The 57,120-nt window shown below is 61.3% G+C and carries 48 protein-coding genes and 1 pseudogene; 17 read left to right on the forward strand and 32 right to left on the reverse strand.

Annotated elements, in window-relative coordinates; all coding sequences use genetic code 11:
- Together PH552_RS14130 and ggt are read right to left on the reverse strand one after the other, a co-directional pair.
- A pseudogene (locus PH552_RS14130) lies at positions 1-226 on the reverse strand (IS110 family transposase); the annotation flags it as partial.
- 128 nt (positions 227-354) lie between these two features.
- Entirely contained in the window at positions 355-2,097 is a 1,743-nt protein-coding gene (gene ggt, locus PH552_RS14135; RefSeq protein ID WP_112340573.1) for a gamma-glutamyltransferase, read from the reverse strand.
- Positions 2,098-2,377: 280 nt separating this feature from the next.
- On the opposite strand from ggt, the gene PH552_RS14140 reads away from it, so the two are divergent.
- Positions 2,378-2,560 carry a hypothetical protein gene (locus PH552_RS14140; protein WP_112340533.1) on the forward strand — a complete coding sequence of 61 codons (183 nt, stop codon included), beginning with the start codon at positions 2,378-2,380 and terminating at the stop codon, positions 2,558-2,560.
- A 19-nt stretch (positions 2,561-2,579) separates the two neighbouring features.
- Here PH552_RS14140 and PH552_RS14145 read toward each other — a convergent pair whose 3' ends face one another.
- Positions 2,580-3,845 (reverse strand): glycerate kinase type-2 family protein, encoded by a 1,266-nt coding sequence (locus tag PH552_RS14145; RefSeq protein ID WP_112340532.1) that lies wholly within the window; start codon positions 3,843-3,845, stop codon positions 2,580-2,582.
- 211 nt (positions 3,846-4,056) lie between these two features.
- Between PH552_RS14145 and PH552_RS14150 the strand changes: the two genes are divergently transcribed.
- Positions 4,057-4,485, forward strand: a complete 429-nt coding sequence (locus tag PH552_RS14150) for an OsmC family protein (protein ID WP_112340531.1) — start codon at positions 4,057-4,059, stop codon at positions 4,483-4,485.
- A gap of 248 nt (positions 4,486-4,733) precedes the next feature.
- On the opposite strand, the gene PH552_RS14155 is transcribed toward PH552_RS14150, so the two are convergent.
- From PH552_RS14155 to PH552_RS14165, 3 genes are all read right to left on the reverse strand, one after another.
- Entirely contained in the window at positions 4,734-5,276 is a 543-nt protein-coding gene (locus PH552_RS14155) for a carboxymuconolactone decarboxylase family protein (RefSeq protein ID WP_112340530.1), read from the reverse strand.
- A gap of 23 nt (positions 5,277-5,299) precedes the next feature.
- Positions 5,300-6,646 (reverse strand): LLM class flavin-dependent oxidoreductase, encoded by a 1,347-nt coding sequence (locus PH552_RS14160; RefSeq protein ID WP_112340529.1) that lies wholly within the window; start codon positions 6,644-6,646, stop codon positions 5,300-5,302.
- 134 nt (positions 6,647-6,780) lie between these two features.
- The gene (locus PH552_RS14165) at positions 6,781-7,692 is read right to left on the reverse strand and encodes a LysR family transcriptional regulator (protein ID WP_112340528.1); all 912 of its coding nucleotides are present in this window, start codon (positions 7,690-7,692) and stop codon (positions 6,781-6,783) included.
- A gap of 122 nt (positions 7,693-7,814) precedes the next feature.
- Between PH552_RS14165 and PH552_RS14170 the strand changes: the two genes are divergently transcribed.
- The 3 genes from PH552_RS14170 to PH552_RS14180 all read left to right on the forward strand — a co-directional run bounded on the left by PH552_RS14170 (position 7,815) and on the right by PH552_RS14180 (position 10,904).
- The gene (locus tag PH552_RS14170; protein ID WP_183762781.1) at positions 7,815-8,555 is read left to right on the forward strand and encodes an SDR family oxidoreductase; all 741 of its coding nucleotides are present in this window, start codon (positions 7,815-7,817) and stop codon (positions 8,553-8,555) included.
- Positions 8,556-8,634: 79 nt separating this feature from the next.
- The gene (locus PH552_RS14175; RefSeq protein ID WP_112340526.1) at positions 8,635-9,537 is read left to right on the forward strand and encodes an SDR family oxidoreductase; all 903 of its coding nucleotides are present in this window, start codon (positions 8,635-8,637) and stop codon (positions 9,535-9,537) included.
- 155 nt (positions 9,538-9,692) lie between these two features.
- A complete protein-coding gene (locus PH552_RS14180; RefSeq protein WP_112340525.1) occupies positions 9,693-10,904 on the forward strand; it encodes an adenylate/guanylate cyclase domain-containing protein in 1,212 nt (403 codons plus the stop codon).
- 20 nt (positions 10,905-10,924) lie between these two features.
- Here the strand turns inward: PH552_RS14180 and PH552_RS14185 are convergent, their stop codons facing one another.
- Genes PH552_RS14185 through PH552_RS14220 form a run of 8 tightly spaced genes read right to left on the reverse strand, consistent with a single transcriptional unit; the run spans position 10,925 to position 20,064 of the window.
- Entirely contained in the window at positions 10,925-12,892 is a 1,968-nt protein-coding gene (locus tag PH552_RS14185; protein WP_112340524.1) for a 3-hydroxyacyl-CoA dehydrogenase NAD-binding domain-containing protein, read from the reverse strand.
- A gap of 17 nt (positions 12,893-12,909) precedes the next feature.
- Entirely contained in the window at positions 12,910-13,305 is a 396-nt protein-coding gene (locus PH552_RS14190) for a RidA family protein (protein ID WP_069611780.1), read from the reverse strand.
- A complete protein-coding gene (locus PH552_RS14195) occupies positions 13,283-13,714 on the reverse strand; it encodes an acyl-CoA thioesterase (protein ID WP_112340523.1) in 432 nt (143 codons plus the stop codon). Before PH552_RS14195 ends, PH552_RS14190 begins: the two co-directional genes overlap by 23 nt.
- Before the next feature lie 7 nt (positions 13,715-13,721).
- Positions 13,722-14,903, reverse strand: a complete 1,182-nt coding sequence (locus tag PH552_RS14200; RefSeq protein WP_112340572.1) for an acyl-CoA dehydrogenase — start codon at positions 14,901-14,903, stop codon at positions 13,722-13,724.
- Between the two features lie 14 nt (positions 14,904-14,917).
- Positions 14,918-16,099: an acyl-CoA dehydrogenase family protein gene (locus PH552_RS14205; RefSeq protein ID WP_112340522.1), complete on the reverse strand. Its 1,182-nt coding sequence runs from the start codon at positions 16,097-16,099 to the stop codon at positions 14,918-14,920.
- Between the two features lie 4 nt (positions 16,100-16,103).
- Positions 16,104-16,955, reverse strand: coding sequence for an enoyl-CoA hydratase family protein (locus PH552_RS14210; protein ID WP_112340521.1), 852 nt, complete (start codon positions 16,953-16,955; stop codon positions 16,104-16,106).
- Between the two features lie 3 nt (positions 16,956-16,958).
- Entirely contained in the window at positions 16,959-17,738 is a 780-nt protein-coding gene (locus PH552_RS14215; RefSeq protein WP_112340520.1) for an SDR family NAD(P)-dependent oxidoreductase, read from the reverse strand.
- A gap of 7 nt (positions 17,739-17,745) precedes the next feature.
- On the reverse strand, positions 17,746-20,064 hold the full coding sequence (locus PH552_RS14220; protein ID WP_183762784.1) for a bifunctional salicylyl-CoA 5-hydroxylase/oxidoreductase: 2,319 nt from the start codon (positions 20,062-20,064) through the stop codon (positions 17,746-17,748).
- A gap of 296 nt (positions 20,065-20,360) precedes the next feature.
- Here PH552_RS14220 and PH552_RS14225 point away from each other — a divergent pair, with 296 nt between their 5' ends.
- Positions 20,361-21,974 (forward strand): AMP-binding protein, encoded by a 1,614-nt coding sequence (locus PH552_RS14225; protein WP_183762787.1) that lies wholly within the window; start codon positions 20,361-20,363, stop codon positions 21,972-21,974.
- A 26-nt stretch (positions 21,975-22,000) separates the two neighbouring features.
- On the opposite strand, the gene PH552_RS14230 is transcribed toward PH552_RS14225, so the two are convergent.
- The 6 genes from PH552_RS14230 to PH552_RS14255 all read right to left on the reverse strand — a co-directional run bounded on the left by PH552_RS14230 (position 22,001) and on the right by PH552_RS14255 (position 28,028).
- Positions 22,001-22,564: a VOC family protein gene (locus tag PH552_RS14230; RefSeq protein ID WP_183762790.1), complete on the reverse strand. Its 564-nt coding sequence runs from the start codon at positions 22,562-22,564 to the stop codon at positions 22,001-22,003.
- Between the two features lie 90 nt (positions 22,565-22,654).
- Positions 22,655-23,506, reverse strand: coding sequence for an ATP-binding cassette domain-containing protein (locus PH552_RS14235; protein WP_183762793.1), 852 nt, complete (start codon positions 23,504-23,506; stop codon positions 22,655-22,657).
- Positions 23,503-24,375, reverse strand: coding sequence for an ABC transporter ATP-binding protein (locus PH552_RS14240; protein WP_183762796.1), 873 nt, complete (start codon positions 24,373-24,375; stop codon positions 23,503-23,505). Before PH552_RS14240 ends, PH552_RS14235 begins: the two co-directional genes overlap by 4 nt.
- A complete protein-coding gene (locus PH552_RS14245; RefSeq protein WP_183762799.1) occupies positions 24,372-25,265 on the reverse strand; it encodes an ABC transporter permease in 894 nt (297 codons plus the stop codon). Before PH552_RS14245 ends, PH552_RS14240 begins: the two co-directional genes overlap by 4 nt.
- A complete protein-coding gene (locus tag PH552_RS14250) occupies positions 25,258-26,265 on the reverse strand; it encodes an ABC transporter permease (RefSeq protein WP_183762801.1) in 1,008 nt (335 codons plus the stop codon). Before PH552_RS14250 ends, PH552_RS14245 begins: the two co-directional genes overlap by 8 nt.
- 227 nt (positions 26,266-26,492) lie before the next feature.
- On the reverse strand, positions 26,493-28,028 hold the full coding sequence (locus PH552_RS14255; RefSeq protein WP_145644533.1) for an ABC transporter substrate-binding protein: 1,536 nt from the start codon (positions 28,026-28,028) through the stop codon (positions 26,493-26,495).
- 376 nt (positions 28,029-28,404) lie between these two features.
- On the opposite strand from PH552_RS14255, the gene PH552_RS14260 reads away from it, so the two are divergent.
- Both PH552_RS14260 and PH552_RS14265 read left to right on the forward strand, forming a co-directional pair.
- Positions 28,405-30,558, forward strand: coding sequence for a thiamine pyrophosphate-dependent enzyme (locus PH552_RS14260; protein ID WP_183762804.1), 2,154 nt, complete (start codon positions 28,405-28,407; stop codon positions 30,556-30,558).
- A gap of 9 nt (positions 30,559-30,567) precedes the next feature.
- Positions 30,568-32,127, forward strand: coding sequence for an indolepyruvate oxidoreductase subunit beta family protein (locus PH552_RS14265; RefSeq protein WP_183762807.1), 1,560 nt, complete (start codon positions 30,568-30,570; stop codon positions 32,125-32,127).
- 191 nt (positions 32,128-32,318) lie between these two features.
- Here the strand turns inward: PH552_RS14265 and PH552_RS14270 are convergent, their stop codons facing one another.
- From PH552_RS14270 to PH552_RS14280, 3 genes are all read right to left on the reverse strand, one after another.
- Entirely contained in the window at positions 32,319-32,825 is a 507-nt protein-coding gene (locus PH552_RS14270) for a MarR family winged helix-turn-helix transcriptional regulator (RefSeq protein ID WP_112340509.1), read from the reverse strand.
- A 24-nt stretch (positions 32,826-32,849) separates the two neighbouring features.
- Positions 32,850-34,439, reverse strand: coding sequence for a phytoene desaturase family protein (locus tag PH552_RS14275; RefSeq protein WP_183762810.1), 1,590 nt, complete (start codon positions 34,437-34,439; stop codon positions 32,850-32,852).
- 70 nt (positions 34,440-34,509) lie between these two features.
- Positions 34,510-35,292 carry a cyclase family protein gene (locus PH552_RS14280; protein WP_183762813.1) on the reverse strand — a complete coding sequence of 261 codons (783 nt, stop codon included), beginning with the start codon at positions 35,290-35,292 and terminating at the stop codon, positions 34,510-34,512.
- A 397-nt stretch (positions 35,293-35,689) separates the two neighbouring features.
- On the opposite strand from PH552_RS14280, the gene PH552_RS14285 reads away from it, so the two are divergent.
- A complete protein-coding gene (locus PH552_RS14285; RefSeq protein WP_183762816.1) occupies positions 35,690-37,258 on the forward strand; it encodes a phytoene desaturase family protein in 1,569 nt (522 codons plus the stop codon).
- Between the two features lie 97 nt (positions 37,259-37,355).
- A complete protein-coding gene (locus PH552_RS14290) occupies positions 37,356-37,871 on the forward strand; it encodes a MarR family winged helix-turn-helix transcriptional regulator (protein WP_112340504.1) in 516 nt (171 codons plus the stop codon).
- Between the two features lie 9 nt (positions 37,872-37,880).
- Here the strand turns inward: PH552_RS14290 and PH552_RS14295 are convergent, their stop codons facing one another.
- From PH552_RS14295 to PH552_RS14325, 7 genes are all read right to left on the reverse strand, one after another.
- Positions 37,881-38,555, reverse strand: a complete 675-nt coding sequence (locus tag PH552_RS14295; protein ID WP_183762819.1) for an amino acid ABC transporter permease — start codon at positions 38,553-38,555, stop codon at positions 37,881-37,883.
- Between the two features lie 92 nt (positions 38,556-38,647).
- Positions 38,648-39,445, reverse strand: coding sequence for an ABC transporter substrate-binding protein (locus PH552_RS14300; RefSeq protein WP_183762822.1), 798 nt, complete (start codon positions 39,443-39,445; stop codon positions 38,648-38,650).
- 79 nt (positions 39,446-39,524) lie between these two features.
- Positions 39,525-40,730, reverse strand: a complete 1,206-nt coding sequence (locus PH552_RS14305; RefSeq protein ID WP_183762824.1) for a pyridoxal phosphate-dependent aminotransferase — start codon at positions 40,728-40,730, stop codon at positions 39,525-39,527.
- A gap of 194 nt (positions 40,731-40,924) precedes the next feature.
- A complete protein-coding gene (locus PH552_RS14310; RefSeq protein WP_183762827.1) occupies positions 40,925-41,701 on the reverse strand; it encodes an HpcH/HpaI aldolase family protein in 777 nt (258 codons plus the stop codon).
- Between the two features lie 168 nt (positions 41,702-41,869).
- Complete coding sequence (locus PH552_RS14315; protein ID WP_183762830.1) at positions 41,870-43,150, reverse strand: cysteine desulfurase-like protein; 1,281 nt, start codon at positions 43,148-43,150, stop codon at positions 41,870-41,872.
- A 99-nt stretch (positions 43,151-43,249) separates the two neighbouring features.
- Positions 43,250-43,972 carry a GntR family transcriptional regulator gene (locus tag PH552_RS14320; RefSeq protein WP_112340499.1) on the reverse strand — a complete coding sequence of 241 codons (723 nt, stop codon included), beginning with the start codon at positions 43,970-43,972 and terminating at the stop codon, positions 43,250-43,252.
- 83 nt (positions 43,973-44,055) lie between these two features.
- Positions 44,056-45,015, reverse strand: coding sequence for a DMT family transporter (locus PH552_RS14325; protein WP_112340498.1), 960 nt, complete (start codon positions 45,013-45,015; stop codon positions 44,056-44,058).
- Positions 45,016-45,151: 136 nt separating this feature from the next.
- On the opposite strand from PH552_RS14325, the gene PH552_RS14330 reads away from it, so the two are divergent.
- Positions 45,152-45,913, forward strand: a complete 762-nt coding sequence (locus PH552_RS14330) for an AraC family transcriptional regulator (protein WP_145644543.1) — start codon at positions 45,152-45,154, stop codon at positions 45,911-45,913.
- A 2-nt stretch (positions 45,914-45,915) separates the two neighbouring features.
- On the opposite strand, the gene PH552_RS14335 is transcribed toward PH552_RS14330, so the two are convergent.
- Complete coding sequence (locus PH552_RS14335) at positions 45,916-46,800, reverse strand: sigma-70 family RNA polymerase sigma factor (RefSeq protein ID WP_183762833.1); 885 nt, start codon at positions 46,798-46,800, stop codon at positions 45,916-45,918.
- A 134-nt stretch (positions 46,801-46,934) separates the two neighbouring features.
- On the opposite strand from PH552_RS14335, the gene PH552_RS14340 reads away from it, so the two are divergent.
- On the forward strand, positions 46,935-47,393 hold the full coding sequence (locus tag PH552_RS14340; RefSeq protein ID WP_183762836.1) for a carboxymuconolactone decarboxylase family protein: 459 nt from the start codon (positions 46,935-46,937) through the stop codon (positions 47,391-47,393).
- 59 nt (positions 47,394-47,452) lie between these two features.
- Here PH552_RS14340 and PH552_RS14345 read toward each other — a convergent pair whose 3' ends face one another.
- Positions 47,453-48,364 (reverse strand): LysR family transcriptional regulator, encoded by a 912-nt coding sequence (locus PH552_RS14345; protein WP_112340494.1) that lies wholly within the window; start codon positions 48,362-48,364, stop codon positions 47,453-47,455.
- A gap of 231 nt (positions 48,365-48,595) precedes the next feature.
- Here PH552_RS14345 and PH552_RS14350 point away from each other — a divergent pair, with 231 nt between their 5' ends.
- The 5 genes from PH552_RS14350 (at position 48,596) to PH552_RS14370 (ending at position 57,102) form a co-directional block, all read left to right on the forward strand.
- Positions 48,596-49,408, forward strand: a complete 813-nt coding sequence (locus tag PH552_RS14350; RefSeq protein WP_112340493.1) for an alpha/beta hydrolase fold domain-containing protein — start codon at positions 48,596-48,598, stop codon at positions 49,406-49,408.
- A gap of 170 nt (positions 49,409-49,578) precedes the next feature.
- Positions 49,579-50,769 carry an efflux RND transporter periplasmic adaptor subunit gene (locus PH552_RS14355; protein WP_112340492.1) on the forward strand — a complete coding sequence of 397 codons (1,191 nt, stop codon included), beginning with the start codon at positions 49,579-49,581 and terminating at the stop codon, positions 50,767-50,769.
- Between the two features lie 120 nt (positions 50,770-50,889).
- Positions 50,890-54,087, forward strand: a complete 3,198-nt coding sequence (locus PH552_RS14360; RefSeq protein ID WP_183762839.1) for an efflux RND transporter permease subunit — start codon at positions 50,890-50,892, stop codon at positions 54,085-54,087.
- A gap of 338 nt (positions 54,088-54,425) precedes the next feature.
- A complete protein-coding gene (locus PH552_RS14365) occupies positions 54,426-55,310 on the forward strand; it encodes an NAD(P)-dependent oxidoreductase (RefSeq protein WP_183762843.1) in 885 nt (294 codons plus the stop codon).
- Positions 55,311-55,317: 7 nt separating this feature from the next.
- The gene (locus PH552_RS14370; RefSeq protein ID WP_210278861.1) at positions 55,318-57,102 is read left to right on the forward strand and encodes an IlvD/Edd family dehydratase; all 1,785 of its coding nucleotides are present in this window, start codon (positions 55,318-55,320) and stop codon (positions 57,100-57,102) included.
- The last annotated feature ends 18 nt before the right edge of the window (positions 57,103-57,120 follow it).

Raw genomic sequence — 57,120 nt, forward strand, 5'->3', positions numbered from 1 at the left:
GCGACATCAAACGGATCTCGTGACCCTGTTCCGCAAACCGCCGACCGAGATGATGCGCGCCGCAGCATGCTTCCATCGCAACCACACAAGCAGGAAGCTTCACAACATAGTCGATCAGCGTCTGTCGACGCATTGTTCGACGAACGACCACAGCTCCCGCCGCATCGACGCCGACCACGCTGCAGGAGTTCTTGCCCAAATCAATTCCAAGAATAGCAATAGACATTGGTTGGTCCTTTCCCTTTCCCGATATCAGCATTGTACTCGATGCTGGGTGAAAGGGCGGGCCATCCCATAAGACCGGTGCCGGTTGGTGGTGGCACCGATCCGAGTCGTCAGCAGGCACCGAGGCGATCAGTAGCCTTCGGCAAGTCCCGAGCCGGCGCGGCTGTCCATGGCGCCGTTGTAGCGGGCGCCACCGCCCTTGGCGATATCGCTGAGGCTCTTGCCGCCCACCAGGATGCCGGCCGCCTGGCCCCAGATCGGCCAGCTATTGTCGACCTGAACCGTGTAGCCCATGCCGGTCAGGAGCTTGATCGTATCCGGCGATAACGCGCGGGGCTCCATGTAGACCTTATCCGGCAGCCATTGATGATGGATGCGCGGCGCATCGATCGCTTCCTGGATGTTCATGCCGAAATCGATGACGTTGATGATCGCCTCGAGCGTGATGGTGATGATGCGCGAGCCGCCGGGGCTGCCGATCACCATGAAGGGCTTGCCGTCCTTGGCGATGATCGTCGGGCTCATGGAGGACAGCGGCGTCTTCTTCGGCTGGATGGCGTTGGCTTCGCCCTGCACCAGGCCGTACAGATTGGGCACGCCGGGCTTGGAGGTGAAATCGTCCATCTCGTTGTTCAAGAGGATGCCCGTACCAGGCGCGACGACTCCGGCGCCGAAGGAACCGTTCAGCGTGTAGGTGACGGCAACGGCATTGCCGTCATTGTCGACGATCGAATAATGCGTGGTCTCGTGGCTTTCGCCCAAGCCCTTGGGCATCAGATCCTTGGAGACGCCCGCCTTATAGGGCGAGATGTCGTCGCGGATCTTCTGGGCATAGGCCTTGTCCAGCAGCTTGCTGACGGGATTGTCGACAAAGTCGGGATCGCCGAGGGCCGAGTTGCGGTCGACATAGGCGTGGCGCATGGCTTCGACCATAAGATGGACGGTATCGGCCGAGCCGTAGCCGGTATAGGAGAGCGGATAGCCTTCCAGCACGTTGAGGATTTCGCAGATGATGACGCCACCGGAGGAGGGTGGCGGAGATGAGATGATCTCGTAGCCGCGATAGTCGCATTTCACGGGGTCCAGCTCACGGACCTTGTACTGCTCGAAATCCTGGTTTGCGAGAATGCCGCCCTTGTCTTGGCTCGCCTTGACGATGGCATTGGCGACCGGTCCCTTGTAGAAGCCATCCGGCCCCTGATCCGAAATGCCTGACAGCGCATTGGCGAGATCCGGCTGTACGAGCTTGTCGCCCGTCGTGAAGGGCTTGCCATCCGACTTGGTGAAGATCGCCGCGGTGGCCGGATCGCGCGCGAGTCGATCCTTGCTCTCGTTCAGTTCGGCGGCATCGGCCTGGTTCAGCGTGAAGCCTTCCCTGGCGTAGCGAATGGCCGGCGCCATCAGATCCTGACGCGATTTCGTGCCGTATTTCTCGCGGGCAGTCTCGAAGCCCATGACCGAGCCCGGAACGCCGACGGCGAGATAGCCATTGGTGCTGGCGCCTTTGACGATATTGCCCTTGTCGTCGAGATACATGTCCTTTTTGGCTGCCAACGGCGCGCGCTCGCGGAAATCGAGGAAGTCCGTCTTGCCGTCGCGCATGCGGATGGTCATGAAGCCGCCGCCGCCGATATTGCCGGCGGTCGGATAGACCACCGCGAGCGTGTAGCCGACGGCAACGGCGGCATCGACGGCATTGCCGCCGTTTTTCAATACCTGCACGCCGACGTCCGTGGCCAGATGCTGTGCCGTAACCACCATGCCGTGTTCAGCTTCGACGGGAGGTGGCGCGGCGGCTCTGGCGGTGACGGAAAAGAGGGCGAAGGTGACGAGCGTCACCGAGGATATCGCCCGTTGGCGGAATTGGCGCATGATGAATATGCCTCCCATTATTGTCTTGGTGGAAAATCGCCCACAGATGACATGGTGTCACGCGCGAAAATGGCGATATCGGCTGTCGGAATTTTTTAATCGGGCGATGCCGCATCACCGGGCCGCGCCGGTTCGCTATGTCTTTCCTGCACTACTATGGATAATTTTAGTCTTCCAACCCTGCGGAAGCTTGGGTCGGACTTGCAATATTTCTTTTATTAGTTACGCCTACTTTAGGTAGCTAGTCTATCGGGGTTGAAGTATTGCGTGGAGGTTGATGATGCCCGTCACGAGACTTGAGCAGTGGAAGAGCGAGCGCAAGGTCAAGGCAAAGCCACACGTCATTGCCGAAAAGACGCACATCATTGAAATCGAGTGCGACCATTGCAGCCGGCACTTCTTCCGATGGTCATCGATGGCAGCCGTCTACTGGCGTTGTGACGATTGCACCGCCATCGTCTGATCTCATTTGCACCTAGCGGCTACAGGATCAGGATGGCGCGGAAGTCGTTGACGTTCGTTCCGGTCGGGCCGGGAACGAAGAGATCGCCAATCGCGTCGAACGCTGTCCAACCGTCATTGTTTGCCAGCAGCTCGGCCGGCACCATTCCGGCCTTGCGCAACCGCGCCACCGTACCTGCATCGGCAAAGGCGCCGGCATTGTCCTCGCTGCCGTCGATGCCATCGGTATCGGCGGCCATGGCGTGAATGCCCGCGTGACCGTCGATATCGATGGCGAGCGACAACAGGAACTCCGAGTTTCGCCCGCCCTTGCCGTTGCCCTTCAAGGTCACCGTCGTTTCGCCGCCAGAGAGTAGCACGATCGGCTTCGGAAAGGGGCGATTGCGATGAAGCACTTCCCGGGCGATGGCAGCGTGGACATGCGCAGCTTCGCGGGCCTCGCCCTCTATGGCGTCCGAGAGAATGGCGGCTTCGATGCCGGCGGCACGCGCCACCTCGGCAGCGGCTTCCAACGAGACGCCGGCTGACGCGATGACATGGACCTCATTGCCGGCAAAGCGCGGATCGCCCGGGCGCGGCGCATCCGCCTCAACTTTCTCGATATGGGCGAGAACGGCTGGCGGGAGTTCGATACGGTAGAGGCGGATGAGATCGAGTGCTTCGGCGCGCGTGCCGGCGCCCGGCACGGTCGGCCCGGAGGCCACCAGGGCAGGGTCGTCGCCGGGAATGTCCGAGACGACGAGCGAGACGACCTTGGCCGGGTGGGCTGCGGCAGCCAGCCGGCCGCCCTTGATGGTCGACAGATGCTTGCGGATGACATTCATCGCAGAGATCGGCGCGCCGGAGGCAAGCAGCGCCTTGTTGACGGCGATTTCATCGGCGAGGCTCAAGCCGCCCGCTGGCGAGGGAAGCAGCGCCGAGCCGCCGCCTGATATCAGGGCGATCACCAGATCGTCTTTTGTGAGGCCATCGACAAGTTTCAGTAGCCGACGGGAGGCGACGAGACCAGCCTCATCCGGCACGGGGTGGGCTGCTTCGATGATCTCGATCTGGCGGCAGGGGGCGGAAAAACCGTATCGCGTCACGACGAGGCCTTCCAGCGGGCCATCCCAGCATTGTTCCAGCGCGGCCGCCATCTGGGCAGATCCCTTGCCGGCGCCGATGACGATCGTGCGGCCCTTCGGTTTGGCAGGCAGATGCGTACGGATGCCGGTCAACGGATCGGCTGCACGCACGGCGGCATCGAACAGTGAGGTCAGGAAGGCGCGGGGATCGGAAACGGTCATGTCGAACTGCCTGTCTGCTAGAGCGTTTATACGCAATTCCGGACGGAAAACCGCTATGCACTTTTCCTGAAATTGCTTCTCAGAGCCTGTAACCATTTGGTGGCTTAACTGACTGGAAGACGCAAGGGCCAGGAACTGCAATTGTGTCCTGCCCGACGAATCCCTATGTAGAAGGAAAGGGTTTCACGCTTTTATTCAGGGATTTTTCGACATGGCCGAATTGAAAGTGAAGACAAGGCAGACGGGCGCAACCGCTACGGTCGGCCGCACCGGCTTTCCGCATGTAACCTCGGTGACCGGCGGCGAAATCGATATCGTCACCTCGCCGTCGCAGCCTGGCTTCAACCCGCTCGACCTGCTCTATTCGTCGCTCTCGGCCTGCCTGGCCTTGAGCGCCCGCATGGCCGCTAGCAGCCTCGGCGTGCTCGACAAGCTCACCGAAGTCACCGCCGTCGTCACGGGTGAGAAGGCGACCGAAGGCCTCTCGCGCGTGGAGAAATTCAACATTGCCTTCACCATCAAAGGTGATTTCAGCGATGAAATTCGCAACGCGATTGCGCATGCCGCCGAAGATGAGATTTGCACGGTGAGCAACACGATCCGCGGCAATCCGCAATTTGAGACGGTGATTTCGGGGTGAGATTTGGTCTATCCCGCCCCTTGCGCGCGGGAACGCAAAATCAGCATTTAGCCGCAAGGCTAAGTGCTAGATTTTGCAAGGGCGGGGGTAGGCAGGGACGCACCGGCCCCCGCTCTTGCAATTTCAATGGCTTAGAAATTGCGCTAGCATTCTGAATATGTGTGACCTTCGGTATCGCAATTCCTAAACCAATGAAATTGCTTTCTCGCCCGCCAAGGGCGAGATGGCTCGGCATCTGCCGTTGCCCCTCACTTCGCCGGAAACTCAAACCCTTCAAGGTAAGGTCCAAGCTCCGGGTCGATATCCACTTTCACGGCATTGTTGTAGATTGCCGTCGCGATCATGATGCCGGCGAAGGCGACGAGGTTGGCGAGCGTCGGCTCGTCGTAGCGGGCCTTCAATCGATCCCAAATCCCTTCCGGAATTGCATTGGAATCCCTGACGATCGCCTTGCCGAATTCGATCAGCAGCGCCTCGTCTTCGCTCGGTACGATCGTTTCCGGCGTGAGGCCGGCATTGATCAGCGCGCGCCGGAAGAAGCCGACGGGGATGATCGAGCGGCATTCGATTGCGATGGCATGGCAAAGCAGCCAGATGGCGCGATCGTCCAGAGCCGGACGCAGCTCCTCGCGCAAGGGAAACCATTCCGCATAGATGCGATGCGCGACCGGCGAGTGCAGCAGGGTGCGTTTCATATTCGTCATGCGGCCGCGCAGCTGCATTTCGCGGTCATGCTCGGCGCGCACGGCCTCGGAAGCGGTCTCGTAGTCGATCGGCGTGATATGACTCATGTTACTCTCTTTATACCGGGCTCTTACTGCGCTGCCGCTGCCGATTTCGTGAAGAAGCGGTTTTCCGGGCGCGGCAGGCCTAGATGTTCGCGCAATGTCGTACCGTCGTAATCGCGGCGGAAGATGCCGCGGCGTTGCAGCTCTGGAACGACGCGGGTGGTCACGTCAAGCAGACCCTGCGGCAGGAAGGGGAAGACAACGTTGAAACCGTCAGAGCCTTCCTCGTGCAGCCATTGCTCCATCTCGTCGGCAATGCTCTCAGGCGTGCCGACGAAGGCGAGGCCGGCATAGCCGCCGAGGCGCTGGGCAAGCTGGCGCACGGTGAGCTTTTCGGCTTCGGCAAGGGCGATGACGCGCTCGCGGCCGCTCTTGCTCGCGTTGGTTTCCGGAATCTCCGGCAGCGAGCTATCCGGATCGAATTTGGAGGCATCATGCCCAAGTGCGATCGACAGGGATGCGATGGCGCTATCGTAATGGACGAGACTATCGAGCTTTGCCCGCTTGGCCTTTGCCTCCTCGACCGTATCGCCGACGACGATGAAGGCGGCGGGCAGGATCTTCAGATGATCCGGATTGCGGCCGATCGCCTTCATCCGTCCCTTGATATCGGCGAAGATCGACTTGCCATCGGCGAGGTTGCGGGGAGCTGCAAAGACGGCTTCGGCCGTTTCGGCGGCAAGCTGACGACCGGCATCCGATTGTCCGGCCTGCACGATGACGGGCCAGCCCTGAGGTGGGCGGGCGATGTTGAGCGGGCCGCGAACGCTCAGTTCCTCGCCCTTGTGCCCGAGGACATGCATTCGCTCGGGATCGAAGAAGATGCCGCTTTCCGGATCGCGGATGAAGGCGTCGTCGGCGAAGCTGTCCCAGAGGCCGGTCACGACATCGTAGAATTCGCGAGCGCGATGGTAGCGCTCGCCATGTTCCATGTGTTCTTCGAGGCCGAAGTTAAGGGCGGCATCGGGATTGGAGGTGGTGACGATGTTCCAGCCGGCGCGGCCACCGCTGATATGGTCGAGCGAGGCGAAGCGGCGGGCGATATGATAGGGCAGGTCGAAGGTGGTGGAGGCGGTTGCGACGAGGCCAATCCTGTCGGTAACGGCGGCGAGCGCCGAAAGCAGGGTGAAGGGCTCGAAGGAGGTGACGGTTTGGCTGCGCTTCAGGGCCTCGATCGGCATGTTGAGGACCGCGAGGTGATCGGCCATGAAGAAGGCGTCGAATTTTGCCTTTTCCAGCTCCTGCGCGAAGCTTTTGATGTGCTGGAAATTGAAGTTGGCGTCCGGATAGGCGCCGGGATAACGCCAGGCACCGGTATGCAGGCTGACGGGACGCATGAAGGCGCCCAGCTTCAATTGCTTCTGTTCGGTCATGGGCTCTCTCCAAAATCGTCAGCCGCTATGACGTCATAACGGCTCCGCCAGCGGAATGATGCCTTACGACGTAGGCGTGCTTCTCGCCCATTCAAAGAGCCGATTTCATTTATTTGATCGCTTTCGCGGAATATTCATCCGTCCTCGACTTCAGTGCTGTTCTGTCCGGCAAAAACCTTGACCAGCCAGTCTATGAAAACGCGGACCCGCGGTGAAAGCTGGCGGCTGCGCGGATAGAGCATCGAGACGGGCGTCCGTGTCGGTGGATAGTCCGGGAGGACATGCAGCAGCCCGCCCGATCGTAGGGCTTCCTCGGCGTGATAGCGCGGAACCTGGATCAGGCCGAGACCGAGCTTGGCCGCGGCGAAATAGCTCTCGGCCGCGTTGACGGAGATGGTGGCCGGCAGGGTGATTTCGCGCACGACGCCGTCGATCTGGAATTCCAGCGGCAGCAATCCGCCCGTTGCGGAAGAGCGGAAGCCGACCATGCGGTGGCCATCGAGCTTCTCCGGATGGGCGGGCATGCCGAAATGTTCGACATAGGCGGGTGCCGCAAGCGTCACTTCTTCCAGCATGGCGACGCGGCGGCCGATCATATCGCTATCCTGCAGCGTGCCAACGCGCAGCACGCAATCGATCCCCTCGCGGATCAGATCGACGAACCGGTCGCCTTCGGTGATCTGCAGTTCGATGTCGGGATAGGTTTCGAGGAAGGAAGGCAGGTTCGGCAGGACGAAGTGCCGCGCAAGCGTTCCATGCACGTCGACACGGAGGACACCCTTCGGCTTCGCCCCGGCAAAGGCGCCTTCAGCATCCTCGATATCGGAGAGGATGCGCAGGCAGCGCTGGTAATAGGCTTCGCCATCGAGCGTCGGGCTGACATGCCGCGTCGTGCGCTGTAGCAGGCGCACGCCAAGACGCGCCTCGACCTGTTTGATCGCATCCGTCACCGTCGAGCGAGGCAGGCCGGTGTCTTCGGCGGCCAGCGTGAAGCTGCGTCGTTCCACGACCCGGCAAAACACCCGCATGGCATCGAATCTGTCCATATTATTTGTTCGCTAAATTCGGATAGTGATGCCGATTATTGGCTGATTATCCGCTTCATGAAAAGGGGCATCTTCTCCTCATCGAAACGCGCTACGGCGCAAGGCAATGAAGGATGAGAGAAATGGGCAATATTTCCAACAAGGTAGCAATCATCACCGGCGCATCGCGCGGCATTGGCGCCGCCATTGCAGAGCGTTTGGCCGAGGATGGCTTCACCGTCGTCATCAACTATTCCGGCAGCGAAGCCGCCGCCGAGGGGCTCGCCCGCAAGATCGAGGAAAAGGGCGGCAAGGCGCTGACCGCGAAGGCCGATGTCTCCGATGTCGAAGCCGTGCGCCGCATGTTCGACGCAACCGAAGCTGCCTTCGGCGGTGTCGATGTCCTCGTCAACAATGCCGGCATCATGCAGCTCGCGAAGATCGCCGATGCCGACGACGCGCATTTCGACCGCCACATCGCCATCAACCTGAAGGGCACGTTCAATACGCTGCGAGAAGCCGGCAGGCGCCTGCGTGACGGCGGTCGCATCGTCAACTTCTCGACCAGCATCGTCGGCCTCAAGCTTGAAACCTACGGCGTCTATGCCGCAACCAAGGCCGGCGTCGAGCTTCTGACCGGCATCATGGCGAAGGAACTGCGCGGCCGCTCGATCACGGTGAATGCGGTTGCGCCCGGCCCGACGGCCACCGATCTCTTCCTCAACGGTAAGAGCGACGAGCTCATCGACCGTATGGCCAAGATGAACCCGCTGGAGCGCCTGGGCACGCCGCAAGACATCGCCGCCGCCGTTTCCTTCCTCGTCGGCCCGGATGGCGGCTGGATCAACGGTCAGACGCTGCGCGCCAATGGCGGCATGATCTGAGCCAACTTGGCGGCAGGGTAATGCCTGCCGTCCTCCACTTCATCGTCGACAACAGCCAATCCTTTGAAGGAACAGAATCATGAGCAAGCAAGTCATCGTTATTACCGGCGCATCGAGCGGCTTCGGCGCCCTGACGGCACGCGCTCTCGCCAAGGCAGGCCATGCGGTCTATGCCGGTATCCGCGAAACCCAAGGGCGTAATGCGGCACAGGTCGCCGCAGCGGCGGCATTCGCCGCGGAGAACGGCGTCGATCTCAGGACCGTCGAACTCGATGTCGCCTCGGACGCCTCTGTCGAAGCCGGCATTGCCGCCGTCATCGGCGAGCAGGGCCGCATCGACACCATCATCCACAATGCCGGCCATATGTCCTTCGGCCCGGCGGAGGCATTCACGCCCGAACAGTTTGCCGAACTCTACGACATCAACGTGCTCAGCACCCAGCGCGTCAATCGTGCCGTGCTGCCTCATATGCGCAGGCAAGGAAAGGGGCTGGTGGTCTGGGTCTCCTCGTCGAGCACGCGGGGCGGCACGCCGCCTTACCTCTCGCCTTATTTCGCAGCCAAGGCAGCCATGGACTCGCTTGCCGTGTCCTATGCGTCCGAACTGACACGCTGGGGCGTCGAGACCGCCATCATCGTGCCCGGCGCCTTTACGAAGGGCACCAACCACTTCGCGCATTCCGGTTCCCCGGACGACAAGGCTCGCGCCGCCGAATATGACAACGGTCCCTATGCCGGCGTTCCCGACCAGGCGCTGAAGGGACTAGCCTCGCTGGAACCGGCGGATGCCGATGCCGCTTCGGTGGCGACGGCAATCGTGGATATTGTCGATATGCCGTTTGGAACGCGGCCATTCCGTACCCATATAGACCCTTCTGAGGATGGTGCTGAGATCGTCAACGGTGTTGCCGACCGGGTTCGGGCAGAGCTTTTCCGCCGCATCGGTCTGGAAGACCTGCTGAAGCCGCATACAAAAGCCTGAGACCCGCGATCATCCTTTGAGCGTGTCAAATCGCCGCTTCTGTGCCACAGAAGCGGCGATCTGGTGCGTGCATCAGGGCTATTTTGCGTTGTACAGCATTCCAAGCCTTGGAGTTTCGTACTAAAGCGATTCCTTCAGAGGGTCGGGAGATATCCATGGACGCGAAGGACATTGGCGAAATTGCCAGCTGGCTCATGCAGGCCGGTCTCAAGGGAATGACGGAAGTCGATATCCTCTCGGGTTTCTGCGAGCAGTGCCGTCAGCATGGTCTCAACATCGATCGGGCCATGGCGCTGATGGATACGCTGCATCCGGTCTATGAGGGCCGCGCCTTCCGCTGGGACGGCAATCAGATCATCGAGCGCGAGTTCGAATATGGCCCGACGCAACAGGGGATCGCGTCTGAAAACTGGCAGCGTTCCGCCTTCTATCACATGCTGACAACAGGTGGAGACGAGGTGCGCCGACGTATCGGCTTCGGCGAGCCTGCCGATTTCTACGGGCTCGATACGTTGCTGGCAGATGGTCACACCGATTATATCGCCATGGTGCACCGTTTCGAAGAGGGCGGCACGATCGGCGAGATGGATTGCTTCTATTCCAACTTCGCTACCGCCGCCGAAATGGGATTCCCGGAAGAGGATTTGCGCGTGCTGCGCAAGCTGACGCCGGCGCTGGCTTTGGCCATCAAATGCACCGGCATGAGCCGCATCGCCCGCACCATTGCCGAGGTCTATCTCGGCGAGGACGCTGCCCGGCATGTGCTCGAGGGCAAGATTACCCGCGGCAAAACGGAGCGGATTTCGGCGGCGCTCTGGTTTTCCGATCTCGCCAACTACACGCGCATTTCGGATACGGCCGAGCCGGATGAAATCATCCCGATGCTGAATGCCTATGCCGATGCGGTCATCTCCTCGATCCATGAGGCGGGCGGCAACGTGTTGAAGCTGATCGGCGACGGCACGCTGGCAATCTTCAAGGCTCGCAATTCCGCCGATGCCTGCGCGGCTGCGCTGATGGCGGAATCGCTGCTGCGCCAGCGGCTGCGCGATCTCAACTCGCAGCGGCAGATCGAAGGCCGTCCGGTCACGGACGTCTATCTCGGCCTGCATATCGGCGATGTCTTCTACGGCAATATCGGCAGCATGGACCGGCTGGACTTCACCGTCATCGGGCCGGCCGTCAACGAGGTCAGCCGCATCGCCTCGATGTGCCGATCGGCCGACCGCAATGTCCTGATGTCATCGAATTTCGTCGAGGCGCTATCGGGCCAGCAAAGCAACGATCTCGTTTCCGTCGGCCGCTATGCGCTGCGCGGCGTCAAGCGGCCTCAGGAATTGTTCACGCTACTCTCTTCGGCGGCCTGATCCCTCTGCCGTGACTGCTTTCAGCAGCGGCTGGACGCAAACATCGGGCCGCCCTTGCTTGCCGGGAAGCCATAGCCGTTGATCATCACGAGATCGATATCGCTGGCACGGGCGGCGATGCCTTCCGCAAGCAACGCCTCGCCTTCGGTGGCCATGGCTTTCAGCAGGCGGCTGACGATCTCTTCCGCGGTGAAGCTCCTTGGTACAATGCCTTTTTCGGCGCGCGCGGCTTCGATCATGGCCGCTACCTCAGGATCAACAGTCCGTTTGCCGTCGGGGTAGGCATACCAGCCGCGGCCGGTCTTCTGGCCGAAACGGCCGGCTTCGCAGAGCCGGTCGGCGATGACGACGTAGCGCTCCGAGGGATCGCGCGTCGCAGCCTGCCGCTTACGGCGCGCCCAGGCGATTTCCAAACCTGCCATATCGAACACAGCAAAAGGCCCCATCGGAAAGCCGTAGGCTTCCAGTGCCGCGTCGATCTCCTGCGGCGAGGCGCCGTCCTCGACCATGTATTCCGCTTCGCGGCGATAGGCGGAAAAGATGCGGTTACCGATAAAGCCTTCGGTGACGCCCGATACGACAGGCAGCTTGCCGAGCCGCTTTGCCAGGGCAAGGGCTGTCGCCAGCACATCCGGCGCGGTGTTCTTGCACTTCACCACTTCCAGGAGCCGCATGATATTGGCTGGCGAGAAGAAGTGCAGTCCGACGACGCGCTCTGGCCGTTGCGTTGCGGCGGCGATTACGTCGGGGTCGAGATAGCTCGTATTGGTCGCAAGGATCGCATCGGCGCGAACGATCGCATCGAGGCGCCGGAAGAGCTCGGTCTTGACGGTGAGATCGTCGAAAACGGCTTCGATGATGATATCGGCTTTTGCGAGCTCTTGAATCTCCGCCGTCACGGTCAGTCGGCTGAGGCGATCTTCGCGGCCCGCTGCATCGAGGCGACCGGATTGCACCGCCTTGTCGAGGAGGCCAGCGATCCGTTCGCGGCCCTTATCTGCAGCATCGATGGTCTGCTCGACTCCGATCACGCGGAAGCCGCCGTTGAGGGCGGAAACGGCAATGCCTGATCCCATCAGACCGGTGCCGACAATGCCGATGGTTTCGATCTTGCGTGCGGCAACGGTCTCCAGTTCCTCGATCTTGCCGGCGGCGCGTTCCGCGAAGAATACATGACGCAACGCTGCGGCCTCTTCGCTGTCGCGAAGCGCAATGAAAGTGCGGCGTTCCTCGGCCAGCCCTTCGGATAAAGAGACGGTCGCCGCCAGGCGTACGAGACGGATGGCCTCGGCAGGTGCATGCTGGCCGCGCGCCTTGCGCAATGCGTCCGATGCCGCCTTGTCGATCACATCTGTAGCTTCCGGAGGAACCGTCAGCGATCCCGTGCGGCGTAACGGTGCGGCATTGGCCGTCTTGGCGTCGGTGATAGCTTCGGCGATCAATTCACCCTTGGCCACGCCGTCCACGATGCCGAGCGTGAGCGCTTCGGCGGCGGAGACGATGCGTGCATTGGCGATCATATCGATAGCGGCGGCGATGCCGGTCAGCCGCGGCAGGCGCTGCGTGCCACCGGCGCCGGGTACGATGCCGAGCTTGACTTCGGGAAGGCCGAGGTTGGCGGTCGGCGCCGCGAGGCGACGATGGCAGGCGAGTGCCACTTCCAGACCGCCGCCGAGGGCCACGCCATTGATCGCGGCGACAACGGGTTTGGCAAAGGCTTCGATGCGGGCGATGACATCAGGTAGATGCGGCTCGACCGGCGGTTTGCCGAATTCCTTGATATCGGCGCCGCCGATGAAGCTGTTCCCCGCACCGGTGAGCACGATGCCCCTAGTCGTGCCATCCTTTTCGGCGTGATCAAACGCCGCCATGAGGCCGGCCCGGACATCGGCGGAAAGCGCGTTGACGGGCGCGTTGTCTATGGTGACGACGAGAATCTCGTCGGTCAGCGCCGCCGAGATGGTGTCCGAAAAGCGCAATGCCGACATGATCTTGACCGCCTATATTATTCCGGAATGACTGCCGTCGCCTGGATCTCGATCTTGGCACGATCTTCGACGAGGGCAACGACCTGCACGGCGGCCATGGCCGGGAAATGCCGGCCGATGATCTCGCGATAGGCCTGACCGATCCCCTTCAGATTGCCGAGATATTCCTGCTTGTCGGTGAAATACCAGGTCATCGACGTGATGTGCTTCGGCTCGGCGCCGCCTTCGGCAAGAATGGCGACGACATTCTTCAGCGTCTGGCGCACCTGCTCGACGAAATCGTCGCTTTCGAATTCGCAGGCGGCATTCCAGCCGACCTGGCCGCCAACGAACACCATGCGGCCCGTCGCCGCCATGCCATTGGCATAGCCGATCGGCTTGGCCCAGCCTTCAGGTTGCAGGATGGTGTGCATCGGTCGTCTCCAGATGAGAGGTCAGCGCGGCGCGGATATCCTCCGGCCATTCAAGGGATGTGTGCGTATCGAGCGAGGTGGCGACGACGCGGTGTTTAGCCGTCCACAGCACATGGCCATTCGCCGAGACCTGATGTTCGAGATCGAGCGAGGAACGGCCGACGCCACGGACTGCAAGGACGAATTCGAGATCGTCGCCCTGCAAGCCCGGCTTGATGAAAGTCAGATCGAGCCGCACGGTGGGAACACCGATGCGGCGGTCGTCGATCAGCTTTCGCCAGGAGAAGCCGATCGAAGCGAAATAGTCTTCCAGCACCCCGACGAGGATGTTCAGATAGGATGGGAAATAGGCGATCCCGGAAGGATCGCAATCTCCGAAGCGCAGGGGTCTGGTGGTCTTGAACGTCACGGCCGCCTCAGTTCGAAAAGGCGGCGATGCCGGTGATGGCGCGGCCGAGGATGAGGGCGTGGATATCGTGCGTGCCCTCATAGGTGTTGACCACCTCAAGGTTGACGAGATGGCGGGCGATGCCGAACTCATCGGAAATGCCATTACCACCCAGCATGTCACGGGCAGCGCGGGCAATATCCAGCGCCTTGCCACAGCTGTTGCGCTTGAGGATGGAGGTGAGCTCGACGGGCGGATGGCCTTCTTCCTTCATGCGGCCGAGGCGCAGGCAGCCCTGAAGGCCTAGCGTGATCTCGGTCACCATATCGGCAAGCTTCTTCTGGATCAGCTGATTGGCAGCAAGGGGACGGCCGAACTGTTTGCGGTCGAGCACGTACTGGCGTGCCTTGGCATAGCAATCCTCCGCCGCGCCGAGCGCACCCCAGGCAATGCCGAAGCGTGCGGAGTTGAGGCAGGTGAAGGGACCCTTGAGGCCTGATACGTTCGGCATCAGGTTTTCCTCGGGCACGAAGACATTATCCATCACGACTTCGCCCGTTATGGAGGCGCGCAGGCCCACCTTGCCATGGATGGCGGGTGCCGACAGGCCCCTCCAGCCCTTTTCGAGAATGAAGCCGCGGATGAGGCCGTCCTCGGTCTTTGCCCAGACAACAAAGACATCGGCGATCGGCGCGTTCGAAATCCAGGTCTTGGCGCCGGTCAGGCTGTAGCCGCCATCGACCTTCTTTGCGCGTGTGACCATCGAGCCGGGATCGGAGCCGTGGTTCGGTTCGGTGAGGCCAAAGCAGCCGATCCATTCGCCGGTCGCTAGCTTCGGCAGGTATTTCTGCTTTTGCGCATCCGAGCCGAAGGTCTCTATCGGCACCATGACGAGCGAGGACTGCACGCTCATCATCGAGCGATAGCCGCTGTCGACGCGCTCGACTTCTCGGGCGATCAGGCCGTAGGCGACATAGCCGAGGCCGGCGCCACCATATTCCGGGGAGATCGTCGGGCCGAGGAGGCCGAGTTCACCCATTTCACGGAAGATGGCCGGATCGGTCTTTTCATGCCGGAAGGCTTCGAGGACGCGGGGCGCGAGTTTTTCCTGCGCGTAGGAATGCGCGGTATCCAGCACCATCCTTTCGTCGTCGCTCAGCTGTTCCGTCAGCCGGAACGGGTCGGCCCAGTCGAAAATCTCGCGGCTCATGCTGGCATCTCCCATTAATTGGTCTTCAAAAGTTCGCGCGCGACGATGAGTTTCTGAACTTCCGTCGCACCTTCATAGATGCGAAGCGCGCGGATCTCCCGATAGAGTTTTTCCGTTATCTCGCCCGATTTCACGCCACGTCCGCCAAAGAGCTGAACGGCGCGGTCGATGACGCTTTGCGCGGTTTCCGTCGCCGTCATCTTGGCCATGGCGGCTTCGCGCGTCGTCGGCAAGCGCTGCACGTCACGACGCCAGGCCGCCCGGTAGGTGAGCAGTGCCGCCGCGTCGATGCCGGTCGCCATATCGCCGAGGGCGGCCTGCGTCAACTGAAGGTCGGCAAGGGCTGCGCCGAACATCGGACGTGAGCGTGCATGGGTAAGCGATTCATCGAGCGCGCGGCGGGCAAAGCCGAGGCCGGCAGCGGCGACCGAGGCGCGAAAGATATCCAGCGTGCGCATGGCGATCTTGAAACCTTCGCCTGACGCGCCGAGGCGGCGGGAAGCGGGAATGCGGCAATTATCGAAACGGATCGTCGCCAGCGGATGCGGCGCAATGACCTCGATGCGCTCGGCAATCGAGAAACCGGGATCGTCGGCAAAGACGACGAAGGCCGAGATGCCGCGGGTTCCCGGCGCTTCGCCGGTGCGCGCGAAGACGGTGTAGATATCGGCAATGCCGCCATTGGAAATCCAGGTCTTCTCGCCGTCGAGAATATAGTGATCGCCATCGGAGCGGGCAGCGCAGCTCATCGCGGCGACATCGGAGCCGGCGTCCTTTTCCGACAGCGCAAAGGCGGCGAGCCATTCGCCGGAGCGCACCTTGGGCAGAACGGCTGAACGCAATTCGAGCGAACCGGAGAGGCCGATGGCGCCCGTGCCGAGCCCCTGCATGGCAAAGGCGAAATCGGCAAGGCCGTCATGCCAGGCCAGCGTTTCACGGGCGAGGCAGACCATGCGGGAATCGATCAGCGGTTCGTTGTCGGAAGACCCAGCGGCGGCGGTCAAAAGCCCGGCTTCGCCCAGCGCCTTGACCAGCTTTCGGCATGTGCCGTCGACATCGGCATGATCGATCGAAGCCATGACGCCGGATTTCGCGAAGGCGTCGACTTCGGCGGCGAAACGGTGGTGGCGGTCTTCGAAGAAGGGCCAATCCAGATGATCGCGGGTCGGGCCGGCGAGGCTGCTTGCCGTGGACATCTCCTCAATCCCCCTGGAATTCCGGCTGCCGCTTGGCGGCGAAAGCCTCGAAGGCGCGGCGGAAATCCTGCGTCGCCATGCAGATCGCCTGCGCCTGCGCTTCGGATTCGATCATTTCATCGATGCCCATCGCCCATTCCTGGTTCAGCATGGTCTTGGTCATGCCGTGGGCGAACCACGGACCGTCGGCCAGTGAGCGGGCGAGCTTGAGCGCTTCGCTTTCAAGCTCGGCACTGGCGTGCAAACCATTATAGAAGCCCCAGGCCTGTCCTTCCGCCGCTGTCATCGATCGGCCGGTAAAGAGAAGCTCGGCGGCGCGGCCCTGGCCGATGATGCGGGGAAGGATGCCACAAGCGCCCATATCGGCACCGGCAAGGCCGACACGGGTGAAGAGGAAGGCAGTCTTTGCCTCGGACGTCGCGAGCCTTAGATCGGAGGCCATGGCGAGGATGGCGCCGGCGCCGGCGCAGATGCCATCGACTGCCGAGATGATCGGCTGAGGGCATTTGCGCATCGCCTTGACGAGATCGCCGGTCATGCGCGTGAAGGCCAGAAGCTCGGGCATCGCCATGCGCGTCAGCGGCTCGATGATCTCGAAGACATCGCCACCGGAGGAGAAATTGCCACCCGCGCCAGTCAGAACGATGGCGCGGATATCGGAGGCATAGGCGAGATCGCGGAACAGATCGCGCAGCTCTGCATAGCTGTCGAAGGTCAGCGGATTCTTACGTTCCGGGCGGTTCAGGCGGATGGTGGCGACGCGGCCGTCTTCGCTGACATCCCAGAGGAAATGCTCAGGCTTATAATCCTTGAAAGGTCTCAGATGTCCCTTCATCGTCATGTCCTGATCGCTCATTCCTCAAATCTCCCCACCGGCAACCGCGATTGCCTGTCCATTGATCGATGCCGCAGCCGGCGAGGCCAGCCAGAGCACGGTGTCGGCAACTTCTTCCGGCTTGATCAGCCGTCCTTGCGGATTGGATTTCGTGAATTCGCCGAGTGCCTGTTCGGCCGTGCGCCCGGTCTTGGCGACGATCGTCTCGATCGAGCGCTGGATGATCGGCGTATCGGTGAAACCGGGGCAGACGGCGTTGACGGTGATGCCGGTTTTCGCCAGTTCCAGCGCCAGCGAGCGGGTGAGGCCGACGACGCCATGCTTGGCGGCGACGTAGGCCGAGACGTAGCCATAGCCCTTCAGGCCGGCCGTCGAGGCGATATTGATGATGCGCGCGCCGGAGCCGTGGGCTTTCAGGTCGGGAAGGGCAGCCTGCGTCACCACGAAAACGCCTGTGAGGTCGACCGAGAGGACGTGGTTCCAGGCCTCAAGGCTTGTCTTCTCGAAGGGCGCGCTCGGCGCTTCCCCGGCATTGTTGACGAGGATATCGACGGGGCCGAATGTTTCGCGTGCCTTGGCAAGGCCTTGGGCAACGGCGTCTGTGCTGGTGACATCGAAGCCATCGACCACGAATGCCTGGGCGCCGATTTCGGCGGCAACCGCTTCCAGCGGCTCGCGGCGGCGACCGGCTAGGCTGACGCGTGCGCCCTCGGCGGCGAGCGCCTTGGCGATCGCGGCACCGATGCCGCTGCCGGCCCCGGTGACGAGGGCGTGACGGCCGGCGAGTTTGCCCGAAGTCGTCATTTCATCCTCACTTCGCTGGAGCGGTTGTGGCCGCACGGGCGAGGTTGGTTTCATACTGCGTCTTGCCGGAAAGATATTGCTTTGGCCAGGGAATGGAAGTCAGACCGATCTTGGCGGCTTCATGCAGCGACCAGGCCGGATCGGCCAGATGCGGGCGGGCGATGGCGCAGAGATCGGCGCGACCGGCGGCGATGATCGAATTGGCGTGGTCGGCCTCGGAGATCGCGCCAACGGCAATCGTCGGGATGCCGATCTCGTTGCGGATCTTGTCGGAGAACGGCGTCTGGAACAGGCGGCCGTAGACGGGCTTTTCCTGTTTCGAGACCTGGCCTGAGGAGCAGTCGATCAGGTCGGCGCCGGCTTCCTTGAACATGCGCGCGAAGATCGCCGCATCTTCCGGCGTGTTGCCGCCATCGGTCCAATCATGGCAGGAGAGGCGAACCGAGATCGGCTTGTCCGCCGGCCAGATGGCGCGCATCGCTCGAAAGATTTCAAGAGGGTAGCGAGCGCGGTTCTCATGGCTGCCGCCATACTCGTCGTCGCGCAGATTGGTCAGCGGCGACAGGAAGCTCGACAGCAGATAGCCGTGGGCGCAATGCAGTTCCAGCCAGTCGGCCCCGGTCTCGATCGCGAGTTCCGTCGAGCGGATGAAATCGGCCTTGACGCGCTCCATGTCAGCGCGATCCATGGCCTTCGGCACCTGGCTGTTCTTGAGGTAGGGGACTGATGATGCCGAAATCAGCGACCATTCGCCTTCGGAGAGCGGCTGGTCGATGCCTTCCCAGGCAAGCTTCGTCGCGCCCTTGCGGCCGGCATGGCCGAGCTGTATGCCGACTTTGGCGGCGCTGTTCGTGTGAACGAAGTCGACGAGGCGCTTCCATTGCGCGACCTGCTCCTCGTTCCAAAGGCCAAGACAGCCGGGAGTGATGCGGGCGTCCGGTGTGACGCAGGTCATTTCCGCGAAGATCAGCCCTGCGCCTCCAAGCGCGCGAGAGCCGAGATGGACGATGTGGAAATCGTTCATCACGCCATCTTCGGCCGAGTACATCGCCATCGGAGACATGACGATGCGGTTGACGAGCTGGACATCGCGCAGCCGGTAGGGCGTGAACATCGGCGGCAGGCAGCGATCGTTGCCGACATCGAGGCCGGATTTTTCGGCGAACCAGCGCTCATAGCCTTCGAGCCAGGTCTTGTCGCGCAGCCGCAGATTTTCATGGCTGATGCGCTGCGAGCGGGTCAACATCGAATACATGAATTGCGGCGCTTCGAGCGTATCGGCATAGCGGCGCCCAACGACCTCGAACCATTCCATCGCGTTGCGGGCGGCATTCTGGATGCGGGCGACATCGACGCGGCGGATTTCCTCGTAGGTTTCGAGGACGGCCGGTATCTTGTCTTTCTCATGCCCGTGGATCTGAAATTGCCGCGTCAGCTCGATGGCGTCATCGATGGCAAGCTTGGTGCCGGAGCCGATGGCGAAATGGGCGGTGTGGGCGGCATCGCCCATCAGCACGACATGGGAATTGCCGTTGAAATGGCTCCACTTGCCGCAGATCAAGCGGTTGAAGTTCAACCATGCCGAGCCGCGGATGTGGCGGGCATTGGTCATCAGCGAAGCGCCGTCGAGCACTTCGGAGAACAGGTTTTCGCAGAAGGCGATGGAGCCGTCCTGGTCCATCTTGTCGAGGCCGTGGGCAAGATAGGCCTCTTCCGTCGTCTCGACGATGAAGGTCGAAGTCTTGTCGTCGAACTTGTAGATATGCGCCTGGAACCAGCCGTGATCGGTGCGGCGGAAATCGAAGGTGAAGGCGTCGAAAAGCTTGTTGGTGCCGAGCCAGATATAGCGGTTCGGCCGGGTGATCATGTCAGGCCGGAAGACTTCCGGATAATGATTGCGGATCTTGGAATTGAGGCCGTCCGAGCCGATGACCAGATCGGCGTCCGGATAGTCGAGATCGGAATTGACCTCCGTTTCGAAGATCAGCTCGACTCCGAGCGCCTCGCAGCGGCGTTGCAGAATGTTCAAAAGCTTCTTACGGCCGATGCCGACAAAGCCGTGGCCAGACGTGCGCTGGCGGGTGCCCTTGAACAGGACTTCGATATCGTCCCAATGGTTGAAGGCATCCTCGATCTCGGCGGCACTTTCCGGATCCCATTCCCGCATCGATACCATGGTCGCGTCGGAGAAGACGACACCCCAGCCGAAGGTGTCATAGGGGCGGTTGCGCTCGACGACGCGGATGGAGTGCTCGGGATGGAGCTTCTTCATCAGAAGCGCGAAGTAAAGCCCTGCGGGGCCGCCGCCGATACAGACGATGCGCATCGCTTTCCCTCCTCGTTCGGCTGGAGCCGAGCTCAAAATAATTTAAGTTTAAAATATCTTGTTGGAGCCATTCGTCAAGGCTTTTCCTGCTCCGATATGCGGCCTGTAGGCACCCACAATAGCAGGAAAATCGAAAATAGCTCTTTCAAATCAATCGGAAATCAAAAATAGTTTAGGCTTAAAATTTCTTGCTTGAACATTGCAGCCTTCGGTGCGATCTTTTTTAGCAATGCCACATGCGTCGCGGGGAAACGGCCGTCGTGGCGATTGATCGATAAGAATGCGGGAGCAAGGCAATGCTGGGACCGACCGGTCATACCGATACATTCACGCGAGACAATCTGCCGCCTTTCGACGAATGGCCCGAGCTGCGGATGGAGGGTTTCGACTATCCGGAATGGCTGAATGCCGGCTTCGAACTCAGCGACCGTATGGTCGAAAAGGGTTTTGCCGATCACGTGGCCCTGATCGGCAACGGCCGCCGCCGCACCTACAAGGAACTGGCGGATTGGACCAATCGCATCGCCCATGCGCTTGTCGAGGATTTCGATGTGAAGCCGGGCAATCGCGTTCTTATCCGCTCCGGCAACAATCCTGCCATGATCGCCTGCTGGCTGGCGGTGACGAAGGTCGGCGCCGTCGCCGTCAATACCATGCCGATGCTGCGGGCGGGCGAACTTTCGAAGATCATCGACAAGGCGGAAATCTCGCTGGCGCTTTGCGATACCAGGCTGCTGGAGGAGCTCGTCTCGGTGGCCAAGGACAGCCATTTCCTGAAGCAGGTGATCGGCTTCGACGGTACCGCCAATCATGACGCCGAACTCGATCGGATCGCGCTCAACAAGCCCGTTCGCTTCGAACCGGTCAAAACCGGGCGGGATGATGTGGCGCTGCTCGGCTTCACCTCGGGCTCGACGGGTGTGCCGAAGGCGACGATGCATTTCCATCGCGATATCCTGATCATCGCCGACGCCTATGCCAAGGAAGTCCTGCAGGTGACGCCCGACGACGTCTTCATCGGCTCGCCGCCGATCGCCTTCACCTTCGGCCTCGGGGGTCTGGTCGTCTTTCCGCTGCGCTTCGGCGCATCGACGGCGCTATTGGAAAACGCTTCTCCGAAGAACATGGTCGAGATCATCCAGGAGTACGGCGCAACCATCAGCTTCACCGCACCGACGGCCTATCGCGCCATGCTGGCAGCGATGGAAGAGGGAGCGGATCTCTCCTCGCTTCGGGTCGCGGTTTCCGCCGGCGAGACGCTGCCGGAGCCGATCTTCGAGGAGTGGACGCGCAAGACCGGCAAGCCGATCCTTGATGGCATCGGCTCGACCGAGATGCTGCATATCTTCATCTCCAATCATCTCTCCGATGCCAGGCCGAACTGCACGGGCAAGCCGCTGAGAGGCTATGAGGCTCGCGTGGTCGATGACGAGATGAACGAGGTTCCGCGCGGCATGATCGGCAAACTCGTTGTTCGCGGACCGATCGGCTGCCGCTATCTCGCCGACCACAGACAGGCCGACTACGTGCGCGACGGCTGGAATGTGACCGGCGACAGTTTCATTCAGGATGAGGAAGGCTATTTCCATTTTGCGGCGCGTTCCGACGACATCATTCTTTCGGCCGGTTACAATATTGCCGGACCAGAAGTGGAGGCAGCGCTTCTTTCGCATGCCGACGTGCTTGAATGCGCTGTCATCGGCAAGCCGGACGAGGAGCGGGGCCATATCGTGCAGGCCCATGTCGTCCTGGCACCCGGTGTCACCGGCTCGGATCTGCTGGTCAAGACGCTGCAGGATCACGTCAAGGCCGTCATCGCGCCATACAAATATCCGCGCTCCATCGTCTTCGTCGAAGCCTTGCCGAAGACGGAATCCGGCAAGATACAGCGCTTCCGCCTGCGAAACTGAAGATACCGGTCAGGAGACGCCTCGCTTCATTTACCCGGATCCTTCGGGCTCCACAGCACGGTTTTGGCATCTTTTTCGTAAGCCATGCCTCTGGGATAGCTGATGGCCTCGAACTGGAGGCCCCACGGTGCCTGGAAATAAAGGATCGACTGGCCAGCTGCCGGACCGTCTGTGATTGAGAGCGGCCCCAGCCGGGTCGCAACGTTCCTGCTGTCCAAATAAGCCTTTGCTGCATCAATGTCGTCCACATAGAGCGAGATATGAAACGCGCCGATATCGCTGTTTTTCTGCTTGAGGTCTCGCTGATCGGGCGCGGAATATTCGAACAGTTCAATGTTCGATCCGAAACCGCATCGCACCTGGGTTATCTGCTTGATTTGAGCCTTGGGATCGACACCAAGCAGATCGGTCATGAATGTGCCCTTATCGTCGGCAAACGGGCCGAATGACATGATGACCTCGCAGCCGAGCACGTTCTCGAAGAAGTCGATTGCCTGCTTCATATCCGGTACCGTCAATCCCGTATGATCGTGACCACGAAGACCGGGCAGGCCCGCAGTCTTTGTTGCTGCTGAAACAGGATCCTTCATCGGGTTTTCCCTTTCCATATGTCGATGTTGTTGCAGTCTCGCTGGCGCCTGCGTCGCAAGCCCGAGCTTTGCGACCCGATCAGGCGACCTTCATGCGTCGGACCCTTCCATCAGGCTTTCGCGGCCGAGCCAGTGCGGGTCGACTTCCGGCAGGGGGATGGCGTCCAGCAGCATGCGGGTATAGGCGGAAGCGGGTGCGGTGAAGACGCGCTCGCAATCGCCTTCTTCTTCGACGCGACCGTTGCGCATGACGTAGACGCGGTCGCAGATGGCACGGATGACGGAGAGATCGTGGCTGATGAAGGCCATGGAGAGGCCGAGATCGCGCGAAAGCTCCTTCAGCAGATTGAGAACCTGTGCCTGGGTCGACACGTCGAGGCCGGAGACGATCTCGTCGGCGAGTACGAAATCCGGCTTCAGCAGAGCGGCGCGCGCGATGCCGATGCGCTGGCGCTGGCCACCCGAGAGTTCATGCGGATTGCGGTCGAGGCATGCCTGAGGCAGCGTCACCCGTTCGAGAATTGCGGCAACCTGCCGCTCGGCTTCTTTCCGGTCCGCAGCCAGCCGATGCAGCAGTAACGGCTCGGCGAGGATGCGGCGGATCGTGTGGCGCGGATTGAGCGAGGCCATCGGGTCCTGAAAGATCATCTGCATGCGGCGGCGTAGCGGCCGCATCTCTGAATCGGGCAGATGCGTGATGTCTCGGCCATCGAAATGAATGCTGCCTGCCGTCACATCGACCAGCCGCAGCAGTGCGCGGCCGAGGGTCGTCTTGCCCGAGCCGCTTTCGCCGACAATGCCGATGGTTTCGCCGCGGCGGATATCGATATCGACACCGTGCAGCACCTTGATGCCAAGGCCTGGTGGTCCGAAAAGATGCCGTTTGGCGCCATAGGTGACCTCGATGCCCCTGGCTGACACAAGATGATCGGAATTGCTCATCGACCGCCCTCCGAAATGCCGATTTCGCGGCGCAGTTGCTCGAAGACGGCCTGCGGAACCGGGGTCAACCCGGCATCCGGCCGGTCGTAGCGTGGGCCGGCCGATAGCAATGATTTCGTGTAGATGTGCTTGGGATGCGCCAGCACGTCGCTCGTGCGTCCCTGCTCGATGACCTTGCCGGCATAGAGCAGGGTCACGCTGTCGCAGATCTGGGCGACGACGCCGAGATCGTGGGTGACGAAGATGACGGCGGTGCCGTGCGCCTCCTGCAGGCCGCGGATCAGCCGCAGGATCTGCTTTTGCACGGTGACGTCGAGCGCGGTGGTCGGCTCGTCGGCGACCACCAGTTTCGGCTCCAGCGCGAAGGCGGCGGCGATCAGAATGCGCTGGCGCATACCGCCGGACAATTCGTGGGGATAGGCGCGCAATACACGCTCGGGATCGCGGATATGGACTTCTTCCAGCAGCTTCAGCGCGCGCCGCCGTGCATCGCCCGATGACATACCCCGTTTCAACCGCAAGCCATCGGTCAGCTGCGCTTCGATGCGCCGGCCGGGATTGAGGGCCGTCTGCGGGTCCTGCGGGATCAATGAGATCTCGCTGCCCATGATGTCTCGCAATTCCCTCGCGGAGAGAGCGAGAAGGTCGCGGTTCTCGAAGAGGATCGAGCCGCTTGTGATGCGGACGCTGCGCGGCAGGATGCCGAGCAGGGCCTTGGCAATGGTGGACTTTCCGGCACCGCTTTCGCCGACGAGTCCGCGCACTTCACCGCGTTCCAGCATTAGGGAAACATCGCGCAGGATCGGGGCGCCGCCGTCGCGATCGGATATGGCGCTGAGGCCGGTCATGGAGAGGAGTGGAGATGTCATCGACGCATTACCGGATCGAGGGCGCGGCGCAGGCCGTCACCGAGTTGATTGAAGGCAAGCACCGTCGCAAAGAGTGCGAGCAGCGGTACGACGAGCACCCACCAGCCTTGGTAGATCATTTGCCGCCCTTCGGCGATCATGCCGCCCCAGGTCGGCGTATCGGAGGAGACCGACAGGCCGACAAAGGACAGGATGGCTTCGACGATGACGGCTATGCCCATTTCCAGGCTGACGAGGGCGATCAGCACCGGCGTCACATTGGGCAGGATTTCGCTGAAGAGGATTCTGGCCCGCGAAAAGCCGATCGTGTGGGCGGCGGTCACATAATCCATCCGCGCCTGCGCCTGCGTTTCCGAGCGCACGACACGGCAGAAGCGCGTCCAGTCGATGATGGCGATGGCCGCGATGACCGAATGCACGCCGGAGCCGAAGACGGCGACGAGCAGGATCGATAGAAGCACAGGCGGGAAGGCCATCCAGATATCGACGAGGCGGGAGATCGCCTTGTCGACCCAGCCGCCATACCAGCCGGCGAGAAGGCCGAGCAGGGTGCCGATCAAGGCCGCGAGCCCAGCCGCGACGAAGGCGACCGTGAGTGCGATGCGTGTGCCGAAGATGGCGCGCGAGAGCACGTCGCGGCCGAGATCGTCGGTGCCGAGCAGGAAGCCCGGATCGGAACCCTCGATCCATGCCGGCGGCAGAGTGCCGGACATCAGATCCTGCTCGAGTGGATCCTTCGGTGCGATGTAAGGAGCGAAGATCGCAAGGATCAGGAGGATGAGAATGAAGCCGCCGCCGAAGATCACCTTCGGCTCGGAAAGCAGCGCGAGAATGCGTTTCGTCATTCTGGAAGGCGGGCGCGACATGGCGGGCGAGGTGACATCAGCCATGGGCGAGCCTCGGATTGAAGGCCGCGACCAGGAGATCGACTGCCAGATTGACGAGAATGAAGAGAGCGCCAAAAACCAGCACCAATCCCTGAATCAGCGGCAGGTCGCGATTGATGACGGCATCGATCGCCATATTGCCGATGCCGGGATAGGCGAAGATGCGCTCGACGATGACGGTGCCGCCGATCAGGAAAGTGAATTGCACGCCGGTCAGCGCGATCGTCGGGCCGACGGCATTGCGTAGCGCCTCCTGCAGCACCAGCCGCGGCTCGGACATGCCTTTGAGCTTGGCGAGCAGAATATAGTCCTGCACCATGGCCTCGGAGAGGGCGGCCTTCAACACGCGGGCGATGATGGCCGCCAGCGGCAGGCCGAGCGCCAGGACCGGCATGACCATATGGGCGCAGATGTCCGTGAAGATACCGAAGCGAAACGTTGCAAGGCTTTCAATGAGGTAGAAGGGGGTCGCGAATTGTGCGTCGATACTCGGATCGATGCGTCCGGAGAGTGGGAAAAGCGGAAAAAGAACGCCGAGGACAAGGACCAGCGCCAGCGCCCAGACAAAATCCGGAACAGCCAGGAAAAGGCCGTTCAGGCTGTCGATCACAGGTTCGAAAATCGTGCGGCGGACAAGCATGCCGATGATCGCGACCGCGCCGCCGAGAAGCACCGCTAGGACCAGCGCGGCAAAGGAAAGCTCCAGAGTTGCGGGGAGGCGCTCTCCCAACAGGGACAACACATCGCGTTTCAGGGAGATCGATGTTCCGAAATCGCCCGTCAGAACCGATTTCAGCCAGAGCCAGAATTGCATGGTCAGGCTTGCATCGAGCCCGTAATGGGCGCGCAGCGCGGCGATATCGGCGGGGCTTGCACCCGGCGAGATCATCATCGCGATCGGATCTCCTGGCACGACGCGCAGCAGGACGAAGACGATCACCGCCACTCCGAAGAGGGTGATCGCGGCCATGATCAGCCGGTTCAATATGGAGACTGCTATCATGCGTTTTGAGTTCCGATCGCATGTGCTGACTGTAACATGGAGAGTACAGGCCCCTCATCCGGCCTATCGGCCACCTCTCCCCGTTTTCACGGGAGAAGGGGATTGAAGCACCCACAGCCTTCCTTCCGAGCGTCTTTCCAGACGAGGGTACAAAGGTCGTCCCCTCTCCCCGTCAAAACGGGGAGAGGGCTAGGGTGAGGGGCAGCCACATACTCAAACCCGACGCATCAAGCCTTCGACACCAGCGTCGGCTGCAGGGCGCCGGAGACGTTCGGCGTGACCTTGAGGCTCGATTTATAGACGATCGGCTGGGCATATTGCAGCAGCGGGATCACATAGCCCTGTTCGGCGATGTATTTGATCGCCGCTTTCCAGCCGGCAATGCGCTTCGCCTCGTCCTTTTCCACCCAGAGCGGGCCCAGCATGTCGTCGACATCCTTGGTCTTCCAGGCCGAGTGCGGCGAGGGGCCGAACATGGCGAAGCCGGTCGAGGTCGTGGGATCGCCGATGGCGTTGCCCCAGTTGTAGAAGGCGGCCGGGCCGAGCTGGTGGGCGGCGCGCAGCTCGTAATGCTTGGCGATTTCGTAGACTTCGATATCAGCCTCGATTCCGACCTTGCGCCACATGCCGACGATCGCCTGGATCATCTCGTAATCCTTCGGCTTGAAGCCGCGGGTCGTCTTGATGGCGAATTTCACCGGCTTTTCCGGCGAATAGCCGCTGGCGGCGAGAAGCTTCTTGGCCTGTTCCGGATCATACGGGATTTCGACAGACGCGTCGTAGGCCTCATATTCCGGCGCTTCCAGCGTCGATAGCGGCTTGCCGTAGCCGCGCAGCAGCCGCTTGATGATCGCTTCCTTGTCGATCGCCATATTGGCGGCGAGGCGGACATTCTTGTCGAGCATCGGGTCGACATTGCTGATGAAGATCATGCCGATATCGGAGATCGGGGTGGCGACGCCCGCAAGACCGGACTTCTTCTTCAGCCGGTCGAAATCCTCATAGGGGATTTCCAGCGTCACGTCGGACGAACCGGATTCGATTTCGGCGACGCGGCTGGTCGTATCCGGCACGAACTTGAAGATGACGGTATCGAAGGCCGGCTTGCCGCCGAAATAGTTCGGGTTCGCCTTCAGGCGCAGATAGGAATTGCCTTCATAGGCATCGACCATATAGGGGCCGGTGCCGATCGGCTTCTTTTCGAAGCCCTGCGCGCCCACCTTGGTATAATAATCTTTCGGCAGGACATAGCCTGTCAGGAAGGCCATCCATTTGAAATAGGTCGGCTCGAAACGGACGACATCGCCGGTGATGCGGTTGCCTTCCACCTTGTAATTGTTCGCGGTCGACCAGATGAACTGGATCGGATTGCCGGTGTCCTGCTTGGCGGCGCGCTCCAGCGACCAGACGACATCATCCGGCGTGAACTTGGAGCCGTCGTGCCAGGTCACACCTTCGCGAACGTCCATCCAGACCTTGGTCTTGTCATCGTTCCAGCCCCAGGCCGTCAAAAGGCCCGGCTGGAACTTCAGGTCCGGTCCCTGGCCGATATACTGATCGAAGATCGAGCGATAGATCGCCTGGATCGTCGGATTAACGGCCGACGGGCCTGTCGTCGGATCGAAAGAGGGCAAATTGACGTTGAAAGCGATGGTCAGTGTGCCGGCTTCCGCTGCTTCCACAGGCGTTCTGCCGGCTAAAATCCCAGTCATGAATGCGGCTGCTCCGAGGCTCAGGGCCTCGCGCCGAGTAAGCGTTGTCATGGTCACTCCGTTCCCCTGTTAAGCGACAGAAAAGCATGACGCCCAACTGCCGCTGGCGATTTATTGTCGGAATGTTTTAATCTTAAAATACATATTTTGGAGCGGCAAGCGCTTTCTCTGGTGCTTCCGTAAAATCCCGGTCCGCAATTCTATTCGGCTTCACATGTCCGCATAATTTTATGCATACGCATATATCTGAGTGCAACGGAGATATTCGAGTCAACAATATCGACTGGCGACAGCGTATTGCTGCACGGCCGATATCGCAAAATGATGCGGCGGTATCGCATAAATGTTCGTTGACAGTTCAAGGAAGTTCAAAATATGATTTTGCAAATGATTTAAAACAAGCCCACAAGGGCAAAGGGGTAACGTCATGGCCGAGCGATCGTTTGCGCGCGAGGTCGAGGATCTGAAGCTCGGGGAAGGCGATATCTTCCGCGGCGAGGGTATTCTCGCGATCACCAAGGCACTTCTGCAGTCCGGTGTTTCCTATGTCGGAGGCTATCAGGGCTCGCCGATCTCCCATCTCATGGACGTGCTGGCAGACGCCAAGGACGTGATGCAGGATCTGGGCGTCCATTTCGAGACGTCGGCCTCGGAGGCTGCTGCTGCTGCCATGCTCTCCGCCTCCGTCATGTATCCGGTGCGCGGCGCCGTCACCTGGAAATCGACGGCGGGCACCAATGTCGCCTCCGATGCGCTTTCCAACCTGTCTTCGGGCGGGGTGACCGGCGGCGCGCTCATCATTATCGGCGAGGATTATGGCGAGGGTTCCTCGATCATGCAGGAGCGCAGCCATGCCTATGCGATGAAATCGCAAATGTGGCTGCTCAATCCGCGCCCGAACCTGCCGTCGATCGTGCAGGCGGTGGAAGAGGGCTTCGAGCTTTCGGAAGTGTCGAACACGCCGGTCATGCTTCAGGTCGGCATCCGCAGCTGTCATGTCCACGGCCAGTTCGTCGCCAAGGATAATAAGCGGCCGGCTTATACGCTGAGGCAGGCGCTGGAAAATCCGGTTCGCGACGTCAACCGTATAGTGCTGCCGCCCGCATCCTTCATGCATGAGAAGGAAAAGCTGGAGAAGCGCTGGCCGGCTGCTGTCGATTTCATCAGGAAGCGCCAGCTGAACGAGTATTTCGGCCCCTCGGAAGGCGATGTCGGCATTATCCTGCTTGGCGGCATGTATAATGGCGTGCTGCGCGCGCTGCAGCAGCTTGGACTTGCCGATGTCTACGGCAATTCCGCCGTGCCGCTTTATGTCTTGAATGTCGCCTATCCGCTTGTCGATGACCAGATCGCCGAATTCTGCGCTGGCAAGAAGGCCGTGTTGATGGTGGAAGAGGGCGCGCCCGAATATATCGAGCAGTCGCTGAATACCATCCTGCGCCGCCGCGATATCCAGACCAAGGTGGCTGGCAAGGACGTGCTGCCGATGGGCGGCGAATATACCGCGCCCGTATTGATGAAGGGCATCAAGAATTTCCTGGAGGTCCATCAACGCGTGCTGCTCGGCAACCAGCCGCCGCTGCCGGATCCGACGCCTGTTCTCAACGACCCGAAGATCAAGGCTCTAGCCGAAGTCGTGCCGCCACGCCCGCCCGGCTTCTGTATCGGCTGTCCGGAGCGGCCGATCTTCGCTGCCATGAAGATGGTGGAGAGCGAACTCGGCCAGCATCACATATCAGGCGATATCGGCTGCCACCTCTTCTCGATCCTGCCGCCCTTCAATATCGGCAGTACGACCATGGGCTATGGGCTCGGGCCGGCAGCCGCCTCGGCCTTCAATGTTGCGGCCGATAAGCGGGTAATCTCCGTCATGGGCGATGGCGGCTTCTGGCACAACGGGCTTGCGACGTCGGTCGGCAATGCCGTCTTCAACAAGCAGGACGGCGTCATCCTCGTTGTCGACAACTATTACTCGGCGGCGACCGGCGGGCAGGACATACCGTCTTCGCGCGCCCTCAATCCGCGCCGCAAGACCAACAATTCCATCGTCAATGCCGTCGAGGGTATCGGCGCGACCTGGGTGCGCCAGATCGACCGGACCTATGATGTCGCCAAGATGCGCGACACGCTGCGCGAGGCTCTGACCTCGAAGGAACCGGGGCCGAAGATCATCGTTGCTTCCTCAGAATGCATGCTCAACAAGCAGCGCCGCGTGAAGCCGCAGTTTGCCAAGGCTGTCAAGGACGGCAAGCGCATGGTCAAGGAGCGCTTCGGCGTGGACGAGGATGTCTGCACCGGCGATCACGCCTGCATCCGCCTTTCCGGCTGTCCTTCGTTGTCGGTCAAACTTACCGACGACCCGCTGAAGGACGATCCGGTGGCGGCGATCGACAATAATTGCGTGGGATGCGGTAATTGCGGCGAGGTCTCGGAGGCGGCGGTGCTCTGTCCCTCCTTCTATCGGGCCGACATCATCCATAACCCGACGGGTTGGGATCGCTTCGTTGCCCGCATGCGCTCCAGCATCATCGGCTGGCTGCAGGCGCGTCGCCGCGCCGGCCGCATCGTCTTTTCAGATTGAGAGGGCGAGATGAACGAGCATGTGAGCATGAGTGATCTCGGCGTCGCCAGGCTTTCGACAGCCAAGCCGCTGTCGCTTGCCATCCTTGCCATGGGTGGGCAGGGCGGCGGCGTCCTGGCCGATTGGATCGTTGGACTTGCGGAAGCCGAAGGTTGGATGGCGCAGACGACCTCCGTGCCGGGCGTTGCCCAGCGTACCGGTGCGACGATCTATTATATCGAGATGCTGCCGGCCAAGGATGGCCACGCGCCGATCTTTTCGCTGATGCCGACGCCGGGCGATGTCGATGTCGTCATGGCGGCCGAGTTGATGGAGGCTGGCCGCTCTGTGTTGCGCGGCTTGGTCACGCCGGACAAGACGCTGCTGATCGCCTCGACGCACCGCTCCTTTGCGGTTGCGGAAAAGGAAAAGCCGGGCGATGGCATCGGCAATGCCGAGGTGGTGGTCGACGCTACGGATTTCGCCGCCAAGCGCACCATCGCCTTCGATATGGAAACGATGGCCGTTAGGAACGGCAGTGTGATTTCGGCTTCCATGTTCGGCGCTCTGGCCGGCTCAGGTGCGCTGCCGTTCGGCAAGCAGGCTTTCGAAGCGATGATACGCGCCGGCGGCAAGGGCATCGAGCCTAGCCTGAAGGCATTCAACGCCGCCTTTGAGCGTGTCAAGGAGAAGCCGCGCGATGCGGTTTCCGCAACGCCGCCGAAGCATTTCGATGCTCTGCCCGAGACGGCCGGTCATCCGGCTCTGGATCGGCTGGTCAATCGCATCCGCTCGGAATTTCCGGAAGTTGCCTGGCCGCTGCTGTTTGCCGGCGTCAAGAGGCTGACCGATTATCAGGACCCGGCCTATGCCGATGAGTATTTGAGCCGTGTCGCGGCACTTCATGAGCTGGATCGCAAGGCCGGCGGCGCGAACAGGGATTTCGCCTTCACCGTGCAGGCGGCGAAGTATGTCGCCGTCGCCATGGCTTATGACGATGTCATCCGCGTTGCCGATCTGAAGGTGCGCGGTTCCCGCTTCGAGCGCGTTCGTAAGGAAGTCGGCGCCAAGGACGACCAGATCGTCTACATGACCGAATACATGCATCCGCGCATGGATGAAGTCTGCGGCACCATGCCGAAGGCGATGGGTCTCTGGATCGAAAGCCGGCCGCGCCTGTTTGCGCGGCTCGACCGCTTCATCAACAAGGGACGCCGCGTTCAGACCGGCACGCTGTTCTGGTTCCTCAGCCTCTATATGGTCTCGGCATTGCGCCGTATCCGTCGCGGCACGCTGCGTCATGCGCGAGAGGTCGAGCATCGCGAGGCCTGGCTTGCTGCGGCCTCCAATCTGCTGGCCGTGAATTACGATCTCGCCGTCGAAGTGCTCGGTAACCGCCGCCTCGTCAAAGGCTATTCCGATACGCATGCGCGCGGGCTGTCGAAGTTCGATCGGGTCATGTCGGCGCTGCCGATGCTGCGTGACCGCGAGGATGGTGCCGCCTGGATGCGGCGGCTCCGGCAGGCGGCACTACTGGACGAGAAGGGTGTAGCGCTTGATGGGGCGCTGAAGACTGTAGAGACGCTATGAGACGGGGTCAATCACCCGCCCTCGTGATTCGAGGCTCCGGTCCGATGGACCTGCGCACCTCACCATGAGGACTGATCTTTTTCGCTTGGTCGGGCAACTCTCTCCACCTCATGGTGAGGTGCTCTGACGTCAAAGCCGCAGCGTAGACGGCAGGGCCTCGAACCACGAGGTGGCCGCGGCCCCCGATCTCCTCAGATCTCGTGCTTCCTGATATTGTGCAGCACCTTGTGCAGGGTCGAGATGAAGGTGCGGTATTCGGCTTCGTCGACGCCGTCGAACATCTGCAGGAATAGGTCGTACATGGTCGGCCAGACCTTCTCGAAGGCTGCGCGGCCTTCCTCGGTGATCGAGACATCGCGGATGCGCATGTCTTCGGCGCGCGGCTGACGGCGGATATAGCCCTGCTGCTCGAGCGAGTCCAAAGTGCGGCTCATCGTCGATTGTTCCGTGACGGCAAAGACGGAGAGTTCGTTGATGGTGACGCTGGAGGAGACGCTGAGGACGGCAAGCGCGCGCATCTTCGCGGTCGTCATGTCGTATTCGCGCAGCTCTTCCGAAAGGTTGGCATTCCAGCGGGCCATCAGCCGGTTCATCAAATAGGGTGCGAAGTGATTGAGGCCGATTTCGCCCATGGTCGGGCGCTTTGCGTTCTCATCCCGCTTGCGCCTCAAAACGGTGCCTGAAAACCGTTCTTCCATCGACGATATTCCTCCGGAAACGTGTTACTTCAGCGACGATGCGAGCAGGAAGCCGGAGCCCCCACCGAGGCCGGCACCGGGATGCACCGAAGCACCGATGTGGTAGAGGCCTGGTATGTGGGTGCGGTGGTTAACAGATGACTTGAGGGGACGCCAGATGAAAAACTGGTCGAGGCCGCAATAGCCTCCATAGGGGTCGCCGCCGACAAGGTTCATGTTCATCGCTTCCAGATCACCCGGGGAATAAGCGCGGCGCGCGAGCTTGATGCTTGCAAAATTCTCGATATGGTGCGCAAGCAGGGCTTCGATGCGGTCGGCGTAGCGCTCGCGCACCTCCTCTGTCCAGCGGCCGTCCTCCGGCGTTTCGATCTCGCCCGCGGCATCGCCCTTGATGTGGCGCGGCGCTTCGGGAAGCTGCAGCCAGAGGATCGATTTGCCATCCGGCGCGCGGCTGGGGTCGAGCGCGATGGGCTGGCCGACGCAGACGGTGGGCTCGGCAGGCAATAGGCCGCGCTCGCATTCGTTGGCGGCGCGCGAGACGCCGTCGAGGCCCGGGGTCAGATGCAGCAGCGCTACCTTGCCGAGCTCGGCATCGGCTTTCCAGCGCGGCGGCTCGGAAAGGGCGTAATGGATCTGCATGTCGCCCTTGCCATAGCGATAGCCGGCGACGCCGGATTTTATCTCGGCCGGCAGCGAATCCGGCCAATCTCCCATCAGCCGCTCGTAGAGCTGGTTGGGGGTCACGGAACAGATCACTCCGGCTTTCGCTCTTAATATCTCGCCATCTACGAGGCGCACGCCGCCGGCGCGGCGGTTGGGGCCTGGAACGATCGCCTCGACTTCGGCACTCACACGGATTTCGCCGCCATCATCGGCAATCAGCCGTTCGAAGGCGGCCAGCAGTTTCGCGGCTCCGCCTTTGACGATCGGGGCGCCGCCCAGCTCCAGCGCAAAGCCGATGACCTTCAGCATCTCGGCGGAATAGGCGCTTTCGGGGCCTAGGCCGCAGTGAAGTACCCAAGGCGCCCAGAGGGCGTGGATATCCTCTGATTTGTAGCTGGTTTCGAGATAGCCGCGCGCTGGTGTCAGGGCCTCGCCAAACCACGCAGCCAGTTTCCGCAGCCCGCGGCTCCAGCCTTGCTTTGCAACAGTCTTCAGCGTCGATCTGGACCACAACGCACCGCCAAGCAGGGAAAACAGGAATGGCGCGTCGGCGGCAAGGGCCTCCATCTCGCGGGAGAAGGTTTGTCCGTCACCGAGCGACAACTCGTCGAAGGTGGCGATATTTCGCTGCCTGTTCTTGGAAAAGATCACATGCGAACCGTTGGGTCGCAGCACGCCTGTGGGAAGCTCGGCATGAGCAAATTCCAGGCCTCGCGCCTCGAGATCCTTACCGATGGCGCCATAGGCCGGCGAAGTGAGGAACAGCACCATGGTCGTTGCCATGACGTCATGGATGAAGCCGGGTTCGGTGATCTCTTCGGTGCGCAGGCAACCGCCGATGCGGTCGTTGCGCTCGAGGACGAGCACCTTGTGGCCTTTTTTGCCGAGCATCGCGGCTGCGACGAGCGCATTGATGCCGCTGCCGACGACGATGTAATCATGATCGCCCATTGCCGCTGCCCCTCATAGGCAAGATGAACGAAAGGGCCGAAGCCCGCCGGGCTCCGGTCCTTTCAGACTATCATGCAATCAATGCCAGTGCACGAACCGGCGAACCGGTGCCCTTGACGAATTTCAGCGGAGCGGCAATCAGCACGGCGCCCTTGGCGGGAAGCTGGTCGAGGTTTGAGAGACTGGCGAGGCCATAGCGGTTGGCCTTGTGCATGAGGTTGTGCGCCGGGAAGGGCGGGTTCATGCCACCGGCCGAGCCGGCATCGGTGCCGATCGTTTCCGAACCCCAGCCGATGACCCCCTTGCTCAGCAGATATTCGATCGCCTCGGCCGTCGGGCCGGGAGAGTGGGGGCCGTTCTCATCGGCATTCAGGAAGGTCTCGGTCGAACCGTTGCGCTTGTACCAGTCGGTGCGCAGCAACACCCAGCTGCCGGCCTCTATCGCGCCGTTCTCAGCTTCCCATTCCTTGATGCTGTCGACCGTCAGCAGATAGTCGGGGTCGGCGGCTGCTTCCTTGGAGCGATCGATGACATTGACCGGAGCAACGAAATTCTGCGGCGGGATGGTGTCGGTCGTATTATTCGGATTGTCCTTGCCGGTGATCCAGTGGCAGGGTGCATCGAAATGCGTGCCGGTATGCTCGCCGAGTTCCAGCCAGTTCCACGCCCAGAAAGGGCCGTCCTGGTTATATTCGGAAATCTGGTGCACCTTGACCGACGGCGTATTCTTGCCGAACTGCGGCGGCAGGTAGAGCACCGGAGTATCCGGGCCGAGCGGCGCCGTGAGATCGACGACCTTGACGGAGCCCGAAAGCAGGGCCGAGGCGAGGCTGGCGAGTGTGGTAGCGGTCATGTTTTCGAGTTCCCCTTGTTGTCGCATGATCCCATGGGAAGAGCCTTTCTGCGGGTCTTTTGTTCAGGATCAGGCTTGAAGTCAGTATCGCCAGGCGCGGGTGCCTTTCCTCCTGGCACCAGGCCCGCGCGGCGGCGGAATGAAGGGAGCCTATGTCACAATATATGATATTGCAAGCATTGCAGGCTACTTCCGGAGGTCAAAATTGGGCTTCGATCCGAAGCCGGACTGGATCGATAAAATACTGAAAAGGAACGTTAATCTCAGGGGCTGCTTGTAGATCTTCTACCTATAGTTGTGCCATAACCCTATTATTCGCGCCTGTAGATACTTGAAGCTTAAAGCTCAGAATGTATGCATGTGACAATAATAATCACAATTCAAAGAGGGGCAAGCGATGAGCTATGATGCGATCATAGTGGGGGCAGGCCATAATGGCTTGGCGGCGGCCGTGCATTTGGCTTCCAGGGGCTGGAAAGTGGCTGTCATCGAGGGCAATGCGGAGCCTGGCGGTGCGGTCAAGACGCGCGAGGTGACGCTGCCCGGCTTTCGGCATGATCTCTGTGCCATGAATCTCTCCATGTTCGCCGGCTCTGCCTTCTTCGCGCAGTATAAGAACGAGCTATTGGCCGAAGGTCTGGGCTTCGTGCCTGCCACGGATTGCTTCGCGAGCGTCTTTCGTGACAACACCTATCTCGGCGTCAGCACCGATCTTGAGAAGACCGCTGGCGCCATCGCCGATATCTCGCCGCAGGATGCCGCCGCCTGGCGCAACATGCTCTCTGAGTTCGGGACGGATGCCCCGCATATTTTCGGTCTGCTCGGCTCGCCCATGCCATCTATGGCCGCGGCCAAGATCGTCTGGAAGGCTTGGCGCAAAAAGGGGATGGGCTGGGTGTACGATACCGCCCGGATGCTCTTTGCCTCGCCGCGCGATTTTCTCGATGCCCGTTTCCAGAATACCAAGCTCAAGACGATGATGGCCGCCTGGGGGCTGCATCTCGACTTTGCGCCCGATGTCGCCGGCGGTGCGCTGTTTCCCTATCTCGAATCCATGGCCAATCAGGCATTCGGCATGGTGATCGGCAAGGGCGGAGCCGATACGATCATCAAGGCGATGGCTGCCGTGCTGACGAGCAAGGGCGGCGAGCTGATGCTGGGAACGCGCGTCGACAAGATCGTCACGTCGGGCGGCAGGGCGACGGGTGTCGTGCTGGCCGATGGACGCCGCTACGAGGCGAAGCGGGCGGTCATCGCCAATGTCCATCCGCAGATCCTGTTCGGTAAGCTCCTGGATCGGGATCCGGCGCGTCAGGAGTTCGACGGCAAGGTGTCCCGCTTCCGGGCTGGACCCGGCACGATGATGATCCATCTGGCGCTATCGGGTCTTCCGGATTGGACGGCGGGCCAGGCGCTGCAGAATTTCGCCTATGTGCATATCGCGCCGGATCTTGAAATGATGTCGCGCGTCTATGCCGAGGCGATGGGCGGCCTCCTGCCGGCCGAGCCTGCGCTCGTGGTCGGGCAGCCGACGGCCATCGACCCGTCGCGCGCGCCGGCCGGGCAGCATGTGCTCTGGATACAGGTGCGTGTCCTGCCGGCGGAATTCCATGGCGATGCGGCCGGCGAGATCACCGGCACAAGCTGGAACGAGATCAAGGATGCCTATTCAGAGCGCGTTCTCGATATCGTCGAACGCTATGCCCCAGGCTTGCGCGGCAAGATACTGGGCCGTTCTGTTTTTTCACCTATCGATCTCGAGCACGAGAATCCGAACCTTGTCGGCGGCGACAATCTCTCGGGCAGCCATCATCTCGACCAGAATTTCCTGTTCCGCCCCGTTGCCGGCTATTCGCGTTACCGGACGCCCGTGGCATCGCTGTATATGTGCGGGGCTTCGACATGGCCGGGTGCAGGAACGGGGGCAGGCTCCGGTTTCATGCTGGGGAAAATGCTGGCCAAATAAGTACCATTTGGCTTGACGCGTAAACCTTTGACATTTCAAATGTCGGTCCCTAGATCGTTCACATCGTGAATGCAGAGCATTGAATTGAGCTGGCGTGATGGCAGAACCGGAAAGTGCAACCGTTGACCTGGAGATCATCGTTCAGGGCGCGCAGGAAGGCAAAAAGCTGGAGTTGCGGCTCTGGTTGCGCATGCTCTCGACCACGAAGCTGATCTCGCAGGAAATTCGTCGCCGGCTGCGCAATGAGTTCGGCGCGACCTTGCCGCAATTCGACCTGATGGCACAGCTCTATCGCGAACGCGAGGGTCTGCGGCTTGGGGAGCTTTCGAAGCGCACCATGGTCACCAATGGCAATGTCACTGGTCTTGTCGAGCGGCTGGAAGCGGATGGCCTTGTGCAGCGCGTGACGCCCGACGGCGACCGGCGCGTGACGGTCGCGAAGCTGACGGAGAAGGGCGAAACTCAATTCAGCGCCATGGCCGCCGCCCATGAAGGCTGGCTGCGCGACTTGATGGCGGATGTGGAGCCCGCGATCGTCAGCGAGTTGTGGCGGGATATCGGCGCGGTGAAGTCCTCAGTCAGCAACCATCTTTCCGGTGCCGACTTCGACTGATGACGGTGCTTATCTAGCCCGCTCGTTCTTGAATTTCTTCTCGAGCACGCTGACGAGGCGCACCATCGGCCAGAGCAGGATGATATAGATCAGCGCGGCCATGATCAGCGGCGATGGGTTGGCATAGAGGCCTTGGGCATTCTGCCCTTCTTTTAGCAGTTCCGGCAAAGCCACGGTCGACGCGAGCGACGTATCCTTGAACATGGACACGCAGTTGCTCGTCGTCGGCGGGATGACGATGCGAACCGCCTGCGGCAGCACGACCTTGTAGAGCGTGATCAGGAAGGGAATGCCAAGCGCTGCGGCGGCTTCGAACTGGCCGCGCGGCACGCTTTCGATCCCTGAGCGGAAGACTTCTGCCGAATAGGCCGCCAGCACGATCGAGAAGCCGAGGATCGCAGACCACCAGGCGGAAAAGCTGATGCCGATGAAAGGCAGCGCGTAGTAGATGAGGATCAGCACGACGAGCATCGGCATGGCGCGCATGATGTCGATATAGGCGATCATCAGGAGTTGCAGCGGCTTGGGGGCATAGAGGCGGATCAGGCTGATGACGAGGCCGCCCGCCACGCCGATCAGAATGCTGACCACACCGAGCGCGATGGTCATCCAAAGCCCGCGCACCAGCTGGGGAAATGCCGAGATCATGACGTCGGAATTGAAGAAGGTATCGACGAAAGACATTGGCACTCCCGCGCGCAGAACGAAGATATGATTTCTTATACCCACGCCGGTCGTTGCGACCGGCGTAGCTCATTTCAACAATGATCTTTTGATCACGCCTTGGGGATAGGCAATTCGGTGACGGTGGAGGAACCCGCCGGCGCCTTGCCGCCGAACCACTTCTCGTGGATCTTTTCCAGCGTGCCATCCTTCTTCATCGCCGTTATGGCATCGTTGATCTTGCCGAGCAGCGGCGAATCCTTGGTCATCATCAGGCCGTACTGCTCGCCGGTCTTGATGCGATCCTTGATGGCGAAGCCCTTGGTCTTGACGAAGAGGTACTGCATGCCCGGGATATCGCTGACGACGGCATCGATGCGGCCGGCGCCGAGATCGAGGAACATGTCCTGCTGCGAGTTGTAGCCCTTGACGTCGGCAAATCCCTGAGCGGCCTTGTTGTCATTGGCCCATTTTTCACCCGTCGAACCCGACAGCACGCCGATGGTTTTGCCCTTCAGATCCGCAAGCGTCTTGATCGAGCTACCGTCCTTGGCGGCGACGCCCATGTCGGAATCGTAGAAGGGCTGTGTGAAGGACTGCGACTTCAGTCGTTCCGGCGTGATGGTGATGGATGAGATCGCCACATCGATGCGCTTGGAGCTGGTTGCGGCAAACAGGGCCTGGAAGCCGTAGTCTGCGATATTGGTGGTCATGCCGGCGCGCTTGGCCGCTTCGTTGACGACATCGACCTCGAAGCCTTCGAAGCCGCCATTCGCGGTCTTGTATTCGAAGGGCGGGTTGTTGGGATAGGAACCGACATTCAGTACATCGGCGGCATAGGCGAAATGGCTTCCGCCGGCGAGGCCGATGGCGGTCGCCAGGATCAGCAGACTGCGACGAGTCATGGACATTTTTAGTCTCCCTCTGGTGATGGCCGCGGGCTTTTCCTCTCACCCGCGGGGTATTCCGTCCGCCCGACCGGCGGCCGTCTCATGTCATCGCATTGACCATGCGATCGAGCGCGATGCGCATCTGTTCGGTCTCGCGGAAGGTGCACATGCGCAGGAAGGCGCGCGACGATTCTCCGAAATGATATCCGGGCGCCAAGCCGACGCGGGCCGTTTCAAGAATACGCTCGCACAGCGCCGTCGCATCGGGCTCGCCCTGCACCGCGAAGAAGGCATACATGCCGCCGCGCGGCTTTTCCGGCAAGATGATACCCGGTATCTTCGGCAGCTTCTCATAGGCCAGATCGAGGCCGGCCTTGATGCGCCCGCGGATTTCTGAAACCAGCGGCTCGCCTTCACGCAGCGCGGCTGCCGCACCGGCCTGAACCATGGCGGAGGTGCCGCTGTTGATATACTGCGTCATGGCGCCGAGCTGGTCGGCAACGGCAGACGGGTGCGTCAGCCAGCCGACGCGCCAGCCGGTCATTGCCCAGGCTTTCGAGAAGCTGTTGATCGCGATGACGCGATCACCGTCCTCGGCCACCTGCAAGATCGAAGGGGCGATGTCGCCATCGAAATAGAGGCGGGCATAGACCTCGTCGGAGATGATCCAGATGCCGGTGCGGCGGCTGAAATCCAGCAGCGCCTGCATCTCCTCGCGCGACGCTGTCCAGCCCGTCGGATTGGATGGCGTCGACAGGAAGATGGCGCGGGTGCGGGCATCGCAGCGGGCGAAAAGCTTGTCGAGATCGAGGCGCCAATCGGTATCGAAATCGAGCGACACGGCGCGCGGCTCGCCGCCGATCAGATGGATGGCGTTATGGATGTTCGGCCATTGCGGGGCGACATAGACGACATTGGTGCCGACATCGACGAGCAGCTCGAGCGCCATGTAGAGCGCCTGCATGCCGCCTGGGGCAACCGTCGTGCGCTCGATCGGAATGGGGCGGCCGTGCCAATGCGTCTGATAGTCGGACAGTGTCTCGTTCAGCGTCGCCAGGCCACGCATATTCGGGACATAGAAGGTCGCGCCGTCGTCGAGCGCTTTCTTCGCAGCATCGCGGATGAACCCCGGCGTCACGATATCGCCTTCGCCGAACCAGAGCGGAATGACGCCGCCGAGTTCGCGGGCGCGCTTGGCAAGCACGGCAATGTTGTCGGTGCGCATGTCACGGATCTGGGCGCGAATGCCTTCGAGAGCATCGCGGCCTGATATCGCGTTCGGCAGGTTATGCTGCGGTAGAGACAAGAAATTTCCCCTGGGAATTCGGTATTGGAGGGTTCAAACGGCTCTGGAAGCTTTCGCTCGAGCAACCCCTCGATTTCGAATGGTTATCCAAAAACAACCGCATTTCAAGGACAAATTTTAAGCTTAAAAAGTCTACCTTCCTGCTCGGTTTCATGCTGTCCTTCCATGCGGTAACTCTCTGATAAAAATCAGCTTTATTTCGCTCCTCTGTCATGCGCGCCCGCTCTTGCGGCATCGACGCCGGCGGCCAGGCCGGCGCCCAGAAACATTGTGTCGCTCGCGAGAATGAAGAAGCTGATACCGGCCTCGGACCATGCGCCGATATCATCGGGCGAGGGGCGGAAGATGCCGACTGCGCGGCCGGCGGCCAAAGCGGCTTCGGTGATGGTTCTGATCGCCGCGTCGAGCCTGTCCTTGCCCGTCGGTCCTGTCGCATCGATCGAAACCGAGAGATCGCCAGGTCCGACGAAGATGAGGTCGATGCCATCGACCGCAGCGATTTCGGCGATATTGGCAAGCCCCTCGGCCGTCTCGACCTGAATGGCGAGCACAAGTTCCGCGTTGGCTTTGGCGAGGTAATCCGGAATGCGGTAGCCATAGGCTGCTGCCCGACCCGGGCCAACGCCACGCGCGCCGAGCGGGGGATAGCGGGTGGCGTTGACGGCGGCGCGTGCCTGTTCCGCCGTCGAAACACGGGGCACGAGAACGCCCGCAGCGCCGGCATCCAGAACGGCCGCGATATCCTCGGCCGCATGGCCGGGGACGCGGACCATGGCCGGAACGCGATGGACGTCGGCGGCGCGGATCAGATCCTCGATACGCTCGCGGCTGATCTGCGAATGCTCCCAGTCGATGCAGAGGAAATCGACACCCGAGGCTGCCGTGACTTCGATCGCGACTGGATACGGAATGGCCGCAAACGTACCAATCAGCAGCTTCTGCTCGATACAATTCCGGCGGAAATCGCTCATCGTCATCCTCAATTTAGCGGTCTCCCATCAAGGGATAGACCGAAAGATACAACTGCGAAACGGCAATCTGCTCTGTGTTCAAAACAGCTTTCCGTGCCATCAAGCACCAGCACGGAGGCATTGCGGCGGCGGAGTTGTTCGGGCGCCGCCACCGCTCTGAGGCACGGCTTACTTGCGCCGCGCCATGATCTCGGTCAGGACCGCGTCGAACCGCGCGATCTCTTCGATCTTGTTATAATGCACCAGCGACACGCGAATGGCACCCGTTTCCATGGACAAGCCGAGGCGCTTCATCAGGCGTGGTGCGAACATGTGGCCGTCACGCAGGCCGACGCGCTGCTTGCCCATCTCGCCGGCAAATTCCTGCGGCGTGATGCCCGGCATATTGAAGCAGATCGTGGGAACGCGTTGTTCGAGACGTGCCTCGTCGGAGATGCCGTAGATGACCGCGCCGTGGCGCTTTAGAACCGCGATCATCTCGCGCGAGAGCATCAGTTCGTATTGGCGGATTGCGCCCATGGCGGCTGCAAGCGCCTCGCGACGGCTGTGGTCACCGGTCGGCAGGAAGCGGCGGCCAAGGCCTTCGAGATATTTGACCGCGGCATTCATGCCGGCGACGTTCTCATAGGTGAAGGTGCCGACTTCGATCTTGTAGGGCGGTACGTCCGGAATGAAGTCTTCCTTGAATGTCGGCAATCTGACCAGCGCGTCGTAGCGGCCCCAGAGGAAGCCCATATGCGGCGAGAAATTCTTGTAGCCGGAGCAGACGAGATAGTCGCAGCCCCAGGCCTGCACGTCGATCAGACCATGCGGGCCGTAATGGACGCAATCGAGGAAGGTTTCAGCGCCGGCTGCCTGCGCCAGTTTGCAGACGCTAGCGACATCGACGATGGTGCCGATGGAATGCGCGGTGACGGTGCAGGCGACGAGGCGGGTCTTGTCGTTCAGGAGCGGCTTCAGGTCTTCCACATGCAGCGTGCCGTCCTCGCGCATGCGCCACCAGACGATCTTGGCGCCCTCGGCTTCCAGTGCCATCCAGGTGGCGATGTTGGCGTCGTGATCCATGTCGGTGACGACGATCTCGTTGCGCTCGCCGAGCAGCTTGGCAATGCCGAGGCTGACAAGACGGATGAAGGAGGTTGCGTTCTGGCCGAAGGAGATTTCTTCCGGGCGATAGGCGTTGACCAGCATGGCGACGCTTTCGCGGGCTTCTTCCAGATTGCGGTCGACACCCTGGCTGTGCTGGTATTTCGCCATGCGCTGGACGTTGAAATCGATGAGGTGATTGGCAACCGCATCGACGACCGTCTGAGGCACTTGCGCGCCGCCTGCATTATCGAGAAAGACGAAATCGCCAGCCTTCCGGATGGCCGGGAACATGGCGCGGACCTCGTCGACCGGGAAGCTGTTGTGGCCGGCGAATTGCGATGCGGAAGCGGCGGAGTTCATGGGGATCTCGCTCTGATTATGGGATTGAAATCTCAATTTTGATCATTTGATCACAAAATACTTTAAGGTTCAACCAAATTTCTCAGTCTCTTTTTGAAGCTAGCGGCGGCCGGAGCCGGAGCCTTTGCGCGGCTCATCCTGCGTGGCCGGGCAATAATCCCGGAGGATTTCGTGGGTACGGCTTATGTCGGCGACGATACCGTCGCGAGCGGCGGCGAAGTCCCCGATCTTTAAAGCGTTGACAACGGCAACATGCTCGCCGGCGGGATCGAGTTCGCCGCTGCGCATCAAAGGCTCGACCGAGGCGGAAAGCATGCGCATGTAGGGGCCGAAGCGCAGCCACAAGGTTTCGATCAGCTGCAGCAGCACCTCGGAGCCGGAGGCGCGATAGATGGTGAAGTGGAACTGCTGGTTCTTGGCCATCAGGTCGTAAACATTGGCGCCGCGGCCGATCACATGCTGTTCGCCGGCGATGCGCTCGAGCGCTTCAATGTCTGTCGGGGTGAGGTTCGGCATGCCGAGCTCCGCGGCCAGGCCCTCTACGGCGATGCGGGCGCGGCAGAGATCGTCCAAGCGGGCGAGCGTGACAATGGGGATGCGGGCCGAGCCGTTTGCCGCGACCTCAAGCGCGTTTTCAGCGGCGAGCCGGCGCAGGGCCTCGCGCACCGGCATGTTGCTGGTTCCGAAGGTTTCGGCAAGCGAGGCGATGGTCAGCGTCTGGCCGGGATCGAAATTGCCGGCCATCAGCGCGTTTCGCAGCTGCTGATAGACGCTCTCCTGGATCGTCGTTCTGGAGGACACCGGTTCCAGGGCTATGCGCACGCTTGTTTCCTCTCCGCTTATCGGGACTCGTTCATGGTAGAACGAAGGGCGGGCGAAAGGAAAGGGGCCTCTCGGAATGGCGATCAGGCCTCCTCGGCCTTCCAGCCCGCCTCATCCGCTGCAGGTGCGGCTTCCTCCTTCTTCGCCGGGGTCTTTCGCAGGCCAAGCCCGACGCCGATGAGGGCAAGAGCGCCGCCGATCGCATGATAGGCATGCAGCTGTTCTCCAAGCAGCGCCCAGGCCAGTGCCGCAACGATGATCGGCAGGAGATTGATCAGCAGCGAGGTGCGACTGGCTCCGAGCCTCTGAATGCCGATCATCCAGCAGAGGGGCGCGACCAGGGAGGTCGGGATCGCGGCATAGAGAATTAGCGGCAGGTTGGCCGTGGTGATCGGCGAGATATCACCCATCAGGAAGATCGGGATCAGCAACAGGGTTGAAAAGCCGATCTGCCAGAAAAGCTGCTGCCACATGGGAATCGGCATCGTCCAGCGCCTCAGCATGACGCCATAGAGCGCATTCGAGAGGACGGCGATGATCATCAGGCCGTCACCGATATGGAAACCGCCATCCACAAGACGTATCGGATCGCCCTGCGATGTCAAATAGACGAGCCCGATCAATGAAATGCCGCCGCCTATAAGGCTTGTTGCAGTCAGTTTCTCTCCGGCCAGAAGGCTTGCGAAAAACGTCGACAGCAACGGCATCAGAGCAACAATGACACCCATATTGACGGCCGAGGTGGTCTTGGCCGCCTCATAGGCGAGGCTCTGATAAATCACCATGCCAAGGGCACCGAGCGTGGCGAGTTTCAGCCAGTGCTGCCGGAGCAGGGCGCGGTTGTGCCATGCCGCGCGGCCAACGAAAGGCAGGAGCACGACGAAGGCGAGCAGCCAGCGATAGAAGGAGATCGAGCCCGGCGAGATCACGCCTGCGGATGCCTTGGTGACCACGGTGTTGCCGGACCAGATCAGTACCGTCAGCAGCGGCGCAAGTCCGGCCACGCCGACGATGGTAGCGGAAACGTTCGGCTGGGTGCTCATATGAATGTCTCTCGTCATCCTCGGGCCTGGGCGAAACAAAGGAGGGCGGACGTGGATCGCCGTCCCGAAGTGTTTCTATCGTCTGTCCGAATTCTGGTATATAGCGAGATTAAGACATCAGTAGCGAAATGAGGACATGTCCGTCAGGTCTCCACGCATCGAGGGCGATCCGCCAAATCCGGTTTCCTTCCGAACCGAGAATTATAGGGCAGGCACGGTTTTTCCCAGAAAGAGCCAGCCCTGGGGCGAGCTCAACTATGCGCTTATCGGTGTCTGCGAGTTCGACATCGAGGGCGTGCGCTATCTGTCACCACCGCATTATGCCATCTGGCTGCCGCCGGACACTATGCATGGTGCCTATAACCAGCATGACCTGCGCTATGTCACCGTCTATGTCGAACGCGCGCTCTGCCACGATCTGCCGGACAGGCCTTCCACGCTCGGCATCAGCCCGCTGCTGAAGGCGATCCTGGCGGATTTTGCGGCGCGTGATGTCACCATACCCGAAACAACCGAGGACCTGCGGCTTGCTCAGGTGCTGGTCGATCAGATTCGCCTGGCGCCACGCTGCGAGAGCTATCTGCCGCTTTCCGACGATCCACTGCTCGGTCCGGTGCTGAGCGCTTTGCAGGCCGACCCCGGCGACCGGCATTCTCTTTCAGAATGGGCGCGCAGGATGGGGACGACCGAGCGCACATTATCGCGCCGATGCCAGGAGGATCTAGGCCTCTCCTTCAACGAGTGGCGGCAGCGGCTGAAGCTCGTCGCGGCGCTTTCGCTGATCGAGGCCGGTGAGCCGGTGCACCGGATCGCGGCGCAGTTGGGTTACGGCAATGCTTCCGCCTTTATCGCCATGTTCCGCCGGCTGACGGGCACGAGCCCGATGCAGATGCGCTAATTTCAGGTTTCAATTAAAACGATCTCGAGCTTGCGCAGTTCTTCCGGATCGGCCATCGCGTCGATGACGTTAATCATGCCATCCGCATTGAAGGTGCAACGAAGAGCGATGCGCAGCTGTCCGTCGATGACAACGATAGCGCCGACGGCGCCGTTGATAACCGCCAGCCGGGCTCCCCGTGCACGGCCCTGGAAGGTCTTGGCGACATCCACGCGCCCGCGGATTTCGCCTGCCGCGCCCATGCGGGCGGCAACGGCATCCGGCCGGAAGACGGCTTGGGGGTCGAGGACGGCGAGCAGCGCCTGCAGGTCGCCGTCACGCGAGGCAGCGAAGAAGGCATCGACGACATGGCGCTGACGGGTAAGATCGGCCTCCGTCGTTAACGGCGTATCCTGCACGCGGCGGCGGGCACGGCTTGCAAGCTGGCGCGTCGCGACTGTCGTGCGTCCCAGAATCGGGGCGATCTCGTCGAAGGAGACGTCGAACATATCGTGCAGGACGAAGGCAAGCCGTTCGGCGGGATTCAGCTTCTCCAGCACGACAAGGAGGGCAAGGCCGACGGAATCGGCCAGCAATGCATCCTGTTCCGGATCGGTGCCGTTACCAGCCTCATGCACGACCATCGGTTCGGGGATCTGGACTGTCAGCGGCTCTTCGCGGCGGGATTTGCGTGACCGCAGCAGATCGAGGCAGATGCGCGCCGTCACTGTCGTCAGCCATCCGCTGAGGTTTTCGATGCCGGAGGTATCGCTCCTCATCAGGCGCAGCCATGTTTCCTGCACCGCATCTTCGGCCTCCGTCCGCGAGCCGAGCATGCGATAGGCGACCGCGCGAAGATGCGGCCGGTTTGCCTCGAATTTTTCAGCCTGCCACTTTTTTTCGTCCATCGGTCACATTCCCTCATCTCGTTTCGTCAGACCCATGACGAGTGAAATCCGGCCGGTGTGACAGCGGATCGGCAGGAAAGTGCATCGTCCGGACTTGAGCCGCAACCATGCTCTCACAATCAGAGGAAATAGATATGCAAGCTCGTATGAAGAACCCAGCCCTCGTTCTGCCAGAAACGCTGCAGGCGCTTTTGGCCGTCAGCAATTCGATCAAGGATCAGGGCCTTTCGGAAAATATCATGGACCTCGTGCATCTGCGTGTTAGCCAGATCAACGGCTGCAGTGTCTGCACCGACATGGGCTTTCGCAAGCTTCAGAAAGCCGGCGAAACGATCGAGCGAATCGTCGGCGTCTCGGCCTGGCGCGAAATGCCCTATTTTTCGGATGCGGAGCGAGCTGCTCTCGCTCTCGGGGAGGCGGCTACCCGGCTTGCCGATCGGCCCGATGCCGTCAGCGATGAGATCTGGAACGAAGCGGCAAAGCATTTTGACGAGAAGGCCCTGTCGGCGCTGATCGTCGCGATCGCCATCGACAATGTCTGGAACCGGCTGAACTCGACCGTCCGCCAGCAGGCAGGCGCATCCTGGAACTGATCGTCCGCAATGAGCGCCACCTTCTTCTCACAGCAAGAGGAGGAAGGTGGCCTGGATTCTCAAACCTCGCCTACTCGCGAGGTCACCAGCAATTTCGCCATCCAGTCCACGAAGACACGCACCTTGTTGCTGAGGTGCCGGTTGGGCGGATAGACGATATGCAAGGGCAGTGATGGCCGGGTCCACGCGGGAAGAATGGGAACGAGCTCGCCGCTTGCAAGCGCATCCCGAGCCATGAAGCTCGGAACCTGCGCGATGCCAAGCCCCATCAATGCCGCCTGGAGATAGCTGCGGCTGTCATTCACCGAAAGGATATAGCGAGGGCTGATTTCCAATGCCTCGTTGCCATGTTCGAACAGGAAAGGAATCGTCCGGCCGGTTTGCGCGCGAAAATAGCTGACTGCATAATGGCTGGTTTCCAAATCCTCCGGCCGTTCGGGGAAGCCATGCTTCTCGATGTAAAGCGGCGCCGCACAGGTGATGAGGTGTACTTCACCGACGCGGCGGGCAATCAGAGACTGGTCGCTCGGCATGCCGGCGCGCAGCGCACAATCGACATTCTCGGCCAGATAATCCACCAGACGGTCGCCGACACCGAGGTCGATATGGATATCGGGATAGCGTTGATGGAAATCGCATAGCGCCGGCATGACGATCTTCTCGGCGAAGGCGCCGGCCATTTCGACACGCAGGCGCCCGCTCGGCAGGCTCTGTGAATTGCTGATGCTGCCGTCCAGCTCCTCTATTTCCGAAAGGATCTGAACCGCGCGTTCGTAATAGAGCGCGCCGTCCGTCGTCACCATGACGCGCCGGGTCGTGCGGTTGAGGAGCTTGGCATGCAGATGCGCCTCGAGCGACTGGATGAGCGTCGTCACCGTCGCCTTCGGCATGGAAAGGGCAGCTGCGGCGCGGGTGAAATTACCCGTTTCCACCACACGCGCGAATGCCCGCATTGCTGATAACTGATCCATTCTATGATATCCCTGGACCGTAAAGAAAAGAGGCCGATTGTTTGTAATCGTGAATAGTCTGATCGAATATATGCTACTTATTCTCGAAGCGGAATAACAATATGTTTTTATCGTGATTGTTGCAATGCGGCATGGGGGCGCCAAAGACCGCATTCGAGAATATGATTGCAAAGCCGGATAGACCGCTGCTGAATTGAATCATATTCGCTCGAGCAGACAAGGAATTGGTCGATGAGTGCGCCGTGGAAAGATGTTGTGCTGGAAAACGTGCCTACGGGGCCCGTGGAAGCCCGGATCTACAACGGCGAAGGTTTGAAGAAGGCGGCACCTCTCGTGCTTTATCTGCACGGCGGCGCTTTCCTCGACACCGATCACGCAACCGACAGGCCGGTGGCGGCAAGTCTCGCCGAGGCTGGTGCCATCGTGGTTGCCGCGGATTATACGAGCGGCAATCAGAATGCTTTTCCGAAGGTGCTCGAATGTGCCTACGGAATTCTCGCCTACCTCAGCAACAAGCGGAATATGCTTGCGCTGGGTGGAGCGAAAAAATCGCTGCTGTTTGTCGCCGGAGAGGAATCGGGTGGCAATGTTGCAGCGGGTGTCGCTTTAAAGGCGCGCGATCAGATGCCCGGTTCGCTGGACGGACAGGTGCTGATTTCGCCTTTGCTTGATCCTTTCATGGGATCGAAATCTTTCCTCCAGGCGGAGGAAAGCGGCATGCGCGAGCGCTGGACGGACGGCTGGAACCGATACCTGGGCTTCCTGGGCGGTGTCTGCCATCCTTATGCAGCGCCTCGATACTGTTCGCGGCTTTCGGGCCTCGCGCCGGCATTGGTGCTCACGGCCGAGGACGACCCGCTCCGCGACGAGAGCATGGAATACGGCAGCCGGCTGAAAGCGGCTGGCGTCCGTGTTCGCCAGCAAGTCCTTCCCGCCGGGACAGGCTGGCCCACCCTCTATGGCGGGCAGTCGAAAGACAGGCCTTCGTGGCAGCAGGATATCTGTTGCTGTTTCAAGGGGTTTGTCGAAGACGTGCAGGCTTGATCGGCTAGACTATTCCGTCCGCGAGAGACAAGCGCGAATGGGGTGAGGCGTCGAAGGCACGAGACCGGAGCGGTGGTCACGCGAATGCGCACGCTTCGGCCCCTGATTTTATTGAGACGATAGGAATTTTCGGTCCCGTGTCCCAAGGCGGGACCAAAGGAGAGACCAACATGAAGTCCAACGGTAAAAGCTGGGCCCTGTGGGGCGCTGGCATGGGTGTTGCTGCGGCTGTTGCAGGTGCGGCTTTCTATCTGGAGCTGCCGCGCGGTGCTCAGGCGACGGAAACGGCCAGCCAGGCGGCACCGCCGGCTATCCCCGTTACGGTTGCCGCCGTCGAGCAGCGCGATGTCACCTCCTGGCAGGAATTTTCCGGCCGGCTCGAAGCCATCGACCGGGTTGAAATCCGGCCGCGTGTCGCCGGCGCAATCCAGTCCGTGCATTTCCGCGAAGGCGCCTTGGTCAAGCAGGGCGACCTGCTGGTGACGATCGATCCCGCACCCTATGAGGCGGCCGTCGCCCAGGCTCAGGCCCAGGTCGGAGCAGCAAAAGCCAAGCTCGATCTCGCCAAGGTCGAAGTCGGTCGCGGACAGAAGCTCTTCGACAACAAGACCATTTCGCAGAGCGACATGGACACGCGCACAAGCAACTATGCCGAAGCCGAGGCCAATCTGAAGGCGGCGCAAGCGGCCTTGCAGACCGCGCAGCTGAACCTCGACTATACGCAGGTTCGCGCTCCGATCGCCGGCCGCGTCGGCAAGATCGCCGTCACCGTCGGCAATCTCGTGGCCGCCGGTTCTTCTTCACCGGCATTGACGACGCTCGTTTCGGTTGATCCGATCTATGCGAGCTTCAGCGCCAACGAACAGACCGTCACCCAGGCGCTCTCCGAGCTGCCCACCAGCAATGGCGTGGCTCCGCCGGTCGAGCAGATCCCGGTTCAGATCGGGACGGCAAGCGACAACGGCACCCCGATCAAGGGCAAGTTGCAGTTGATCGACAACGAGGTCGATGCGGCGAGCGGCACCGTCAGCGTTCGCGCCGTATTCGATAATCCGGGCGGTCGTCTCATCCCAGGTCAGTTCGTGCGGGTCCGTATGGGCCAGCCGAAGGCCGAGAACAGGATCGTCATCGACGACCGCGCAGTCGGTACCGACCAGGACAAGAAGTTCGTCTTTGTCGTGGATGGCGAGAACAAGGTCAATTACCGGCAGGTTCAGCTCGGGTCGCTGGCTGACGGCCAGCGCGTGATCGAGAACGGCCTGAAAGCCGGCGAAAAGATCGTCGTCAACGGGCTGCAGCGCATCCGTCCCGGTGCAGTCGTCGCACCGCAGTTGGCAGAGAAGGTCGCGACCGCTCAGTAAGACTTCGCCTTCTGCCCGTGGGCAGAAGGCCGACATTCCGAAATCACATGATCCGCCGGCGGCTCTCAAATCGTCGGACAGGAATTTTGCATCCGTTCTCACCCCAGAGGGGGCTTTGATATGAACATCTCCAGATTCTTTGTCGACCGACCGGTCTTTGCCGGTGTTCTTTCGGTCCTCATCGTGGTCGCCGGCCTGATCGGCCTCAGAGCGCTGCCGATCTCCGAATATCCGGAGGTCGTGCCTCCCTCGATTGTCGTGCATGCCACCTATCCCGGCGCCAACCCGACCGTCATTGCCGAAACGGTGGCGACCCCGCTCGAAGAGCAGATCAACGGCGTCGAGGGCATGCTCTACATGTCCAGCCAGGCGACATCAGACGGCGCTCTCAATGTGACGGTCACCTTCAAGCTCGGCACCGATCCGGACAAGGCGCAGCAGCTCGTGCAAAACCGCGTTTCGCAGGCCGAGCCGCGCCTGCCCGCGGAAGTCCGTGCCCTCGGCATTACGACCATCAAGAGCTCGCCCAACTTTATCGTGGTCGTCAACCTCGTCTCGGACGGAGCCGACCACGACATCACCTATCTGCGAAACTATGCGACCCTGAACATCAAGGATCGACTCGCCCGGATCGAAGGCGTCGGCCAGGTGCAGGTCTTCGGCGCCGGCGACTATTCCATGCGCGTATGGATCGATCCGCAGAAGGCCGCCGAACATAATCTTGCGGCCAGCGACATCAGCAATGCGATCAGCTCCCAGAACGTCCAGGCTGCGGCTGGCATCATCGGTGCCTCACCCAGCCGGCCGGGCGTGGATCTGCAGCTCAACGTCAACGCCCAAGGCCGCCTGCGCACGCCTGAGGAGTTCGGCAACATCATCGTCAAGACGGGCGCCAATGGCGAAATCACCCGCCTTCGCGACGTCGCCCGCGTCGAGCTCGGCGCGGAAGACTATACGCTGCGTTCGCTGCTCGACGGCAAGCCGGCCGTCGCCGTCGCCGTTCTCCAAGCGCCCGGTTCGAACGCCATCGAGATCGCGAACAACGTGCGCTCGACCATGGACGTGCTGCAGCAGGCCATGCCTGCCGGCGTCAAGTACGAGATCGTCTACGACACGACGAAATTCGTCCGCGCCTCGATCGAGAAGGTTATCGACACGCTGCTCGAAGCCATCGCCCTCGTCGTTCTCGTCGTCATCCTGTTCCTGCAGACATGGCGTGCCTCGATCATCCCGCTGATCGCCGTTCCCGTGTCGATCATCGGCACCTTTGCGGTGATGTATGTCTTCGGCTTCTCGATCAACGCGCTTAGTCTGTTCGGCCTGGTGCTGGCGATCGGTATCGTCGTGGACGACGCGATCGTGGTGGTGGAGAACGTCGAACGCAATATCGAGAACGGGCTCAGTCCGCGAGACGCCACCTACAAGGCCATGAAGGAAGTCTCCGGCCCGATCATCGCGATCGCGCTGGTCCTCGTCGCGGTCTTCGTGCCGCTCGCTTTCATCTCCGGCCTGTCCGGCCAGTTCTACCGCCAGTTCGCGCTGACGATCGCCATCTCGACCGTCATCTCGGCCTTCAACTCGCTCACCCTGTCTCCGGCACTGGCATCCCTGCTCCTGAAAGGTCATCATGCGCCGAAGGATGGGTTGACGCGGATCATGGATGCGGTCTTCGGCTGGTTCTTCCGCGGCTTCAACCGGGCATTCGGAGCCGGTTCGAAATACTACGGCAAGGGCGTCGGCGGCCTGCTGTCGCGCAAGAGCATCGTCATGGTGGTCTATCTCGCGCTGGTGGGAGCGACCTATAGCCTGTTCACAACGGTTCCAGGCGGTTTCGTGCCGTCGCAGGACAAGCAGTATCTGATCGGCTTCGCACAGTTGCCGGATGCCGCAAGCCTCGACCGTACGGAAGACGTGATCAAGCGCATGACGGACATTGCGCTGAAGCAGCCGGGCGTCGCCAATGCGATCGCCTTCCCGGGCCTGTCGATCAACGGCTTCACCAATTCCTCGAATGCCGGCATCGTTTTCGTGACGCTGAAGGACTTCGACGAGCGCAAGACGCCGGACCTTTCGGGCGGGGCGATCGCCATGGCACTGAACCAGAAGTTCGGCGCCATCCAGGATGCCTTCATCGCCATGTTCCCGCCGCCGCCCGTCAACGGTCTCGGTACGACAGGCGGCTTCAAGCTGCAGATCGAGGATCGCGCCGGCCTCGGCAACCATGCGCTCGACCAGGCGGCCAAGGCGGTGATCGCCAAGGCTTACCAGACACCGGAGCTCACCGGCATCTTCTCGAGCTTCCAGATCAACGTGCCGCAGCTCTTTGCCGATCTCGACCGCTCCAAGGCCGAGCAGCTCGGAGTCTCCGTCACCGACGTCTTCCAGACGCTGCAGATCTATCTCGGTTCGCTCTATGTGAACGACTTCAACGCATTCGGCCGCACCTACAGCGTCCGCGTGCAGGCCGATGCCAAGTTCCGCGCTCAGCCGGAAGATATCGGCCAGTTGAAGGTTCGTTCGGCATCGGGTCAGATGATCCCGCTTTCAGCCCTGCTGAAGGTGGATGCCACGACCGGCCCGGAACGCACGAACCGCTATAACGGCTTTCTGGCAGCCGACATCAATGGCGGCCCGGCGCCCGGTTTCTCGTCAGGCCAGGCACAGGCAGCGATCGAGAAGATTCTGCATGAGACGTTGCCGCCCGGCATAGACTTCGAATGGACTGATTTGACCTACCAGCAGATCCTGGCCGGCAATTCCAGCGTCGTCGTCTTTCCGCTGGCGCTGCTCTTGGTCTTCCTCGTGCTGGCCGCCCAATACGAGAGCCTGACCTTGCCGCTCGCCATCATCATGATTGTGCCGATGGGTGTCTTGGCGGCGCTGACCGGCGTCTGGCTCACAGGTGGAGACAACAACATCTTCACCCAGATCGGCCTGGTGGTGCTCGTCGGTCTATCAGCGAAGAACGCGATCCTGATCGTGGAATTCGCCCGCGAGCTGGAATTCGAGGGCCGCACGCCGGTTCAGGCTGCGATCGAAGCCAGCCGCCTGCGTCTGCGCCCGATCCTGATGACCTCCATGGCCTTCATCATGGGTGTCGTGCCGCTGGTCACCTCGACCGGTGCCGGTTCCGAAATGCGTGCTGCCATGGGTGTCGCGGTGTTCTCGGGCATGATTGGCGTCACCTTCTTCGGCATCTTCATGACGCCGGTCTTCTACGTGCTGATCCGCAGGCTGACGGGCAACCGTCCGCTCAAGCAGCATCACCACAACGACAACGAACATTCGGCGGAGGTACTCCCGATCGCCGCCGAATAGGAGGCGGTGCCGAGCGGCACTCCAGTCGTCGACACGCCAAGGGGCGGGACCTTTCGGTCCCGCCCTTTTCATATATCATATTTTCATTTTGGCTAATTTACCCTTCTTTCGAAGAATTTGCCGCATGATAGCCGATTTCCTTTGCATGCTGCCTCCAGAGGTTTATCAAGCTTTTGGATGAGTTGATTGACGTACATCGGGCGTGGGGAGTCGCCTGCGGATCGTGGAGCTTTGAGGTCGGCCGCGGCGCGAGATCGTCGCCGGATCCGCCGGCATGACCAAGGGCGCTTCGCTATCCGGTTTCGGTGTCCGATGCGTTGCAATTCGGAGGATACTTTATGCAGGATAGAAAGATCGCCTTTCTCGGTACGGGCTTGATGGGCGCGCCGATGGCACGGCAGCTGCTCGCCGCCGGTTTCGCGGTGACGGTCTGGAATCGCGACCGCAGCAAGGCGGAACCCTTGGCTGCCGACGGCGCGTCTGTCGCGGATACGGCGGTCGAAGCGGCGCGGGGAGCATCCGTTCTTTTCACCATGCTGACCAATGGCGGCGCCGTCGGCGAGGTCCTGTTCGGTGGCGGCGTGGCTGACGTGCTTGAGGTCGGTGCGATCGTGATCGATCATAGCTCGATATCGCCTGCTATTGCCCGCGAACATGCGGGCAAGCTTGCCGAGCGTGGCATCCGGCATATCGATGCTCCGGTCTCCGGTGGCGTCGTGGGTGCCGAAAGGGGGACACTTGCGATCATGGCTGGCGGCGATGCCGAGGTGATAGACAGCGTGCGCGATATCTTGGCGCCTCTCGGACGCGTGACCCATGTTGGCCCCAGCGGCACCGGCCAGCTTGCGAAGCTCGGCAATCAGCAGATCGTTGCCGTTACCATCGGAGCCGTCGCAGAGGCGATGCTGTTGGTCGAGGCCGGCGGCGGCTCGCGCGAAGCATTCCGTGCCGCCATTCGCGGCGGCTTCGCTGAAAGCCGCATCCTGGAACTGCATGGCCAGCGCATGATCGAGCGCAACTTCGAGCCGGGCGGAACCGCCCGCAACCAATTGAAGGATCTCGATACCGTCTTGGCGACGGCGGAGAGTCTCGCCCTTCATCTCCCTTTGACGGAAGCTGTGAGAGCCGAATTTGCCGAATTCGTCGAGAATGGCGGCGGCGAGCGGGATCACAGCGGTTTGCTGCAGCATTTGGAAGACAAGAATGCCCGAGGAAAGGCTTGAGGAAGTGATGAACGATAAGGGTGCATCCAAGCGTCGTCTGCGTTCGCAGGACTGGTTCGACAATCCGGATCATATCGATATGACAGCGCTCTATCTCGAGCGCTTCATGAACTACGGCATCACGCCGGAAGAGCTGCGCTCCGGCAAGCCGATCATCGGCATCGCCCAGAGCGGCAGCGATCTCACGCCCTGCAATCGTCATCACCTCGATCTTGCCAAGCGCGTGCGTGACGGTATCCGCGATGCCGGCGGCATTCCGATCGAATTTCCGACCCATCCGATCTTCGAGAACTGCAAGCGTCCGACGGCGGCACTCGACCGCAATCTTGCCTATCTCGGCCTGGTGGAAGTGCTCTACGGCTATCCGCTCGATGGCGTCGTGCTGACGACCGGCTGCGACAAGACCACGCCATCGGCGCTGATGGCAGCCTCGACCGTCAATATTCCGGCGATCGTTCTTTCCGGTGGCCCGATGCTCGATGGCTGGCACGAGGGCGAGCTCGCGGGGTCGGGTACGGTGATCTGGCGGTCGCGCCGCAAGCTGGCGGCGGGTGAGATCGACGAGGAAGAATTCATGGAGGCCTCGCTCGCCTCGGCGCCCTCCGTCGGCCATTGCAACACCATGGGAACGGCCTCGACCATGAATGCCATGGCGGAAGCGCTCGGCATGTCGCTGACCGGCTGCGCCGCCATTCCCGGCGCCTATCGCGAGCGGGGACAGATGGCCTATCGCACCGGGCGGCGGGCAGTCGAGCTGGTTCTCGCCGATATCAAGCCTTCCGATGTGCTGACGCGCGAGGCTTTCCTCAATGCCATCCGCGTCAATTCCGCCATTGGCGGCTCGACCAATGCGCAGCCGCATCTCGCCGCCATGGCCAAGCACGCCGGCGTCGAGCTTCATCCCGACGATTGGCAGGTGCATGGCTTCGACATTCCACTGCTCGCCAATGTGCAGCCGGCAGGCGCCTATCTCGGCGAGCGTTTCCATCGCGCCGGCGGCGTTCCGGCCATCATGTGGGAGCTGCTGCAGGCCGGCAAGTTGGACGGAAGCTGCCCGACCGTCACGGGCAAAACGATGGCGGAGAATCTGAAGGGTCGTGAGGCGACCGATCGCGAGGTCATCCGCCCCTTCGCCGACCCGCTGAAGGAGCGGGCCGGCTTCCTCGTTCTCAAGGGCAATCTGTTCGATTTCGCCATCATGAAGATGAGCGTCGTCTCCGATGAATTCCGCAGCCGTTACCTGCAGGAGCCGGGCCGCGAAGGTGTGTTCGAGGGCAGGGCTGTCGTCTTCGACGGATCGGAGGATTATCACAAGCGCATCAACGATGCCGAGCTCGGGATCGATGAGAACACGATCCTCGTCATTCGGGGGGCAGGGCCGATCGGCTGGCCGGGTTCGGCCGAGGTCGTCAACATGCAGCCGCCGGACGCGCTTCTGAAGCGGGGCATCCGCAGCCTCCCCACGATCGGCGACGGTCGCCAGTCTGGTACGGCCGACAGCCCGTCCATCCTCAACGCATCGCCGGAAAGTGCCGCCGGCGGCGGCCTTGCCTGGCTCAGGACCGGCGACATCATCCGCATCGATTTCAATCATGGCCGATGCGACATGCTGGTCGACGAAGCCGAAATCGAACGCCGCAAGGGCGACGGCATTCCGTCCGTTCCGCCGGATGCGACGCCGTGGCAGCGGATCTATCGCCGGTCGGTCACGCAGCTTTCCGATGGCGCCGTCCTCGATGGCGCTGCGGATTTCCGCAATATCGCCGCTATACCGCCGAGGCATAACCACTAGCGCCGGGTGATTTAGGTA

Source organism: Rhizobium aureum, assembly GCF_030182495.1.
Taxonomy (GTDB): Bacteria; Pseudomonadota; Alphaproteobacteria; order Rhizobiales; family Rhizobiaceae; genus Rhizobium; species Rhizobium tropici_C.

What these genes read in the sequence shown, in the direction of transcription:
- ggt (WP_112340573.1), bottom strand. Translation starts at nt 2,097, where the DNA reads ATGCGCCAATTCCGCCAACGGGCGATATCCTCGGTGACGCTCGTCACC.
- PH552_RS14140 (WP_112340533.1), top strand. Translation starts at nt 2,378, where the DNA reads ATGCCCGTCACGAGACTTGAGCAGTGGAAGAGCGAGCGCAAGGTCAAG.
- PH552_RS14145 (WP_112340532.1), bottom strand. Translation starts at nt 3,845, where the DNA reads ATGACCGTTTCCGATCCCCGCGCCTTCCTGACCTCACTGTTCGATGCC.
- PH552_RS14150 (WP_112340531.1), top strand. Translation starts at nt 4,057, where the DNA reads ATGGCCGAATTGAAAGTGAAGACAAGGCAGACGGGCGCAACCGCTACG.
- PH552_RS14155 (WP_112340530.1), bottom strand. Translation starts at nt 5,276, where the DNA reads ATGAGTCATATCACGCCGATCGACTACGAGACCGCTTCCGAGGCCGTG.
- PH552_RS14160 (WP_112340529.1), bottom strand. Translation starts at nt 6,646, where the DNA reads ATGACCGAACAGAAGCAATTGAAGCTGGGCGCCTTCATGCGTCCCGTC.
- PH552_RS14165 (WP_112340528.1), bottom strand. Translation starts at nt 7,692, where the DNA reads ATGGACAGATTCGATGCCATGCGGGTGTTTTGCCGGGTCGTGGAACGA.
- PH552_RS14170 (WP_183762781.1), top strand. Translation starts at nt 7,815, where the DNA reads ATGGGCAATATTTCCAACAAGGTAGCAATCATCACCGGCGCATCGCGC.
- PH552_RS14175 (WP_112340526.1), top strand. Translation starts at nt 8,635, where the DNA reads ATGAGCAAGCAAGTCATCGTTATTACCGGCGCATCGAGCGGCTTCGGC.
- PH552_RS14180 (WP_112340525.1), top strand. Translation starts at nt 9,693, where the DNA reads ATGGACGCGAAGGACATTGGCGAAATTGCCAGCTGGCTCATGCAGGCC.
- PH552_RS14185 (WP_112340524.1), bottom strand. Translation starts at nt 12,892, where the DNA reads ATGTCGGCATTGCGCTTTTCGGACACCATCTCGGCGGCGCTGACCGAC.
- PH552_RS14190 (WP_069611780.1), bottom strand. Translation starts at nt 13,305, where the DNA reads ATGCACACCATCCTGCAACCTGAAGGCTGGGCCAAGCCGATCGGCTAT.
- PH552_RS14200 (WP_112340572.1), bottom strand. Translation starts at nt 14,903, where the DNA reads ATGAGCCGCGAGATTTTCGACTGGGCCGACCCGTTCCGGCTGACGGAA.
- PH552_RS14205 (WP_112340522.1), bottom strand. Translation starts at nt 16,099, where the DNA reads ATGTCCACGGCAAGCAGCCTCGCCGGCCCGACCCGCGATCATCTGGAT.
- PH552_RS14210 (WP_112340521.1), bottom strand. Translation starts at nt 16,955, where the DNA reads ATGAGCGATCAGGACATGACGATGAAGGGACATCTGAGACCTTTCAAG.
- PH552_RS14215 (WP_112340520.1), bottom strand. Translation starts at nt 17,738, where the DNA reads ATGACGACTTCGGGCAAACTCGCCGGCCGTCACGCCCTCGTCACCGGG.
- PH552_RS14220 (WP_183762784.1), bottom strand. Translation starts at nt 20,064, where the DNA reads ATGCGCATCGTCTGTATCGGCGGCGGCCCCGCAGGGCTTTACTTCGCG.
- PH552_RS14225 (WP_183762787.1), top strand. Translation starts at nt 20,361, where the DNA reads ATGCTGGGACCGACCGGTCATACCGATACATTCACGCGAGACAATCTG.
- PH552_RS14230 (WP_183762790.1), bottom strand. Translation starts at nt 22,564, where the DNA reads ATGAAGGATCCTGTTTCAGCAGCAACAAAGACTGCGGGCCTGCCCGGT.
- PH552_RS14235 (WP_183762793.1), bottom strand. Translation starts at nt 23,506, where the DNA reads ATGAGCAATTCCGATCATCTTGTGTCAGCCAGGGGCATCGAGGTCACC.
- PH552_RS14240 (WP_183762796.1), bottom strand. Translation starts at nt 24,375, where the DNA reads ATGACATCTCCACTCCTCTCCATGACCGGCCTCAGCGCCATATCCGAT.
- PH552_RS14245 (WP_183762799.1), bottom strand. Translation starts at nt 25,265, where the DNA reads ATGGCTGATGTCACCTCGCCCGCCATGTCGCGCCCGCCTTCCAGAATG.
- PH552_RS14250 (WP_183762801.1), bottom strand. Translation starts at nt 26,265, where the DNA reads ATGATAGCAGTCTCCATATTGAACCGGCTGATCATGGCCGCGATCACC.
- PH552_RS14255 (WP_145644533.1), bottom strand. Translation starts at nt 28,028, where the DNA reads ATGACAACGCTTACTCGGCGCGAGGCCCTGAGCCTCGGAGCAGCCGCA.
- PH552_RS14260 (WP_183762804.1), top strand. Translation starts at nt 28,405, where the DNA reads ATGGCCGAGCGATCGTTTGCGCGCGAGGTCGAGGATCTGAAGCTCGGG.
- PH552_RS14265 (WP_183762807.1), top strand. Translation starts at nt 30,568, where the DNA reads ATGAACGAGCATGTGAGCATGAGTGATCTCGGCGTCGCCAGGCTTTCG.
- PH552_RS14270 (WP_112340509.1), bottom strand. Translation starts at nt 32,825, where the DNA reads ATGGAAGAACGGTTTTCAGGCACCGTTTTGAGGCGCAAGCGGGATGAG.
- PH552_RS14275 (WP_183762810.1), bottom strand. Translation starts at nt 34,439, where the DNA reads ATGGGCGATCATGATTACATCGTCGTCGGCAGCGGCATCAATGCGCTC.
- PH552_RS14280 (WP_183762813.1), bottom strand. Translation starts at nt 35,292, where the DNA reads ATGACCGCTACCACACTCGCCAGCCTCGCCTCGGCCCTGCTTTCGGGC.
- PH552_RS14285 (WP_183762816.1), top strand. Translation starts at nt 35,690, where the DNA reads ATGAGCTATGATGCGATCATAGTGGGGGCAGGCCATAATGGCTTGGCG.
- PH552_RS14290 (WP_112340504.1), top strand. Translation starts at nt 37,356, where the DNA reads ATGGCAGAACCGGAAAGTGCAACCGTTGACCTGGAGATCATCGTTCAG.
- PH552_RS14295 (WP_183762819.1), bottom strand. Translation starts at nt 38,555, where the DNA reads ATGTCTTTCGTCGATACCTTCTTCAATTCCGACGTCATGATCTCGGCA.
- PH552_RS14300 (WP_183762822.1), bottom strand. Translation starts at nt 39,445, where the DNA reads ATGTCCATGACTCGTCGCAGTCTGCTGATCCTGGCGACCGCCATCGGC.
- PH552_RS14310 (WP_183762827.1), bottom strand. Translation starts at nt 41,701, where the DNA reads ATGAGCGATTTCCGCCGGAATTGTATCGAGCAGAAGCTGCTGATTGGT.
- PH552_RS14315 (WP_183762830.1), bottom strand. Translation starts at nt 43,150, where the DNA reads ATGAACTCCGCCGCTTCCGCATCGCAATTCGCCGGCCACAACAGCTTC.
- PH552_RS14325 (WP_112340498.1), bottom strand. Translation starts at nt 45,015, where the DNA reads ATGAGCACCCAGCCGAACGTTTCCGCTACCATCGTCGGCGTGGCCGGA.
- PH552_RS14330 (WP_145644543.1), top strand. Translation starts at nt 45,152, where the DNA reads ATGTCCGTCAGGTCTCCACGCATCGAGGGCGATCCGCCAAATCCGGTT.
- PH552_RS14335 (WP_183762833.1), bottom strand. Translation starts at nt 46,800, where the DNA reads ATGGACGAAAAAAAGTGGCAGGCTGAAAAATTCGAGGCAAACCGGCCG.
- PH552_RS14340 (WP_183762836.1), top strand. Translation starts at nt 46,935, where the DNA reads ATGCAAGCTCGTATGAAGAACCCAGCCCTCGTTCTGCCAGAAACGCTG.
- PH552_RS14345 (WP_112340494.1), bottom strand. Translation starts at nt 48,364, where the DNA reads ATGGATCAGTTATCAGCAATGCGGGCATTCGCGCGTGTGGTGGAAACG.
- PH552_RS14350 (WP_112340493.1), top strand. Translation starts at nt 48,596, where the DNA reads ATGAGTGCGCCGTGGAAAGATGTTGTGCTGGAAAACGTGCCTACGGGG.
- PH552_RS14355 (WP_112340492.1), top strand. Translation starts at nt 49,579, where the DNA reads ATGAAGTCCAACGGTAAAAGCTGGGCCCTGTGGGGCGCTGGCATGGGT.
- PH552_RS14360 (WP_183762839.1), top strand. Translation starts at nt 50,890, where the DNA reads ATGAACATCTCCAGATTCTTTGTCGACCGACCGGTCTTTGCCGGTGTT.
- PH552_RS14365 (WP_183762843.1), top strand. Translation starts at nt 54,426, where the DNA reads ATGCAGGATAGAAAGATCGCCTTTCTCGGTACGGGCTTGATGGGCGCG.
- PH552_RS14370 (WP_210278861.1), top strand. Translation starts at nt 55,318, where the DNA reads ATGAACGATAAGGGTGCATCCAAGCGTCGTCTGCGTTCGCAGGACTGG.